Source organism: Mycolicibacterium llatzerense (genome assembly GCF_000878195.1).
In the GTDB taxonomy this organism is placed as follows: Bacteria; Actinomycetota; Actinomycetes; order Mycobacteriales; family Mycobacteriaceae; genus Mycobacterium; species Mycobacterium llatzerense.
Genome location: NZ_JXST01000014.1, coordinates 1 through 57,671, shown reverse-complemented (window position 1 = coordinate 57,671; position 57,671 = coordinate 1). Strand labels below are relative to the sequence as shown.

Annotated in this window: 45 protein-coding genes and 1 tRNA gene (1 of these 46 running past the window's edge); 23 read left to right on the top strand and 23 right to left on the bottom strand. The window is 66.9% G+C overall.

Annotated elements, in window-relative coordinates; translation table 11 throughout:
• The 10 genes from aftB to TL10_RS11685 all read left to right on the top strand — a co-directional run.
• On the top strand, positions 1 to 633 hold the final stretch of the coding sequence (aftB, locus tag TL10_RS11730; RefSeq protein WP_110789048.1) for a terminal beta-(1->2)-arabinofuranosyltransferase. It extends 1,389 nt beyond the left edge of the window; the window shows 633 of its 2,022 coding nt (coding positions 1,390-2,022); the start codon falls outside the window, past its left edge; the stop codon is at positions 631 to 633.
• A 163-nt stretch (positions 634 to 796) separates the two neighbouring features.
• Positions 797 to 1,798 carry an esterase family protein gene (locus TL10_RS11725; protein ID WP_043985797.1) on the top strand — a complete coding sequence of 334 codons (1,002 nt, stop codon included), beginning with the start codon at positions 797 to 799 and terminating at the stop codon, positions 1,796 to 1,798.
• A gap of 233 nt (positions 1,799 to 2,031) precedes the next feature.
• Positions 2,032 to 2,922: an alpha/beta hydrolase-fold protein gene (locus tag TL10_RS11720; RefSeq protein ID WP_043402941.1), complete on the top strand. Its 891-nt coding sequence runs from the start codon at positions 2,032 to 2,034 to the stop codon at positions 2,920 to 2,922.
• Positions 2,923 to 3,039: 117 nt separating this feature from the next.
• Entirely contained in the window at positions 3,040 to 4,059 is a 1,020-nt protein-coding gene (gene culp6 / locus TL10_RS11715; protein ID WP_043402537.1) for a carboxylesterase Culp6, read from the top strand.
• Positions 4,060 to 4,278: 219 nt separating this feature from the next.
• Entirely contained in the window at positions 4,279 to 6,171 is a 1,893-nt protein-coding gene (gene fadD32 / locus TL10_RS11710; RefSeq protein ID WP_043402540.1) for a long-chain-fatty-acid--AMP ligase FadD32, read from the top strand.
• Between the two features lie 56 nt (positions 6,172 to 6,227).
• Complete coding sequence (gene pks13, locus TL10_RS11705) at positions 6,228 to 11,669, top strand: polyketide synthase Pks13 (protein WP_052506394.1); 5,442 nt, start codon at positions 6,228 to 6,230, stop codon at positions 11,667 to 11,669.
• 10 nt (positions 11,670 to 11,679) lie between these two features.
• Positions 11,680 to 13,254 carry an acyl-CoA carboxylase subunit beta gene (locus TL10_RS11700; protein ID WP_043402545.1) on the top strand — a complete coding sequence of 525 codons (1,575 nt, stop codon included), beginning with the start codon at positions 11,680 to 11,682 and terminating at the stop codon, positions 13,252 to 13,254.
• 16 nt (positions 13,255 to 13,270) lie between these two features.
• Positions 13,271 to 13,720 (top strand): hypothetical protein, encoded by a 450-nt coding sequence (locus tag TL10_RS11695; protein ID WP_043402548.1) that lies wholly within the window; start codon positions 13,271 to 13,273, stop codon positions 13,718 to 13,720.
• Positions 13,717 to 14,139 carry an RDD family protein gene (locus TL10_RS11690; protein ID WP_043402551.1) on the top strand — a complete coding sequence of 141 codons (423 nt, stop codon included), beginning with the start codon at positions 13,717 to 13,719 and terminating at the stop codon, positions 14,137 to 14,139. Before TL10_RS11695 ends, TL10_RS11690 begins: the two co-directional genes overlap by 4 nt.
• Positions 14,130 to 15,020: an alpha/beta fold hydrolase gene (locus TL10_RS11685; RefSeq protein WP_043402555.1), complete on the top strand. Its 891-nt coding sequence runs from the start codon at positions 14,130 to 14,132 to the stop codon at positions 15,018 to 15,020. The genes TL10_RS11690 and TL10_RS11685 overlap by 10 nt, the downstream gene beginning before the upstream one ends.
• Before the next feature lie 3 nt (positions 15,021 to 15,023).
• On the opposite strand, the gene TL10_RS30135 is transcribed toward TL10_RS11685, so the two are convergent.
• Positions 15,024 to 15,221, bottom strand: coding sequence for an acyl-CoA dehydrogenase family protein (locus TL10_RS30135; protein ID WP_479724573.1), 198 nt, complete (start codon positions 15,219 to 15,221; stop codon positions 15,024 to 15,026).
• Positions 15,222 to 15,493: 272 nt separating this feature from the next.
• Between TL10_RS30135 and TL10_RS11680 the strand changes: the two genes are divergently transcribed.
• The 5 genes from TL10_RS11680 (at position 15,494) to TL10_RS11660 (ending at position 23,686) form a co-directional block, all read left to right on the top strand.
• A complete protein-coding gene (locus TL10_RS11680) occupies positions 15,494 to 19,156 on the top strand; it encodes a nitrate reductase subunit alpha (RefSeq protein ID WP_043985795.1) in 3,663 nt (1,220 codons plus the stop codon).
• Positions 19,157 to 19,166: 10 nt separating this feature from the next.
• Positions 19,167 to 20,762, top strand: coding sequence for a nitrate reductase subunit beta (gene narH / locus TL10_RS11675; RefSeq protein WP_043402559.1), 1,596 nt, complete (start codon positions 19,167 to 19,169; stop codon positions 20,760 to 20,762).
• Positions 20,759 to 21,445, top strand: coding sequence for a nitrate reductase molybdenum cofactor assembly chaperone (narJ, locus tag TL10_RS11670; RefSeq protein ID WP_043985793.1), 687 nt, complete (start codon positions 20,759 to 20,761; stop codon positions 21,443 to 21,445). Before narH ends, narJ begins: the two co-directional genes overlap by 4 nt.
• Positions 21,442 to 22,185: a respiratory nitrate reductase subunit gamma gene (narI, locus tag TL10_RS11665; protein WP_043985792.1), complete on the top strand. Its 744-nt coding sequence runs from the start codon at positions 21,442 to 21,444 to the stop codon at positions 22,183 to 22,185. Before narJ ends, narI begins: the two co-directional genes overlap by 4 nt.
• A 103-nt stretch (positions 22,186 to 22,288) precedes the next feature.
• Complete coding sequence (locus tag TL10_RS11660) at positions 22,289 to 23,686, top strand: nitrate/nitrite transporter (protein ID WP_043985791.1); 1,398 nt, start codon at positions 22,289 to 22,291, stop codon at positions 23,684 to 23,686.
• A gap of 106 nt (positions 23,687 to 23,792) precedes the next feature.
• On the opposite strand, the gene TL10_RS11655 is transcribed toward TL10_RS11660, so the two are convergent.
• The 7 genes from TL10_RS11655 to TL10_RS11630 form a co-directional block, all read right to left on the bottom strand.
• Positions 23,793 to 24,026, bottom strand: a complete 234-nt coding sequence (locus TL10_RS11655; protein ID WP_043402572.1) for a hypothetical protein — start codon at positions 24,024 to 24,026, stop codon at positions 23,793 to 23,795.
• 56 nt (positions 24,027 to 24,082) lie between these two features.
• Positions 24,083 to 24,412 carry a WhiB family transcriptional regulator gene (locus TL10_RS30130; protein ID WP_081936872.1) on the bottom strand — a complete coding sequence of 110 codons (330 nt, stop codon included), beginning with the start codon at positions 24,410 to 24,412 and terminating at the stop codon, positions 24,083 to 24,085.
• Between the two features lie 28 nt (positions 24,413 to 24,440).
• On the bottom strand, positions 24,441 to 25,679 hold the full coding sequence (gene glgC, locus TL10_RS11650) for a glucose-1-phosphate adenylyltransferase (RefSeq protein ID WP_043985790.1): 1,239 nt from the start codon (positions 25,677 to 25,679) through the stop codon (positions 24,441 to 24,443).
• Between the two features lie 104 nt (positions 25,680 to 25,783).
• Positions 25,784 to 26,584 (bottom strand): DeoR/GlpR family DNA-binding transcription regulator, encoded by an 801-nt coding sequence (locus TL10_RS11645; RefSeq protein ID WP_043985843.1) that lies wholly within the window; start codon positions 26,582 to 26,584, stop codon positions 25,784 to 25,786.
• Between the two features lie 197 nt (positions 26,585 to 26,781).
• On the bottom strand, positions 26,782 to 29,976 hold the full coding sequence (locus tag TL10_RS11640; protein WP_043985842.1) for an arabinosyltransferase domain-containing protein: 3,195 nt from the start codon (positions 29,974 to 29,976) through the stop codon (positions 26,782 to 26,784).
• Positions 29,977 to 29,996: 20 nt separating this feature from the next.
• Positions 29,997 to 33,281 (bottom strand): arabinosyltransferase domain-containing protein, encoded by a 3,285-nt coding sequence (locus TL10_RS11635; protein WP_043985789.1) that lies wholly within the window; start codon positions 33,279 to 33,281, stop codon positions 29,997 to 29,999.
• 258 nt (positions 33,282 to 33,539) lie between these two features.
• Positions 33,540 to 33,908 (bottom strand): DUF4345 family protein, encoded by a 369-nt coding sequence (locus tag TL10_RS11630; RefSeq protein WP_192830217.1) that lies wholly within the window; start codon positions 33,906 to 33,908, stop codon positions 33,540 to 33,542.
• A 36-nt stretch (positions 33,909 to 33,944) separates the two neighbouring features.
• Here TL10_RS11630 and TL10_RS11625 point away from each other — a divergent pair, with 36 nt between their 5' ends.
• Positions 33,945 to 34,703 (top strand): AraC family transcriptional regulator, encoded by a 759-nt coding sequence (locus tag TL10_RS11625; RefSeq protein ID WP_043985840.1) that lies wholly within the window; start codon positions 33,945 to 33,947, stop codon positions 34,701 to 34,703.
• Positions 34,704 to 34,726: 23 nt separating this feature from the next.
• On the opposite strand, the gene TL10_RS11620 is transcribed toward TL10_RS11625, so the two are convergent.
• From TL10_RS11620 to TL10_RS11600, 5 genes are read right to left on the bottom strand one after another with little or no spacing between them, the layout of a single operon-like run.
• Positions 34,727 to 37,924: an arabinosyltransferase domain-containing protein gene (locus tag TL10_RS11620; RefSeq protein ID WP_043985788.1), complete on the bottom strand. Its 3,198-nt coding sequence runs from the start codon at positions 37,922 to 37,924 to the stop codon at positions 34,727 to 34,729.
• 11 nt (positions 37,925 to 37,935) lie between these two features.
• A complete protein-coding gene (locus tag TL10_RS11615) occupies positions 37,936 to 39,798 on the bottom strand; it encodes a galactan 5-O-arabinofuranosyltransferase (protein ID WP_043985786.1) in 1,863 nt (620 codons plus the stop codon).
• Complete coding sequence (gene dprE2, locus TL10_RS11610; protein ID WP_043985785.1) at positions 39,798 to 40,577, bottom strand: decaprenylphospho-beta-D-erythro-pentofuranosid-2-ulose 2-reductase; 780 nt, start codon at positions 40,575 to 40,577, stop codon at positions 39,798 to 39,800. Before dprE2 ends, TL10_RS11615 begins: the two co-directional genes overlap by 1 nt.
• Before the next feature lie 7 nt (positions 40,578 to 40,584).
• Entirely contained in the window at positions 40,585 to 41,997 is a 1,413-nt protein-coding gene (gene dprE1, locus TL10_RS11605) for a decaprenylphosphoryl-beta-D-ribose oxidase (RefSeq protein ID WP_043985783.1), read from the bottom strand.
• Between the two features lie 25 nt (positions 41,998 to 42,022).
• A complete protein-coding gene (locus TL10_RS11600; RefSeq protein ID WP_110789046.1) occupies positions 42,023 to 42,490 on the bottom strand; it encodes a GtrA family protein in 468 nt (155 codons plus the stop codon).
• A gap of 28 nt (positions 42,491 to 42,518) precedes the next feature.
• On the opposite strand from TL10_RS11600, the gene TL10_RS11595 reads away from it, so the two are divergent.
• A complete protein-coding gene (locus TL10_RS11595; RefSeq protein ID WP_043985782.1) occupies positions 42,519 to 43,142 on the top strand; it encodes an HD domain-containing protein in 624 nt (207 codons plus the stop codon).
• Here TL10_RS11595 and pdxR read toward each other — a convergent pair.
• Positions 43,132 to 44,553, bottom strand: coding sequence for a MocR-like pyridoxine biosynthesis transcription factor PdxR (gene pdxR / locus TL10_RS11590; RefSeq protein WP_043985781.1), 1,422 nt, complete (start codon positions 44,551 to 44,553; stop codon positions 43,132 to 43,134). The two genes, TL10_RS11595 and pdxR, sit on opposite strands and share 11 nt — an antisense overlap.
• A 49-nt stretch (positions 44,554 to 44,602) precedes the next feature.
• Between pdxR and TL10_RS11585 the strand changes: the two genes are divergently transcribed.
• Positions 44,603 to 45,085, top strand: a complete 483-nt coding sequence (locus TL10_RS11585) for a carboxymuconolactone decarboxylase family protein (RefSeq protein ID WP_043985839.1) — start codon at positions 44,603 to 44,605, stop codon at positions 45,083 to 45,085.
• On the opposite strand, the gene TL10_RS11580 is transcribed toward TL10_RS11585, so the two are convergent.
• Positions 45,054 to 45,953, bottom strand: coding sequence for an alpha/beta fold hydrolase (locus TL10_RS11580; protein ID WP_043985838.1), 900 nt, complete (start codon positions 45,951 to 45,953; stop codon positions 45,054 to 45,056). The two genes, TL10_RS11585 and TL10_RS11580, sit on opposite strands and share 32 nt — an antisense overlap.
• An 82-nt stretch (positions 45,954 to 46,035) precedes the next feature.
• Between TL10_RS11580 and TL10_RS11575 the strand changes: the two genes are divergently transcribed.
• The gene (locus TL10_RS11575; RefSeq protein ID WP_043985780.1) at positions 46,036 to 46,665 is read left to right on the top strand and encodes a winged helix-turn-helix transcriptional regulator; all 630 of its coding nucleotides are present in this window, start codon (positions 46,036 to 46,038) and stop codon (positions 46,663 to 46,665) included.
• Between the two features lie 433 nt (positions 46,666 to 47,098).
• A complete protein-coding gene (locus TL10_RS11570; RefSeq protein WP_131630720.1) occupies positions 47,099 to 48,553 on the top strand; it encodes a hypothetical protein in 1,455 nt (484 codons plus the stop codon).
• 66 nt (positions 48,554 to 48,619) lie between these two features.
• Here the strand turns inward: TL10_RS11570 and TL10_RS11565 are convergent, their stop codons facing one another.
• The gene (locus TL10_RS11565; protein WP_043402609.1) at positions 48,620 to 49,246 is read right to left on the bottom strand and encodes a hypothetical protein; all 627 of its coding nucleotides are present in this window, start codon (positions 49,244 to 49,246) and stop codon (positions 48,620 to 48,622) included.
• On the opposite strand from TL10_RS11565, the gene TL10_RS31965 reads away from it, so the two are divergent.
• The gene (locus TL10_RS31965) at positions 49,245 to 49,379 is read left to right on the top strand and encodes a hypothetical protein (RefSeq protein ID WP_267884339.1); all 135 of its coding nucleotides are present in this window, start codon (positions 49,245 to 49,247) and stop codon (positions 49,377 to 49,379) included. The two genes, TL10_RS11565 and TL10_RS31965, sit on opposite strands and share 2 nt — an antisense overlap.
• Before the next feature lies 1 nt (position 49,380).
• On the opposite strand, the gene wzm is transcribed toward TL10_RS31965, so the two are convergent.
• From wzm to TL10_RS11540, 5 genes are read right to left on the bottom strand one after another with little or no spacing between them, the layout of a single operon-like run.
• The gene (gene wzm, locus TL10_RS11560) at positions 49,381 to 50,211 is read right to left on the bottom strand and encodes a galactan export ABC transporter permease subunit Wzm/RfbD (protein ID WP_043402612.1); all 831 of its coding nucleotides are present in this window, start codon (positions 50,209 to 50,211) and stop codon (positions 49,381 to 49,383) included.
• Positions 50,208 to 51,134, bottom strand: coding sequence for a galactofuranosyltransferase GlfT1 (glfT1, locus tag TL10_RS11555; protein WP_110789052.1), 927 nt, complete (start codon positions 51,132 to 51,134; stop codon positions 50,208 to 50,210). The genes wzm and glfT1 overlap by 4 nt, the downstream gene beginning before the upstream one ends.
• Before the next feature lie 5 nt (positions 51,135 to 51,139).
• Positions 51,140 to 51,943, bottom strand: a complete 804-nt coding sequence (gene wzt, locus TL10_RS11550) for a galactan export ABC transporter ATP-binding subunit Wzt/RfbE (RefSeq protein ID WP_043402619.1) — start codon at positions 51,941 to 51,943, stop codon at positions 51,140 to 51,142.
• A 3-nt stretch (positions 51,944 to 51,946) separates the two neighbouring features.
• Positions 51,947 to 52,477 (bottom strand): bacterial proteasome activator family protein, encoded by a 531-nt coding sequence (locus TL10_RS11545; protein ID WP_043402623.1) that lies wholly within the window; start codon positions 52,475 to 52,477, stop codon positions 51,947 to 51,949.
• Between the two features lie 13 nt (positions 52,478 to 52,490).
• A complete protein-coding gene (locus TL10_RS11540) occupies positions 52,491 to 54,452 on the bottom strand; it encodes a DUF6541 family protein (protein ID WP_043985776.1) in 1,962 nt (653 codons plus the stop codon).
• A 111-nt stretch (positions 54,453 to 54,563) separates the two neighbouring features.
• On the opposite strand from TL10_RS11540, the gene TL10_RS11535 reads away from it, so the two are divergent.
• Positions 54,564 to 55,760 (top strand): cysteine desulfurase-like protein, encoded by a 1,197-nt coding sequence (locus TL10_RS11535; RefSeq protein WP_043402626.1) that lies wholly within the window; start codon positions 54,564 to 54,566, stop codon positions 55,758 to 55,760.
• Here TL10_RS11535 and TL10_RS11530 read toward each other — a convergent pair whose 3' ends face one another.
• Together TL10_RS11530 and TL10_RS11525 are read right to left on the bottom strand one after the other, a co-directional pair.
• Entirely contained in the window at positions 55,761 to 56,159 is a 399-nt protein-coding gene (locus TL10_RS11530) for an acyl-CoA thioesterase (RefSeq protein WP_043985775.1), read from the bottom strand.
• Positions 56,160 to 56,417: 258 nt separating this feature from the next.
• Positions 56,418 to 57,389: an NAD(P)H-quinone oxidoreductase gene (locus TL10_RS11525; RefSeq protein WP_043985774.1), complete on the bottom strand. Its 972-nt coding sequence runs from the start codon at positions 57,387 to 57,389 to the stop codon at positions 56,418 to 56,420.
• A gap of 64 nt (positions 57,390 to 57,453) precedes the next feature.
• Here TL10_RS11525 and TL10_RS11520 point away from each other — a divergent pair.
• Positions 57,454 to 57,543: transfer RNA gene (locus TL10_RS11520), tRNA-Ser, on the top strand.
• Positions 57,544 to 57,671 lie beyond the last annotated feature (128 nt).

The following is a 57,671-nucleotide window of genomic DNA, read 5'->3' as shown; positions in this document are numbered from 1 at the left end:
GCGGACTATCTGGACTACCCGCGGATGCGGGCGGTGCTCGCGGCCATCGACAACACCCCGGTCGGTGCGCTGCTGCTGCCGTCGGGCAATTACGACCAGTGGGACGTGGTGCCGGCGATGCCGCCCCCGGTGCCGGACCCGACGTTTCCGGCGCCGCCCAACTGGTTCGAAAAAGGGCCGCACACAGTCTTTTTCACCAACCTGGGCATGATGGGTATGAACCTGCCGCTCGAGGTCCGGGTGATCGACCAGATCGGGCTGGCCAATCCGCTGGCCGCCCACACGGCGCGGCTGGACGATGCGCGCATCGGTCACGACAAGGAGCTGTTCCCGGACTGGGCGGTGGCCGAGGGCCCGTTCCTGCGGAAGCCACCGTGGATTCCGACGTATCTGGACCAGGACTGGGTGGCGCAGGCGGCGGTCGCCCTGACGTGCCCGGAGACCGAGACGATGCTGAGTTCGGTACGGGCTCCGATGGGCGTCCACCGGTTCATGTCAAATCTGGTACACGCGTTCACTTTTACGCGTTACCGGATTGATCGCGTGCCGTTATACGAGCTGTATCGCTGCAAGCTCGATGTGCCTCCGAGGCTGTCGACCCCTTACACTGGCTTACCGGCTACCGGGCCGTAGTTTCGGCGCATGAGCGCTGTCACGGCCTGAAGCGTAGGTAACGCCGGGGAACCATGCGGCGATAACCACTCGGGCGACTGCGCCCGGCCTGATCGTCACCTCAACGGCAGAGGCGGTGGTGAGGGTTGTCCGTACGCCGTCATTGGAAATATTAGGGAGCGGTATGAGTTTCGTTGGGAAGATGCGGTCCATGGCCAAGGCCATGCCGCGCCGGATGGCGGTTGCGGCCGTTGCCGCGGCTGCGCTGCCCGGTCTCGTCGGTGTTGTCGGTGAAACGGCGACTGCAGGGGCTTTCTCGCGTCCCGGTCTGCCGGTTGAGTACCTGCAGGTTCCGTCTGCGGCCATGGGTCGCGACATCAAGATCCAGTTCCAGAGCGGTGGCGCCAACTCGCCCGCCGTCTACATGCTTGACGGTCTGCGTGCGCAGGACGACTACAACGGCTGGGACATCAACACCGCCGCGTTCGAGTGGTACAACGGCTCGGGCCTGTCGATGGTCATGCCGGTCGGTGGCCAGTCCAGCTTCTACAGCGACTGGTACAAGCCGGCTTGCGGCAAGGCCGGTTGCTCCACCTACAAGTGGGAGACCTTCCTGACCCAGGAGCTGCCCGCTTACCTGCAGGCCAACAAGTCGGTCAAGCCGACCGGTGGCGCTGCGATCGGTCTGTCGATGGCCGGTTCGGCCGCGATGACCCTCGCGATCTACCACCCGCAGCAGTTCATCTACGCGGGCTCGATGTCGGGCTTCCTGAACCTGTCCGAGGGCTGGTGGCCGTTCCTGGTCAACATCTCGATGGGTGACGCCGGTGGCTACAAGGCCGACGACATGTGGGGCTCGACGGGCTCCCCGGACAACGCCTGGAAGCGCAACGACCCGTTCGTGAACATCGCGACGCTGGTTGCCAACAACACCCGCCTGTGGGTCTACTGCGGCGATGGCAACCCGAGCGACCTCGGCGGCAACAACGTGCCGGCCAAGTTCCTCGAGGGCCTGACCATCCGCACCAACCGGACCTTCCAGGAGACCTACCTGGCTGCCGGTGGCACCAACGGTGTGTTCAACTTCCCCAACAGCGGTACCCACGACTGGGGCTACTGGGGCCAGCAGCTGCAGGCCATGAAGCCTGACCTGCAGCGTGTGCTGGGTGCTTCGGGACAGGCGTAAGCCCTGATCCTGAGGTAAATCCTCCGGCAACAACTCGCACTGGCGGCGGCGACCTTCACAGGTCGTCGCCGCCAGTCGTTTGTGTCCGGGTAGACGCATATCACCCCGGCCGCTGGCAACGTTCCCTCCCATTGTTCGGTCACCATCTGTCGAGGTGATGTGGTTCACTACAACGCGGGTTCAGACGCTCGGACGACACACGACAGGTGAGGTTGGTTATGGGGCTGCAGGCAATGCGGGGGATGTTCCGGACGATGGCCGCCACCGCGGCTGCTGTGGTGCTCGCCGGCGGCATGCTGACGGGCGCCGGGACCGCCCACGCTGCGGGTGTGGAGACGTTGATGGTGCCCTCTGCCGCGATGGGCCGGGATATCCCGGTGTCGTTCCAGGCCGGCGGTCCGCACGCGGTCTTCCTCCTCGATGCCTTCAACGCCGGCCCGGATGTCAGCAACTGGGTCACCGCCGGCAATGCCATGGGCACGCTGGCCGGTAAGGGCATCTCTGTCGTGGCCCCGGCCGGTGGCGCGTTCAGCTTCTACACCAACTGGGAGCAGGACGGCTCCAAGCAGTGGGAGACCTTCCTGAGCCAGGAGCTCCCGGACTATCTGGCCGCGACCAAGGGTCTGGCCCCGAACGGCCACGGTGTGGTCGGTGCGGCCCAGGGCGGCACCGCCGCGTTGTCGCTGGCCGAGTTCCACCCCGACCGGTTCCGCTTCGCCGGCTCGCTCTCGGGCTTCCTGACCCCGTCGTCGACGACGTTCAACGGCGCGATCACCGCCGGGATGCGGGAGTTCGGTGGCGTGGACACCTACGGCATGTGGGGCGCCCCGCAGCTGGGCCGCTGGAAGTGGCACGACCCCGATGTGCACGTCAGCCTGCTGAACCAGAACAACACCCGGATCTGGGTGTTCAGCCCGTCGACGGTGACCTGCAGTGACCCGGCGGCCATGATCGGCTACTGCGACCAGGCTCAGGGCAGCAACCGGGCGTTCTACGCGCATTACCGCAGCGTCGGCGGCCACAACGGGCACTTCGACTTCCCGGACGGCCCGCAGCATGACTGGGGCAGCTGGAGCGGTCAGCTCGGCGCCATGTCGGGCGAGTTGGTGAGCGTCATCCGCTAGCTCGCACCGGAGTGATCTTGCCGACGGAACCCGTCGGCGTGACCTCGACGTGACGAGCGCTGAGTACATTCGGATCGCAACCGGATCGACTCTGCAAGCGGGAGAACCTCACACCACATGGCCACCAACAATCGGCGTCGCCGCCACCGCATCCTTGCCATCGCCGCGGCGGGCGCTGTAGCACTGCTGGTCATCGTGGTCGCCTTCGCGATCGTGGTGTGGCTGCGTCAGCCGGGCGAGATTCCCGGGCCTCCAACGGCGCTGCCGCCCACCTCAGGACCGACCTCAGGGCCCACGACGAAGCCGTCCAAGCCGCGGCCGGCCTACCAGTCGGCCGATTGCCCCGATGTGCAGCTGATCTCGATCCCGGGTACCTGGGAGTCGTCGCGGGTGCTCGACCCGCTGAACCCGACGCCGTCGTTCCCGATCGCGCTGCTGCTGAACGTGAGCAATCCGCTCGGCCAGGATTTCGGTGCCGACCGGCTGGCCCAGTACACGGTGCCCTACACCGCGCAGTTCCATAACCCGCTGGCCGCGGACAACCAGATGTCGTACAACGACAGCCGCGAAGAGGGCAAGAAGAAGGCCGTAGAGCAGATAGCAGCGATCAACGAGAAATGCCCGCTGACCAGCTTCGTGATCATCGGCTTCTCCCAGGGCGCGGTCATCGCCGGAGACATCGCCAGTGACATCGGCAACGGGCGCGGTCCCATCGACCAGGACCTGGTGCTCGGCGTGACGCTGATCGCCGACGGCCGGCGCCAGCCCAACGTCGGCAAGGACGTCGGCCCGAACCCGCCGGGGCAGGGCGCCGAGATCACGCTGCACGAACTGCCGCTCGGGATGCTCGGCCTGAACATGACGGGACCGCGCGTCGGTGGCTTCGGTGAGCTCAACGACCGGGTCAACGAGATCTGCGGAAAGGGCGACCTGATCTGCGCCGCGCCGACCGAGGCGTTCAACGTCGTCAACCTGCCCAGCACGCTCGCCACCCTGTCCGGCAGCGCCGCGGGACCGGTGCACGCGCTGTACAACACCCCGCAGTTCTGGACCCTCGACGGCCAGACCTCGACACAGTGGACGCTGGACTGGGCCAAGCAGTTGGTGGACAACGCGCCGCATCCCAAACACGGCTGACATCACAGGTTGGCTACTGGCGAGTACAAAATCGGTGGGGTGATTTGGCCTGCGAATACGCGTCACCTAACATTAAGAGATAGCTAAGAGCACGGCCTTATCATTGACCGGTGCATCTTGGGGTGGCATATCGCTACTGCCCGGTACCATTTGCCGGGATTTGGCGTGACTGGCCGCACACGACGTAGCCAGCGCGGCAGGCTGTGACAGGAGATTTTGATGGCGTTCCACAACCCGTTCATCAAGAACGGGAAGATCAGCTTCCCGGACAACGCGAGCATCGTCGGACACGTCGAGCGCTGGGCGAAGGTCCGTGGTGGCCGACTGGCGTTCCGGTTCCTGGACTTCTCCACCGAGCGCGACGGCGTCGCCCGCGATCTGAACTGGGCCGAGTTCAGCGCCCGCAACAAGGCGGTGGCCGCGCGCCTGCAGCAGGTCACCCAGGTCGGCGACCGCGTCGCGATCCTGTGCCCGCAGAACCTGGACTACCTCGTCGCGATGTACGGCGCCATGTACGCCGGCCGCATCGCCGTGCCGCTGTTCGACCCGTCCGAGCCGGGCCACGTCGGCCGCCTGCATGCGGTCCTGGACGACTGCAAGCCGTCGGCCATCCTGACCACCACGGCTGCTGCCGAAGGCGTGCGCAAATTCTTCCGCAGCCGCCCGGCCAACGAGCGTCCGCGCGTCATCGCGGTCGACGCGGTGCCGGAAGAGGTCGCTGCCACCTGGATCCCGTTCGACGACATCGACGAGAACACCGTCGCCTACCTGCAGTACACCTCGGGCTCGACCCGCATCCCGACCGGCGTGCAGATCACCCACATGAACCTGGCTACCAACGTGGTCCAGGTCGTCGACGCGCTGGAGGGCGAAGAGGGCGACCGCGGCCTGTCCTGGCTGCCGTTCTTCCACGACATGGGTCTGATCACCGCGCTGATCGCACCGATGATCGGGCACAGCTTCACCTTCATGACGCCCGCGGCCTTCGTGCGCCGGCCGGAGCGCTGGATCCGTGAGATGGCCCGCAAGGACACCGACACCGGTGGCGTCATCTCGGTGGCCCCGAACTTCGCCTTCGATCACGCCGCGGCCCGCGGTGTGCCGAAGGAAGGCCCCGGCTCCATCGATTTGTCCAACGTCAAGGCCGTGCTGAACGGCAGCGAGCCGATCTCGGCCGCGACCGTGCGCCGGTTCAACGAGGCCTTCGGCCCGTTCGGCTTCCCGTCCAAGGCCATCAAGCCCTCGTACGGCCTGGCCGAGGCCACGCTGATGGTGTCGACGACCCCATCCGCCGCGGAGCCGACCATTGTGTCGGTGGACCGCGACTGCCTCAACACCGGCACCTTCGTGGTGGTCCCGGACGACTCGCCGAAGGCGGTCGCCCAGGCCGGTGCCGGCAAGATCGGTGTGGACGAGTGGGCCGTCATCGTGGACGCCGAGACCGCCACCGAGCTGCCCGACGGCCAGATCGGCGAGATCTGGATCAGCGGCGCCAACATGGGCACCGGCTACTGGGGCAAGCCCGAAGAGACCATCGAGACCTTCCAGAACACCCTTAAGTCGCGCACCAGCCCGTCGCACGCCGAGGGTGCGGAAGACAGTGCCACCTGGGTGCGCACCGGCGACTACGGCGCCTACCACGACGGCGAGCTGTACATCACCGGCCGCGTCAAGGACCTGGTCATCGTCGACGGCCGTAACCACTACCCGCAGGACCTCGAGTACTCGGCGCAGGAGGCCAGCAAGGCACTGCGCGTCGGCTACGTGGCGGCGTTCTCGGTGCCGGCCAACCAGCTGCCCGACGAGGTCTTCGCCGACGCGCACTCCGGCCTCAAGCGCGACAAAGACGACACCTCCGAACAGCTGGTCATCGTCGGCGAGCGCGCCGCCGGTGCCCACAAGTTGGAGATTCAGCCGATCATCGACGACATCCGCGCGGCCATCGCGGTGCGCCACGGCGTCACCGTGCGCGACGTGGTGCTGACCGCGGCCGGCGCCATCCCGCGTACCTCCAGCGGCAAGATCGGCCGCCGCGCCACCCGTTCGGCTTACCTGGACGGCACGCTGCGCAGCGGCAAGGTGGCCAACGCGTTCCCCGACGATCTGAACTGAACTCCTCTATCCCGGGCCCGAACCATCCCGTCCGGCGGCGAAAGTGAACAGTGAAAATGACTGACACCGAAGACAATTCGAACGAACTCGACACTTCGCCGCAGGAGGGTGACAGCGCGCCTGTGTCGCGCGCCAACGGCATGTCCGTGCCGGAGGTGCGTGACTGGCTGCGCAACGCGGTCGCGAAGGCCACCGGTCAGTCGCCGGACTCGATCGACGAGAGCACCCCGCTGGTCGAACTCGGCCTGTCCTCGCGCGACGGCGTGGCCATGGCCAGCGATCTCGAGGACCTCACCGGGGTCACGCTGAACGCGACGGTGTTGTTCCGGCACCCGACCATCGAGACGCTGGCGCAGGTGATCGTCGAGGGCGAGCCGGAGGTGGACACCGCCGCCGCGAACGCCGAGGACTGGTCCCGCGACGCCGACGACGACGCGATGAACATCGCGGTCGTCGGTCTGGCCACCCGCTTCCCGGGTGACATGAACACCCCCGACGAGATGTGGCAGGCGCTGCTGGAAGGCCGCGACGCCATCACCGATCTGCCCGAGGGCCGCTGGGAAGAGTTCCTGGCCGAGCCGCGGATCGCCGAACGCGTGGCGCAGGCCCGCACCCGCGGTGGGTACCTGTCGGACATCAAGGGCTTCGACGCCGAGTTCTTCGCGCTGGCCAAGATGGAAGCCGACAACATCGATCCGCAGCAGCGGATGGCGCTCGAATTGACCTGGGAAGCACTGGAATTCGCCCGCATCCCGGCGTCGGCGCTGCGCGGTGAGGCGGTCGGTGTATTCGTCGGCAGCTCGACCAACGACTACAGCTTCCTGTCGGTCTCCGACCCGTCGATCACGCACCCGTACGCCATCACCGGCACCGCGAGCTCCATCATCGCCAACCGGGTTTCGTATTTCTTCGACTTCCGTGGGCCGTCGATGACCATCGACACCGCGTGTTCCTCGTCGCTCGTCGCGATGCACGAGGGCGTGAAGGCGCTGCGCTCCGGCGAGGCCGACGTCGTCGTGGCCGGTGGCGTCAACGCCCTGGTGACCCCGATGGTGACGGTCGGCTTCGACATGGTCGGCGGCGTCCTGGCGCCGGACGGCCGCATCAAGTCGTTCAGCTCGGACGCCGACGGCTACGCCCGTTCCGAGGGTGGCGGCATGGTCGTGCTCAAGCGCGTCGCCGACGCCCGCCGCGACGGTGACGAGATTCTCGCCATCATCGCCGGTTCGGCCATCAACCATGACGGCCGTTCCAACGGCATGCTGGCCCCCAACCCTGATGCTCAGGAAGCGGTGCTGCGCAAGGCCTACAAGGACGCCGGCATCGACCCCAAGACCGTCGACTACATCGAGGCGCACGGCACCGGCACCATCCTGGGTGACCCGATCGAGGCCGACGCGCTCGGCCGCGTCGTGGGCCGTGGCCGCGCCGCCGACAAGCCGGCGCTGCTGGGTGCTGTGAAATCCAATGTGGGACACCTGGAGTCGGCCGCGGGTGCGGCGAGCGTCGCGAAGATGACGCTGGCGCTGTACCACGACAAGCTGCCCGCCTCGATCAACTACGCGGGCCCCAACCCGTACATCGACTTCGACAAGGAAAACCTCAAGGTCAACGCCGAGCTGTCGGACTGGCCGCGCTACAGCGGTCACGCCGTCGCCGGGGTGTCCGGTTTCGGTTTCGGTGGCGCCAACGCCCACCTGGTCATGCGCCAGGTGCTGCCCAGCGACCTCGTCGAGCCGGAGCCCAAAGAGGTTGTGGCTGAGGAAAAGTCGTCGGATGGCGCCAATGCCGTGTACGTCGGCGGCGTCAAGATGGACGAGTACGGCGAGTTCATCGACGATGAAGACGACAAGCGTGGCGACGCGGATTTCTACGGCTACGAGACCGACGACGAGCCCGAGCTCCCCGGTCTGACCGAGCGGGCGCTGGAGCTCATTGAAATTGAGCGGGCGGCTGGCGAGACGGCCGAGCCCGTCAAGCGCATTGTGCCGCTGGCAGTTTCGGGCTTCCTGACCTCGCGCAAGAAGTCCGCTGCTGCTGAGCTGGCGGACTGGATCGACAGCGAGGCGGGCCGGTCCTATTCGCTGGAGTCCATCGGTCGCTCGCTGTCGCGGCGTAACCACGGCCGTTCGCGCGCAGTGATTTTGGCGCACGACCACGACGAAGCGGTCAAGGGTCTGCGTGCGCTGGCCGAGGGCAAGCAGAACCCGCTGGTGCTGGCCGCCGATGGCCCCGTCACCAACGGCCCGGTGTGGGTGCTGGCCGGATTCGGTGCGCAGCACCGCAAGATGGGCAAGAGCCTGTACCTGAACGATCCGATCTTCGCGGAGTGGATCAACAAGGTCGACGCCCACATCCAGGACGAGCGCGGCTACTCAGTTGTCGAGCTGATCCTCGATGACGCCATCGACTACACCAACGAGACCTGCGAATACCCCATCGAGGTCGTCCAGACGGTGATCTTCGCCCTGCAGATCGCGCTCGGCGAGCTGCTGAAGGCGCACGGTGCGAAACCCGGTGCGGTGGTTGGCCAGTCGCTCGGTGAAGCGGCAGCGGCGTACTTCTCCGGTGGCCTCTCGCTGGCCGACGCCACCCGCACGATCTGCTCGCGCGCCCACCTCATGGGTGAGGGCGAGGCCATGCTGTTCGGCGAGTACATCCGCCTGATGGCACTGGTCGAGTACTCGGCCGAGGAGATCAAGACGGTCTTCGCCGACTTCCCGGGCCTCGAGGTGTGCGTCTACGCCGCCCCGACCCAGACCGTCATCGGCGGCCCGCCGGAGCAGGTCGACGCGATCATCGCCCGGGCCGAAGCCGAGGGCAAGTTCGCCCGCAAGATGCAGACCAAGGGCGCCAGCCACACGCAGCAGATGGACCCGCTGCTCGGCGAGCTGTTGGCGGAAATCCAGGGCATCGAGCCGCAGCCGCTGGCCACCGGCTACTACTCGACGGTCCACGAGGGCAGCTTCCTGCGCGCCGGCAGCGATCCGATCCACGATGTCGAGTACTGGAAGAAGGGGCTGCGCCACAGCGTCTACTTCACCCACGGCATCCGCAACGCCGTCGACAACGGTCACACCACGTTCCTGGAGCTGGCCCCGAATCCGGTGGCGCTCATGCAGGTTGGGCTCACCACCATGTCGGCCGGTCTGCACGACGGTCAGCTGATCCCGACCCTCGCCCGCAAGCAGGACGAGGTCGACTCCATGACCAACGCCATGGCTCAGCTGTTCGTGCACGGCCATGACCTGGACTTCCGGACGCTGTTCTCGCCCGCCGAGGATCCGGCGACCGACTACGCGCCGATCCCGCCGACGCGCTTCAAGCGCAAGCCGCACTGGCTGGACGCACACTTCACCGCCGACAGCTCGGCCATCGCGCCGGGTAGCCATGTCGCGACGCCGGACGGCCGCCACGTGTGGGAGTACGGCCCGCGCGGCGAGGTCGACGCTGCCGCACTGTCTGATCTGGTGAAAGCCGCTGCCGCACAGGTGCTTCCGGACGCCCGGGTGGCCGCCTTCGAGCAGCGCGCCATTCCGGGTGAGGGTGCCCGCCTGGTCACCACGCTGACCCGCCACCCCGGTGGCGGCACGGTGCAGGTGCACGCCCGCATGGGCGAGTCCTTTACCCTCGTCTACGACGCGGTCGTCAGCCGCGGCGGTGACGGCGCGGCTCTGCCGGTCGCGCTCGGCGGTACGGCGCTGCCCGCGGCCGTCGGCGCTGCGGTGGCCGAAACCGCCGTCGCCGCACCGGAACCCGTCGAAGATGACGCCGCCATCCTGCAGGACGATCTGACTGCAGGCGCGGGCCTGGCCGCCGGCTTCAAGAAGTGGTCGCCGGATTCCGGCGAGACCATCGCGGACCGGTTGGGTGCCATCGTCGGTGGCGCCATGGGCTACGAGCCCGAGGACCTGCCGTGGGAGGTGCCGCTGATCGAGCTGGGTCTGGACTCGCTGATGGCGGTCCGGATCAAGAACCGCGTCGAGTACGACTTCGACCTGCCGCCGATCCAGTTGACCGCGGTCCGCGACGCCAACCTGTTCGCGGTGCAGAAGCTGATCGAGTACGCGATCGAGCACCGCGACGAGGTCGACCAGCTCGCCGAGGCGCAGAAGGGGCAGAGCTCCGAGGAGATCGCCGCCGCACAGGCCGAAATGCTGGGTGGCGCAACGACCGTCGCCGAGCTGGAGGCCAAGCTGGCCGAGGCAGGCCATCCCTTGGCTGTCAAGGACGAGGCGAAGCCGGCAGTCGAGATCGCCACGGATGCCGCTGCCGCGCTGGAGATTCCGGCGCCGCCCACGAACCCGTCCGGCCCGGCCGTCCCGCCGCCGCCGACCAACCCGTCGGGACCCGCCGGCGCGAGCCAGGCGACCGCGGCTGCGGCTGCGGCCAAGGTGCTCACGCAGGAGGCGGTCACCGAGGCGCTGGGCGCAGACGTGCCACCGCGCGACGCGGCTGAGCGGGTCACCTTCGCGACGTGGGCGATCGTCACCGGCAAGTCGCCCGGCGGCATCTTCAACGAGCTGCCCGCCGTCGACGATGCGATCGCCACCAAGCTGTCCGAGCGGCTCTCCGAGCGCGCCGAGGGCATCGTGACGGTCGAGCAGGTGCGCTCGGCCAAGACGATCGAGCAGCTGTCCACGATCGTGCGTGATCAGCTGGAGGACGGCGTGGTCGACGGGTTCGTCCGTACGCTGCGGCCGGCGAAGGAGGGTGGCCCTGCGGTGCCACTGTTCGTCTTCCACCCTGCCGGTGGATCGACGGTGGTCTACGAGCCGCTGTTGAAGCGCCTGCCGGAGGACATCCCGGTCTACGGCATCGAGCGCGTCGAGGGTTCCATCGAGGAGCGCGCTGCCGAGTACGTGCCCAAGCTGCTGGCGATGCACAAGGGCCCGTTCGTCCTGGCCGGCTGGTCGCTGGGTGGGGCGCTGGCCTACGCGTGCGCGATCGGCCTCAAGCAGGCAGGCGCCGACGTCCGGTACGTCGGGCTGATCGACTGTGTCCGGCCCGGTGTGCCGATCGACAAGACCCAGGCCGGCATGCGGGCACGCTGGGATCGGTACGCCCGCTTCGCCGAGCGCACCTTCAACGTCGAGGTTCCGGAGATTCCGTACGAGGAACTGGAGAAGCTCGACGATGAGGGCCAGGTGAAGTTCGTGCTGGACATCGTCGCGCAGAGCGGAGTGCAGATTCCTGGCGGAATCATCGAGCACCAGCGCACGTCGTATCTCGACAACCGCGCGCTGGACACCATCGACATCCAGCCGTACGACGGCCATGTCGTGCTCTACATGGCTGACCGCTACCACGACGACGCGATCGTGTTCGAACCCGCATATGCCACCCGCCAGCCTGACGGCGGCTGGGGTGAGTTCGCCTCCGGTTTGGAGGTCGTGAATATCGGCGGCGAGCACATCCAGGCGATTGACGAGCCGTACATTGCCAAGGTGGGGGCGCACATGAGCCAAGCCATCAACGAGATCCAGGCCGGGAAGTAGTAGGAGAACCGTGACCGAAGTTACCGAAACGCGCAGCCCTTCCACCACGGCTGAGAAGCTCGCCGAGCTTCGCGAAAAGCTGGAGCGGGCAGCCGATCCCGGCGACGAGAAGGCCAAGGCGCGCCGCGACAAGAAGGGCATCCCTTCGGCTCGCGCCCGCATCCACGCGCTCGTCGACCCGGGCAGCTTCTTCGAGATCGGCGCGCTGGCCAAGACGCCCGGCGACCCGAACGCGTTGTACGGAGACGGTGTGGTGACCGGCCACGCCACCATCGACGGCCGCCCGGTCGCGGTCTTCAGTCACGACCAGACGGTGTTCCAGGGCTCGGTCGGCGAGATGTTCGGCCGCAAGGTCGCCAAGCTCATGGAGTGGGTGGCCATGGTCGGCTGCCCGATCATCGGCATCAATGACTCCGCCGGCGCCCGCATCCAGGACGCTGTGACGTCGCTGGCGTGGTACGCCGAGCTGGGCCGCCGGCACGAGATGCTCCGCGGCACCGTGCCGGAGATCTCGATCATCCTGGGCAAGTGCGCCGGTGGTGCGGTGTATTCGCCGATCCAGACCGACCTGCTGGTGGCCGTCCGCGACCAGGGCTACATGTTCATCACCGGGCCGGACGTCATCAAGGACGTCACCGGCGAGGACGTCTCCTTCGACGAGCTCGGTGGCGCGGACGTGCAGGCGCAGCGCGGCAACATCCACAAGGTGGTCGAGGACGAAGCTGCCGCCTTCCAGTACGTCCGTGACTACCTGAGCTTCCTGCCGGCCAACACCTGGGACTCTCCGCCGATCGTCAACCCGGGTCTGGAGCCCGAGCTCACCCCGAGCGACTTCGAGCTGGACAAGATCGTGCCGGACGCCGACAACGCCGGCTACGACATGCACGACATCCTGCTCCGCATGTTCGACGACGGCGACATCTTCGAGATCGCCGACCAGCGCGCCCCGGAGATGATCACCGCGTTCGCGCGGGTCGACGGCCGGCCGGTCGGCGTCATCGCCAACCAGCCGCTGTTCATGGCGGGTGCGATCGGTAACGAGGCCTCCGACAAGGCGGCCGGGTTCATCCGGTTCTGCGACTCCTTCAACCTGCCTTTGGTTTTCGTCGTCGACACCCCGGGCGCGCTGCCCGGTGTCGCCGAGGAGACCGGCGGCATCATCAAGCGCGGTGGCCGCTTCTTCAACGCCATCGTCGAGGCCGACGTGCCGAAGGTGACGTTCGTGATCCGCAAGGCCTACGGCGGTGGCTATGCGGTCATGGGCTCGAAGCAGCTCACGGCTGACCTGAACTTTGCCTGGCCCACTGCCCGTATTGCGGTGATCGGCGCGCAGGGCGCCGCGCAGCTGCTGGTGAAGCGCTTCCCCGATCCGACGGCGCCTGAGGTGCAGAAGATCAAGGCCGACTTCATCGAGGGTTACAACGCCAACTTGGCGATCCCGTGGACGGCGGCAGAGCGCGGTTACATCGACGCGGTCATCCAGCCGCACGAATCCCGGCTGCTGCTGCGCAAGTCGCTGAAGTTGTTGCGCGACAAGCAGAAGCACGACCGCATTGCCCGCAAGCACGGCCTGACCCCGCTGTAATTTCGTCGGACACCCTGTGACCGAGCCGGCGGGCAGCCCCCAGAATTCCGCGGTGCTGCTCGCCGCCGGGGTGGCGGCGACGGTAGCCGGTGGCGCGATGGCGGTCTACCGCGGCGCGGAGCGGCTGCCGGTCGTCGGAGATCTGTTGCGGCGCACCCAGTCCGATCTGGTGGCGCGCGGTGAGCGGTCCTTGGGGCCCATCAAGGCGCTGATCGCCGACGTCGCAGCCCAGGTCGTCGAGCTCGTCCTCGATGAGCTGGACCTCAACGAATTGGTGCGTCAGCGTGTCGATCTGGTCGGGCTGGCAGGTGAAGTGATCGACGGCATCGATCTGCAGTCTGTCATCCGGGAGTCGACCGACACGATGACGAACGAGGTCATGTCCGACGTCCGTACTCAGGGGGAGCGGGCGGACGACGCGATCTCCGGATTCGTCGACCGGTTGCTGGGCCGGGACCGCCCATGAGCGACCGGCCCGCCGGGATCGTCAGCCGAGGTGTGGCTGCCGTCATCGACCTGATGGTGGTCGGCGCGTTGCTCGGCCTGATCTACGGCGGACTACGCCTGTGCGAGTTCATGTTTCGCCCCGTCATGTTCCACGTGCCGACGTTGTCCTTCGTCTATTCGACGGCGGCGACGTGCGTCGTCTCGGTGCTGTATCTCACCGGGTGTTGGGTGGTGTCGGGTAGTACGGTGGGCGCGGTGGTGATGGGGCTGCGGGTCACCGGTCTGCGCCGGGAACGGCTGGCTCCGCTTCGGGCCTTGCTGCGCGCCGTGGCATGTGTGCTGTTCCCGGTGGGACTGCTGTGGGTGGTGGTGGATCGGCGCCGAAGGTCGTTGCAGGACATAATTTTTCGTACCAAGGTGGTTTACGCATGGCAGTGACGGAATCGAGTCCCGACGACAGCGTGCTGCCGCCGGTCTCGCCGCGGGTGCGCCGGGCCTTCTGGTGGCTGGAGCGCGTCGCGCCGGCGATCGGTGCGCGCTGGGCAACCGAATTGTGGTGCACGGTGCCGGATGTCGACCTGAGCACCAAGATGCCGCCCGGTCTGCCGGACAGCACGCCGCTGGAGGCGTCGTGGGACGGGCACCGCATCGCCGGACAATCGTGGGGCTCGGGTCCGCTGGTCTACCTGGTGCACGGGTGGGGTGGGTGCCGTGCGCACATGGCAGTGTTCGTCAAACCCCTTGTCACGGCGGGGTATCGGGTCATCGCATTCGACCTCCCCAGCCACCACGAGTCGGAGCCGGGGGCGCTGGCGCCGGGGCGTACCACCATCGTCGAGTGCGCGGAAGCGGTGCGGGCCGTCATCGCGAAGCACGGTCCGGCGCACGCCGTCATCGGTCATTCGCTGGGGGCGAAGGCGGCGGCGTTGGCAGCCGCGCGGGGCGCCGCGGCCGATCGGTTGGTATTCCTGGCGCCGATGGGCGATTTCACTTGGTATCTGGATGTTTTCGCCGAACGGCACAACTTCGGTCGGCGGATCCGGGACCGCCTGCACCGGCGGCTGGACCGCAGGATCGGAATGCCACTGCTGGACACCGACATCACCGCGTCGGCCGAGCACGCCGGGGACCGGCCGCTGCTGCTCATCCACGACCCCGACGATCCGGACAGCCCCTACTCCTCCAGCACGGACATCGCGCAGGCCTGGCCCGACGCGCGGCTGGAGACCACGAAGGGTCTGGGCCGGCTGGCGCACTACCGGATTCTGCGACACCGCCCGGCGATCGTCTCCGGCGTCGACTTCATCGGAGCGCCGTAGCGGTTACAGCGAACGAGCGATGATCGACTTCATGACCTCGTTGGCGCCTGCGTAGATGCGCTGCACGCGGGCATCCTCGTACATGCGGGCGATCCGATATTCGCGCATGTAGCCGTAACCGCCATGCAGCTGCACGCAACGGTCGAGTGCCCTGGGCCCGTCGCGCATTGTTACCGCGCTGATAAGAATTCCGGGTCGCACGGCCTCGGCAATGTGACGGGCGCCGCATTCCGCCGCCCGGCGTTTGCCCTGATCAACGGATCGCCGCAGGTAGAACCCGCGATGTCGAGATGCCGAATATTTCGCCGCATGACGGCCCTGTTAACGCGGTCGCACAGGTCCTGAACAGGGGCCGTGCGTTCTTTTGACAGCCGTCTGACCGGTCCTAGCCTCATGTTCCAACGGCTCGAAAGGAGGGCTTTGTGGCCGAGTCGGCTGGAAGTCAAGCCACCGCCAAATCATCGCCTCCGGCGATGGCCGGCGACGCGCTGCTGCGATTGTCCAAGTACTTTCACCGCGGGGAAATCTCCGGTGACCAACGCTCCATTCACAAGGTCGGCGGGCGGTCGGCGGACGATTTCTATCGCGACCGTTGGGCGCACGACAAGGTGGTGCGCTCCACCCACGGCGTCAACTGCACTGGCTCGTGCTCGTGGAAGATCTACGTCAAAGACGGCGTGATCACCTGGGAGTCGCAGCAAACCGACTATCCGTCGATCGGTGCCGACAAGCCCGAATACGAGCCGCGCGGTTGTCCCCGCGGCGCGTCGTTCTCCTGGTACACGTATTCGCCTGCGCGCGTGCGGTATCCGTACGTCCGCGGCCTGTTGCTCGACTACTACCGCGAAGCCAAGGAGCGGCTGCAGGACCCGGTGCTGGCGTGGGCGGACGTTGTCGAGGATCCCGTGAAGGCCAAGGCCTACAAGTCTGCCCGCGGCCGTGGTGGTTTCGTGCGCGCCGAATGGTGGGAGGCCGCCGAGATCGCTGCGGCAGCGCATGTCTACACCGTCAAGACCTACGGCCCGGACCGCGTCGCCGGCTTCTCGCCGATTCCCGCCATGTCGATGGTGAGCCATGCCGTTGGGGCACGGTTCATTTCGCTCATGGGTGGGTCGATGCTGTCGTTCTACGACTGGTACGCCGACCTGCCGGTGGCATCACCTCAGGTCTTCGGTGACCAGACCGACGTACCCGAATCCGCCGACTGGTTCGACGCCGGCTACCTCATCATGTGGGGTTCCAACGTCCCGGTGACGCGCACGCCCGACGCCCACTACATGACCGAGGCGCGGTACCGCGGCCAGAAAGTCGTTGTGGTGTCGCCGGATTACGCGGACAACACCAAGTTCGCCGACGAGTGGCTGCCGGCCAACCCAGGTACGGACGCAGCCCTGGCCATGTCGATGGGCCACGTCATCCTCAAGGAGTTCTTCCTGGAGAAGAACACCCCGTACTTCACCGACTACGTGAAGAAGTACACCGACCTGCCGTTCCTGGTTTCGCTGACCGAGCGCGACGGCCGGTTGGTACCCGGAAAGTTCCTCACCGCAGCGGATCTCGGTGGCGAGTACGCGGACACCGAAGCCGCGGTATCCAAGCCGGTCCTGCTCGACGCCGACGGCACCCCGGTGGTGCCCAATGGGTCCCTGGGACATCGCTTCACCGCCTCCGGTGAAGGGAAATGGAACCTGGACCTGCAGGGGGTGGACCCCCTCCTCACGCTGCACGGTGGCGCCAACGATGCCGCTACCGTTGCACTACCGCGATTCGACACCGACCAACCCGGTGTCCTGGAGCGCGGTGTGCCGACCAGAATCGTTGCGGGACATCGTGTCACCACGGTCTTCGACCTGATGCTGGCGCAGTACGGCGTGGCCCGTGACGGCCTGCCGGGCGCCTGGCCGACCGGCTATGACGACGCCACCGAGCCGTACACGCCGGCGTGGCAGGAGGCCATCACCGGCGTGCCGGCGCAGGCAGCGGAGCGCATCGCCCGCGAATTCGCCGACAACGCAGAGCGTTCCAAGGGCCGCTCGATGATCCTGATGGGTGCCGGCACCAACCACTGGTTCCACTCCGACCAGATCTACCGGACGTTCCTTTCCCTGGTGATTCTGACCGGCTGCCAGGGCGTCAACGGCGGCGGTTGGGCCCACTACGTCGGCCAGGAGAAGTGCCGGCCGGTAACAGGCTGGGGCACATTGGCTTTCGGGCTGGACTGGCAGCGGTCGCCGCGCCAGATGCAGGGCACCGTGTTCTGGTACCTGGCCACCGACCAGTGGCGCTACGACCGGTTCACCACCGAGCCGATGACGTCGCCGCTCGCCACGGGAACGCTGGCGCGCCGGACCGCGGCCGACAACATCGCTCTCGCCAGCCGACTGGGCTGGATGCCGAGTTACCCGACGTTCAACCGCAATCCGCTGGATCTGGCCGACGAGGCCGAGCGGCTCGGCAAGGATGCGGCGCAGCATGTCTTGGACGGCCTGAAGTCCGGGCATCTGCAATTCGCCTGCGAGGACCCCGACGCCCCGGAGAACTTCCCGCGTTGCCTGACGGTGTGGCGGTCCAATCTGCTGGGCTCGTCGGCGAAGGGCAACGAGTACTTCCTCAAGCACCTGCTGGGTGCCGACAACAACGTCGCGGCCAGCGACGAGGACGGGGTGCACCCCCAGGAGGTGCGCTGGCGCGACGAGGCCCCGGCGGGCAAGCTGGATCTGTTGCTGTCCTTGGACTTCCGCAACACCAGCACGACGCTGTACTCGGACATCGTGCTGCCGGCTGCGACGTGGTACGAGAAGCACGACCTCTCGAGCACCGACATGCACCCGTTCGTGCACGCGTTCTCCCCGGCGATCTCGCCGCCGTGGGAGACCAAGACCGACTTCGACGCCTTCCACCGGATTGCCCGCGGCTTCTCCTGGCTCGCCGAGAAGCACCTCGGCAAGCGCAAAGACATCGTCGCGATGCCGCTGCAGCACGACAGCTCCGATGCCACCGCCCAGCCCGGCGGAAAGGTGCTGGACTGGAAAGCCGGTGAATGCGAGCCGATTCCGGGCAAGACCATGCCGCGCCTGGTGACGGTCGAACGTGACTACCCGGCACTGGCCGACAAGATGGCCGCCCTCGGCCCGCTGGTGGAAACCCTCGGCCTGACGGTCAAGGGCGTCACCACTCATCCCGACGAGGAGGTTGAGTACCTGCGCGGCATGAACGGCGTGTCGGACCGTGGCGTGGCCGCGGGCCGGCCGTCGCTGGCCAAGGACACCCATGCGGCCGAAGCCATCCTGGCGCTGTCGGGTACGACCAACGGACGCCTGGCGGTGGAGGGCTTCGAAGCCCTGCAGCGCCGCACCGGAACCGAACTCGTGGACCTGGCAGCGGAGAACGAAGGAAAGCGAATCACCTTCGCGGACACGCAGTCCCGGCCCATGCCGGTCAACACCTCGCCGGAGTGGTCGGGGTCGGAGACCGGTGGCCGCCGGTACTCGCCGTTCACGATCAACACCGAACGGCTCAAGCCGTGGCACACCCTCACCGGCCGCCAGCACTTCTATCTCGACCACGACTGGATGGACGAGATGGGCGAGCAGCTGCCGACGTTCCGTCCGCCACTGGACATGACGGCACTGTTCGACGAGCCCGTCGTAGGCGCTACAACCGGTGACGCGACCAGCCGTTCCATCACGGTCCGCTACCTGACCCCGCACTCCAAGTGGTCGATCCACTCGGCGTACCAGGACAACCTGTACATGCTCACGCTTTCCCGTGGTGGGCAGGCGATCTGGATGTCGGATGTCGACGCGGCCAAGATCGGGGTCAAGGACAACGACTGGATCGAGTGCACCAACCGCAACGGTGTGGTGAATGCCCGCGCGATCGTCAGCCACCGGATGCCCGAGGGTCTGGTCTTCATGTACCACGCCCAGGACAAGGCGGTCGACGTGCCGCGTACCGAGAAGACCGGCAAGCGCGGCGGTATCCACAACGCTCTGACCCGCATCATGATCAAGCCCACCCACTTGATCGGCGGCTATGCCCAGCAGTCCTTTGCGCTGAACTACCACGGCCCCACGGGAAATCAGCGCGACGAGGTGACGACGATCCGTCGCCGTTCGCAAGAAGTGGAGTACTGACATGAGAGTCATGGCACAACTTGCGATGGTGATGAACCTCGACAAGTGCATCGGCTGTCACACCTGCAGCGTCACCTGCAAGCAGGCATGGACCAACCGCAGCGGTGTCGAGTACGTCTGGTTCAACAACGTGGAAACCCGTCCCGGACAGGGGTATCCACGTCAGTACCAGGACCAGGAACGCTGGAAGGGTGGCTGGACGCTCAACAAGCGCGGCAAGCTCACGCTGAAATCGGGTTCCCGGTTCAAGCGCCTGCTGAACATTTTCGCCAACCCGGACCTGCCCACGGTCAGCGACTACTACGACCCGTGGACCTACGACTACGAGAACCTGCTGTCGTCCCCGCTGATGGACACCACGCCAGTGGCGCGGCCGAAGTCGCTGATCACCGGGGAGGACACCAAGGTCACCTGGGGCGCCAACTGGGACGACGACCTCGGTGGCGGCCCCGAACAGGTGGGCCGAGACCCGTTGCTGGCCAAGGTCGAAGAGGTCAGCCAGAAGGTCAAGCTCGAATTCGAGCAGACCTTCATGTTCTACCTGCCACGGATTTGTGAGCACTGTCTGAACCCGGCATGTGCCGCGGCATGCCCGTCCGGCGCCATCTACAAGCGCGCCGAGGACGGCATCGTGCTGGTCGATCAGGACAAGTGCCGCGGCTGGCGCCAGTGCGTCACCGGCTGCCCCTACAAGAAGATCTACTTCAATCACAAGACCGGCAAGGCCGAGAAGTGCACCTTCTGCTATCCCCGTGTCGAGGTCGGCATCCCCACCGTGTGTTCCGAGACCTGCGTGGGCCGGCTGCGGTACATCGGCGTCATGCTCTACGACGCCGACAAGGTGCTGGAAGCAGCTTCGGTCACCAACGACCAGGACCTGTACCCGTCGCAGCTCGGCGTGTTCCTCAACCCGCATGACCCGCGGGTGATCGCCGAGGCCGAGCGCGCCGGCATCTCGCCGGAATGGATTGAGGCCGCGCAGAATTCGCCGGTCTACAAGCTGATCGTCGACTACCAGGTAGCGCTGCCGCTGCACCCGGAGTACCGCACCATGCCGATGGTCTGGTACGTCCCGCCACTGTCTCCGGTGGTCGACATCCTCAAGGAGACCGGCCACGACGGCGAGAACAAGAACAACCTGTTCGGTGCCATCGACACCCTGCGCATCCCCATCGAGTACCTGGCCGAGCTGTTCACCGCGGGTGAGGTCGGGCCGGTCCGGGCGTCGCTGCAGCGGTTGGCGGCGATGCGCGCCTACATGCGGTCGGCCAACCTCGGCGAGGAGTTCGACGAGACCATCCCCGAGTCGGTGCGCCTCACCGGCGAGGAGATCGAGTCGATGTACCGACTACTGGCCATCGCCAAATACCAGGACCGGTACGTCATTCCGAGTGGTGCGGGCTCCGACGCGCACCGGCTGGACGCGATCGCGACCGGCTGCAGCCTCGACGGTGACGGTGGTCCGGGTATGACGGCCTTCGACACGATGGCCGACAAGTTCCACCTGGTCGACACCAACAGCGCTGTGCCCAAGGATGATCCGAAGCGGATCAACCTACTGAACTGGGACGGCCGCAGCCCCGACGGGCTGGTGCCGACCCGATGAAGCTCCTGTCCATCGGGCGCCGGACAGCGACCGGTCCCGACCTCTCCGATCATCAGCAGCGCCTGGTGTGGCGCGTGACGGCGCTGTTGCTCGACTATCCGACCGCTCAAACCTGCGCGCTCACCGACGAATTGGCGGCGGCAGCAGATACCTTGCCCGAGCCGATCCGCACGCAGGTGACCGACTTCCTCCGGTACTTCTGCGAGACCGACGCGACCGAACGCGCCTGCCGGTACGTCGAGACGTTCGATATGCGCCGGCGGGCCAGCCTGCACCTGACGTACTACGCATACGGTGACACCCGGAAGCGGGGGATGGCGCTGCTGAGGTTCAAGCACGCCTACCGGCAGGCGGACATCACCATCGGCGACGAAGAGCTGCCCGACTACCTGCCGCTGGTGCTCGAGTTCGCCGCCACCGTCAACCAGGCGCGTGGTGAGCGACTGCTGGCCGAGCACGTACCGGTGCTCGAGCTGCTGCGACTTTCTCTGCAGGAGAGCAATTCTCCGTATTCCGGCTTGCTGGCGGCGGTCCTCGCTACCTTGCCGCCGATCAACACCGCCGACCGCCGGCGGATCACCGAACTCGCCGCCGACGGCCCGCCCGACGAAGACGTCGGCCTGGACCCGTTCGGTATGGATCCGATGATGATGGATCCGGCCATGACCGGAGGCCGACGATGACGAACCTCTTGTGGATGACGCTGCCGTACATCGCCTTCACGTCGTTCGTGCTGGGCCACCTCTGGCGGTACCGGACCGACCAATTCGGTTGGACCACAAGGTCGTCGCAGATCTATGAAAGCCGGTTGCTTCGGCTGGGCAGCCCGCTGTTCCACTTTGGGATCCTCGGTGTGCTGGGCGGACACGTTGTCGGCCTGCTGATTCCGGAGTCGTGGACCTCGGCGATCGGGATTTCCGAACACACCTACCACCTGATGGCGATCGGCATGGGCGCCCCGGCGGGGTTCGCGGTGATCGCGGGGGCCGCCATCCTGCTGTACCGCCGGGTCACGGTGCCCGCGGTGCGTGGTGCCACCACGGTCAGTGACAAGCTCATGTATCTGCTGCTGGTCGGCGCCTTGGTGACCGGCATGGTCAACACCCTGGGCAACGTGGTGTCGGCCTACAACTACCGGGAGACGGTGTCGCCTTGGCTGCGTAGCCTTTTCACGCCGCACCCGACGCCCGAACTGATGGCGACGGCGCCCTTGTCCTTCCAGGTGCACGTCATCATCGTCCTGACGCTCTTCGCCATCTGGCCCTACACGCGGCTGGTGCACATGTTCAGCGCCCCGATCGGCTACTTGGTGCGGCCGTATGTGGTGTACCGGAGCCGGGATCCGCAGCGCGGCAGCAACAGTCGGTACGCGAAGGCCTGGGTGACGCCGCAGGCGCCGCCACCCCGTAACCGCTGGGTGTGAGCTGTATCTCTTCACAGCCCAGCTGCGTGATAGGTGAGTGAATCTTCACGATCGGGACATCACTGAGCGCCTGTGGGAAACATGTAATTTCTAGATTTGCAGCATGTTTCGATCGCGAACCATCACCGACTGGGATCCGGAAGACATCGTTGCTTGGGAAGCCGGCAACAAGCACGTCGCACGGCGGAACCTGCTGTGGTCGGTGATCGCAGAGCATATCGGCCTGTCCATCTGGACCATGTGGTCGGTCATGGTGTTGTTCATGCCGCAGTCGGTGTACGGCTTCACGGCCGGTGACAAGTTCCTGCTGGCGGCCACCGCGACGCTCGTCGGCGGTTGCCTGCGTATCCCGTACACGATGGCGACCGCGACCTTCGGTGGCCGCAACTGGACCGTCTTCTCCGCGCTCGTACTCCTGATTCCGACGCTGGGCAGCATGTGGCTGCTGGCACACCCCGGACTGCCGTTGTGGCCGTACCTGTTGTGCGCGGCCCTCGCCGGCCTCGGCGGCGGCAACTTCGCGTCGTCGATGACCAACATCAACGCGTTCTACCCGCAGCGGCTCAAGGGCTGGGCGCTCGGAATCAACGCCGGCGGAGGCAATCTCGGCGTGCCGGCCATCCAGGTCGTGGGCCTGCTGGTGATCGCCGTCGTCGGTAACCGCGCGCCGTACTGGGTGTGCGCGATCTACCTGGTGCTGCTGGCCGTCGCGGCGGTCGGTGCGGCGATGTTCATGAACAACCTCGCGCAGCACCGAATCGATGCCTCCGCAATGCGTTCCATTCTCACCGTGGCAGACACCTGGGCCGTCGCGTTCCTGTACATCGGCACCTTCGGGTCCTTCATCGGCTTCTCGTTTGCCTTCAGCCAGATCCTGCAGATCAACTTCGTCGCCGGCGGTCAGAGTGCGGCGCAGGCGGCACTGCATGCGGCCCAGATCGCCTTCGTGGGACCACTTCTCGGCTCGATCGCGCGGGTCTACGGCGGCAAGCTCGCCGACCGCATCGGTGGCGCCCGGGTCACCATGGCGGCCTTCACCGGCATGATTCTCTTTGGTGCGCTGCTGATTGCGGCGTCGACCTACCACGACCGCACCGGCGGCGCTGTCGACGCGGCCACGCTGACGTGCTTCATCGTCGGCTTCGTCGCGCTGTTCGTGCTGTCGGGCGTCGGCAACGGCTCCGTGTACAAGATGATCCCGTCGATCTTCGAGGCCCGCAGCCGCTCGCTGGTGGGCAGCGAGACCGACCGCCAGAACTGGTCCCGCGGGATGTCCGGTGCCCTCATCGGCTTCGCGGGCGCCATCGGCGCGCTCGGGGGAGTGGGCATCAACCTGGCGCTGCGGCAGTCCTACCTGTCCAGTGGCTCGGCCACCGCCGCGTTCTGGGTCTTCGTCACCTTCTACGTCGCTGCGCTGACCCTGACGTGGATGCGCTACATTCGCACCCCGCTTGCGACGGTCCCGGCCGTCCGGCACGCGGAGGCCGTCAGCGTCGCGTAGCTCAGGCCGCGCCGAGTGGCCAGTTACGACACAACTTTTCGTAGAACGCGTGTCGAAACTGGACATTCGTCGGACAGGCACGTCGACATCACTGCGATTGTCGTGCCTAGTGTTTTCCGGAGTAAGTCGCCTTCAGGGTCGGTGATGCGAACGCGATGAGTGGCGTCGACGGCGGCGTGGTGCTGGTGATTGTTGCCGGGCCACCGGATGCCGTGATCACCGACTGGCCGTCGTGCGCAGTGGTCACGGTAAGGGTTCCCATCACCGCCAGGGCGCTGCCACCGATGATCGCCGCCAGCGTGCGGACGGCGGGCGAGGTGTGTTGTGCTGCATTGGACATGTGCTATCTCCTTGTGTTTGTCGAGCAGATGGTCAGGGTTGGGGTGCGGCTGCTGCTTATTCGCCGCTGGCGGCGGCCAGACGAGTCCGGCCGGAAATGCCAAGTGCAGAAACGCGTTCGGATTCGGAAACTCCGCCCCAGGTGCCGTACGCCTCAGGGGACAGCAGGGCGAAGGCGGCGCACGGGGCCTTTACCGGGCATTGCTGGCAGACCTGTTTGGCCTGTTGTTCGCGTTGCCTGCGAGCCCGACCCCGCTCGTTGTCTGGATGGAAGAAGATACTGGAATCCATTGTGCGACAACGCGCTGAATGCTGCCACTCCCATTCGTCGGCCACCGGCCGGATCGACGACGCGGGTAGCGGCAATGCCGTTCGCTTACCGCTCATGGTGTGACTCTTACCTCCTGGTTGTTGACTACGGGGTGACCTGCTGGCCCTTGCCGACGGCGGTCACTCCGCCGTCAGATACGGCGAAGCCGCGCGCCAGGTCATGCTCTTTGTCGACCCCGATCTGCGCGCCAGGCGGAATAACGACGTTCTTGTCGATAATGGCGTTGCGTACCAATGCATTCGCGCCGACGATGGTGTTGTCCATGATCACTGATCGCTCTACTGTGGCGTGTTCTTCCACTCGGACGCCGGGTGACAGTACCGATTCACGCACCAGCGCGCCGGAGATGATCACCCCGTTGGAGATCACGCTGTTGACGGCGCGGCCGACTCGTTCACCGTCTTCGTGGACGAACTTCGCCGGCGGGTGCGGCGGTATGTGCGTGAGGATCGGCCAGGCGCTGTTGTACAAGTCGAAAGCGGGTACTACGGCGCACAGGTCCATGTGGGCTTCGTAGTAGGAGTCCAAGGTTCCGACGTCGCGCCAGTAGCCGTTGTTTCCGGCACGAGCACCCGGCACCTGGTTGCTCTGAAAGTCATAAACCTGAGCGAGGCCCTGTTCGACCATCATCGGCATGATGTCGCCGCCCATGTCGTGCTTGCTGAACTCGTCGGCTGCGTCGGCGTGTAGCGCGTCGATGAGTGCTTCGGTCGAGAACACGTAGTTGCCCATCGAGACGAACGATTCGTCGGGGGAGTCGGGCAGGCCGGGCGGATCCGACGGCTTCTCCAGGAACGCTTCCACCTGTCGACCGTCAGCGGCTGTCTTGATGACGCCGAAGGCGCCGGCTTCGTGGCGTGGCACACGGATGCCGGCGACCGTGGCGCCTGCACCGCTCTCGAGGTGCTGGGCGATGATCTGTCGGGGGTCCATGCGGTAGACGTGATCGGCGCCGAAAACGATAACCAGATCGGGCTTTTCGTCGTGAATCAGGTTCAGCGACTGGTGGATCGCGTTCGCAGAGCCGGAATACCATTGCGGGCCCAGGCGCTGTTGGGCGGGCACCGGGGTGACGTAGTTGCCGAGCAGGCTGCTCATCCGCCAGGTGGTGGTGATGTGGCGATCGAGGCTGTGGCTCTTGTACTGCGTGAGTACGGCGATCCGCAGGACTCCGGCGTTGACCAGGTTCGACAAGGCGAAGTCGATCAATCGATACAGTCCCGCGAATGGCACCGCCGGCTTGGCCCGGTCGAGTGTCAGTGGGGACAGACGCTTGCCCTCACCGCCGGCCAGGACGATGCCGAGGACTCTCGGGTCGGCCATGCAGGGGTTCTCCTTCGGGCAGCACGCGACAGCGTGTGATGGGGTCACCGACGGCTGACGGTGAATTTAGAAATCTGCGAAAGTCGTTGAAACGTAGTGGGATATCACGCCCGCTCCACGATCAAGCCGGGTGCGGACAGTTCGGAGAGCTGGTGATCGTCCAGGCCGGTATCGGTGATCAAGAGGTGGATGTCTGCCAAATGCCCGTATTGGGCTCCGGTGACGGTCCCGAACTTGCTGTGGTCGGCAAGCAGGATGCGTCGATGGGCGCACGCGAGCATCCGTCGTTTGACCGCTGCTTCGGACGGTGCGGGAGTGGTGAGTCCGCGGTGTGTACTGATTCCGTTGGCTCCCAGGAATGCGACGTCTACGTTGATCTCGGCAAGCGCGCGTGCGGCCCAATCATCGACTTCGGCAAAGGTTTTCGGGCGTACCCGACCACCCAAGGTGTAGACCGTCAGCTGCGGCCGGCTGAGCAGGGTCAGCGCCTGTGTCAGTGAATTCGTGTACACCGTGAGCTCGCGGTCACCGGGAAACATGTCGACCAGCTGAGCGGTGGTGGACCCGGCATCGATCAGGACAGATCCGCGTTCCGGAAGATGCGCCAGCGCAGCTTTGGCGATGCGGGTCTTCTCTGCGAGGAACTCGGTCCGCGTCTCGACGGCCGGTTCGTAGGAGAGGTAGTCGACCGGCACGGCTCCGCCGTGCACCCGTCGCAACAGGCCTTGGCGTTCCAGGAGGATGAGGTCCTTGCGGATGGTTTCACCCGTGACACCCAGCTCGGAGGCGGTGCCGGCGGCATCGATGCGGCCGTCCCGGCGCAGTACTTGGAGCAGGTGTTGTTTGCGCTGGTCGGCGTAGAGGGCACCCGTCGTATCGCGCTGAGCGGGTCCTGTGGATGGCATCACACCTCCAATGCTCTGTGATCTATACCACTTGGATTTGATTGCCAATCATTGTGTTTAATTGGGAATCTGTCAAGGGGGTGGTTGACCTGAGAGCTGGTCGGGCATCGGGCGATGCGCCCACAAGCGCCGAATGGCCAGCTATGACACAACTTTTCGCAAATTGCGTGTCATAACTGGCCACTCGGCGGAACGGGTTACGGCTTGATTCGCATCTTCCCCGGCGAATACAGCCCGCTGTGGACGGCGGTGCCCAGGTCCAGCTCGGCCGTCGTCGCATCCACGACGGTCGTGAACGCGCGCAGCGAGCCCCAGTCCCGGCCCCAGTCGTCGGACAGGTACGTCGACATCACGCGCGCCTTCAGCAGCACGTCGGTGACGCCCAGCAGGCCGCCGTTGATGCCGTCCTGCCAGGTGTCGGTGTCCTGCTTCTTGGCGGTGTAGTCCGGGGTGATGCGGAACTTCGGCACCTCGGTCACGCCGTTGCGCACCAGCATCGGCTGCTGGCACGGGAACGCCAGGCCGACGGCCCAGTCCATCAGCACCGGCTGCGTCTTGCCGACGAACTGCTCGAGGGTCTTGAGCTCGGGCACCCGCGGCGGGGTGACCGCGATCCAGTCGCCCTCGTTGAGCGAAAGGTTCACTGCCACAACACGAACGAACGTGGCATCGGCCGGGATCTGACGACGGTCGAACCGCAGGTTGCGCCACGACGGCGTCGGGCCGATGTCGTAGGGCACGACGCGTCCGCCCGCGACGGGCTGGCCGTCCGGGCCGGTGCGGCCGTACTCCAGCTCGACGGTCTGGCCTTCGGTGCGGCCCTTGAGTGAGCTGTTGCCGGTGATGGTGCCGGCGGCGGTGACGACCACGAGCGGCTGCGCAGCATCGGCTGCGGGCAGCCCGTACCAGGCCGACGTCAGCTTCGCCTGCGAGTGCGGACCGGTGGTGTAGGTCCCGGCGACCGGCACCCGTGCGGGGTCCAGGCCGTAGGGCAGCGGCACCGTCGAGCCATTGATGCCTGGCGTCTTGAGCTTCGCCGCGGCGTCCCAGTCCGAGTCGGTGCCCGGCATCGGGAAGTCGAGTCGAATCGCTTCGGCGACAATGCGATCCGGCACCCCATTGGGCGTGAAGCCTGCCGCGCCCACGCCGCCCAACGCGCCCAGCGGCCCGTAGTCGCCGGCCAGCGGGGTCAGGAATCCGGCGTTCGAATCGGGCTCGACGAGCACGTTGTCGGCCAACCCGCAGCCGCCCTTGAGTGCCCGCAGGTTGCTGGCCAGGTTCGAGTACGTCGGGTATTCGCGCACCGCGCCGATGGCCATCGATGCCACACAGACCACGACCATGAACGCGGCGGCCAGCGGGATGGGTGCCGCGGTGACCAGCCGGGTGAGCCGGCCTTCGGGGCGGTCGCTGTTGAAATGCAGCCAGAACGCCCACAGCGCGGTGATCACGAACAGCGCCAAAAAGATTGTGCTGAGCTTGATTCCGCCGACCGCCACCATGTCGTTGTTGAACGGGACGCCGTAGCTCGACACGTACCACCAGCCGTTGGTGGTGGCCGAAACCAGCGCCAGCAGGAACAGCACCGCTGAGGTGACGGCCATGCGGTTACGCGCCGACTTCAGCACCGACCGCGATACCAGCACGGTGGCCACCGCGGCCATCGCCGCGCCCACGGCCGCGAACAGCCCGAAGTGGTGCACCCACTTGGTCGGGGTGAACATCAGGCAGAACATGGTGGCGAAGATGATGCCCATCAGGCGCCACACGGGGCCGCGGGCGATACCGGGTACCCGCTTGCGCCGCAGGATCATGAACATCGACGTGAACAGGCTCAGCGCGGTCAGCAGGAAGCCGAAACGCCGGGTCATCGAGCCGTCGACCGTCGGCAGGAACAGGTAGTAGTACCGCAGATTCTCGGTGTACCAGGCCTGGCTCGGGCCGATCGCGGTGCGAATCCTGGTGGCTTCCAACACGCCTGCCGCAGTCTGGTTGACGAACACCACGGTCAGGATCACGAAGCCGGCGGCCAGTAGCGGCATCACCAGCGGCCAGGTGCCGACCTCGCGGCGGCGACGGACCAGGATGCGCAGGATCGGGCGGCCACCGGCCAGCAGGGCCGCCACGGCGATCAGGCCGGTCGGCTGAATGCCCAGGGTGAACGCGGCACTGATGATGGCCAGGGCGGCCGGGGTCAGCCGGCTGGTGCCGATGGCGCGTTCGATCAGGACGTAGGTGATCAGGGCGCCGGTGGCGATCTGGCCCTCGGGGCGCAGACCGTTGTCGAACGGCATCCAGGCGGCCATCAGGACCAGGCCCGCGGCCCACATGGCGGCCTTGCTGCCCGCCACCGCCGGCCCGAGCCGGGGGAGCACTTCACGCGACAGCAGCAGCCAGCAGATCAGCGCACAGAGCAAGTCCGGCAAGCGGATCCAGATGCTGGCATCGCTGACGTGAGTCATCAGGGCCAGCACGTTGTAGTACCAGCCGAACGGATCCTCGGGGCTACCGAACCAGCGGAAGTAGTTGATCATGTACTGCGCGTGCGGTGCGACGCGCGCCATGCCCAGGATGTAGCCGTCGTCAGATGACCCGGCGCCCAACACGTGCCAGAGCAGGAACCCGCCGACTACGACACCGTCGACCAGGCTGAAGGTCCGCCAGCGGCTGGGGATGAGGCGCTGCATGCGGCGCCCGTCCATCCGGTCCAGGCGCCAAAGGGCCAGCAGCGCAACGATGGTCGCGGCGATGCCGCCGAACATGGCGGTGTACTTGATGATGGTCGGCCGGTTGATGAACCGGGTGTCGATCGTCGCGGACACCGAAAGGCCCTGCGGCGCGGCGCCCTTGAGGTCGGTGAAGATGCCGACGACGGTGGGTCGCAGGTTCGGGTCGGCGAACCCGGTACGCAGTTCCTTGCCGTCGGTCCCGGTCAGGCCGACGAACGTCGCGAACGTCCCGTTCTTGTCGGAGATGATCTCGATACGCGAACAACCCGGATTACCAATGGCTTTCAGGCGCGGCACGCTGGCGATCACCACGTTGCGGTCGGTGATGTCGACGCGGCTGCTGGAGACGTTGACCAGCAGGCCGTTCAGCGCGGCCTGCTTGCCATCCTTGGGTACCGTGCCGAACACCAGCCCGCCCGAGGGTGGCAGCGTCCGCAGCACGTCGCACGGAATTGTCGCCTTCATCGTCACGGGCGTCTGCGAGATCAGCGGCGCGGTCACATTGCCGAACTGGCCCTGCTGCGGCCAATTCAACTGCGCGGTCGTCTGTACCACCGGCAGCAGCGGCGTCAGCGCCGACAGCACGAAGCCGATCAGGCCGGCGACGATCGCCACCCAACGGGTGACCTTCACTTGCTGTGCGTTCATTCCCGTCCCGGTCATCGGAAGACCCTGATCGGGCTTCATGGCAGGGCCCTAATCGGGCCGCGGCGGCTCCAGCCGTTGACGGTCATGGTGCCTTGGTCAATCGCTGCGGGCGGTGCCATTGACGGCGGCACCACCGGGTCGTACCGCTCGATCGAGCCCCAGTCCCGGTACCAGTCGTTGCGCAGGTAGGTCGGGATGGTCGACGTCCGCAGCAGCGCCTGGATGAAGAGGAAGGGGCCGCCCTTCTGCGCGGACTGCCACATGTTTGAGGACACCACGATCTGCTTGGTGTTGGGCAGGATGCGGTACTGCGGCAGCTCCGCGACGCCGAGATGCTCGGAGAACGGGCGCTGGCACGGGAAGTTCGCGGCGGTGGCGATGTCCATCAGGATCGGCGTCTGCGACCCCAGGAACTGCTGCGCGGATTGCAGCGTCGGCACCCGCGGCGGGGTGAACCCGAACCACTGGTCCTCGGACAGGTTCGGATCGTCGGCGACGATCCGGGCCACATTGGCCTCCGGCGGTGCCCACGCCAGCGGGAAACGCAGGTTGCGCCAGGCGTATTGGGCGAAGGTGTCGATGGGCTGCACCTCGCCGAGGGCCTGGTAGCTGCCGTCCGGCCGGTGCACGCCCCACTGCAGCTTGAGCGACTGGCCGTAGTGGAACTCGTGCTCTTCGTCGTAGTACCAGATGGCGCCGGCGGCTGCGACGGTGACGAGCGGCCGGTCCGCGGAGCGCGGCGGGAGTTCGTACCAGGCCGACGTCGCCTTGGCGGCGACACCGTTCTCCTTGAAGCTGCCCATTACCGGGGTGCGGGCCGGGTCCAGACCGAACGGGAGGAAGACGTTGGAGCCGTTGACGCCCGTCGGGCCGTAGCCGCCGCCGGTACCGGCCGCGAAGGCGACGCCGACGTTGGGCTTGTTGGGCGAGCCGTCGGAGTTGACGGTGCCGGGGTTGGCGACCACCGGGTGCGGCGGGGCGAGCGAGTCGCTGACGCCGTTGGGGGTGAAGCCGACCGGGTTTTCGCCGCCGAGCGGCCCGTACTTGCCCCAGGTCTGGCCGGGCACGGGCTGCAGGGTGCCGGCGTTGATATCGGCCTCGACCAGCACGTCGTCGGCCATGGCACAGCTCTTGTCGGACAGCCCGGACGTCACTGCGTTCAGATTCGCGCGGGCCGTCGTGTACTGCGGGTAGCGCTGCACGAAGCCCTTGGCCATCGAGCCGACCTCGAGCATGACCATGATCACCGCCACGATGAGCAGCGGCGTCGACGCCAGCGCCCGGTTGCGGCGGGTCTCGGCGACCTCGGTGTGGCCGGCGTAGTCGATGCGGAAGTGCAGCCAGCCGGCGAGTAGCGCGGAGACGATCGCCAGCACCAGGAACATGGAGGTGACGGGGTGGCCGGCCAGCACGGGCTGGCGATCGAACCACGGCACGCCGTAGTTGCCGACGTAGAACCAGCCGTTGATCCCGGACGTCGCCCAGGCCAGCACGAACAGCAGGGCCGTCACGTACAGCGCCAGGTTCCGCCGGCTGTGCAGCCCGACCGTCGCGAACGCGAAGGCGATGATCGCGCCGAACGCGCCCGACAGGCCGGCGAACGCACCGAACTGCACCGCCCACTTGGTCGGGGTGACATGCAGGAGCAGCAGGCCCAGCATCGTGCTGCCGAGCAGCCGCCACACCGGCCCGCTGGCCAGGCCCGGGACGCGCCCCTTGCGCAGCAGCAGGGTCAGCGTGGCGAACAGGCACAGCAGCAGGATCAGCACCGAGAAGCGGCGGGTCATGGAGCTGTCGACGCTGTCCTCGACGGTGAGGAAGTAGTAGCGCAGGAATTCCTGGTACCAGGAGATGGTCGGGCCGACGGTGTACTTGATGCGCGCCGACTCGGCGACCGTGGCCAGGGTCTGGTTGCGGAAGATCACCGTCAGGATCAGCGACGCCGACGCGGCCAGCGTCGCGATGGGGGCCAGCAGGCCGGTTCCGGCTCGGCGGCTGCGGATCGTGCGGACCAGGGCGCGGGCGCCGATTAGCAGCGGTGCGAGCGCGATCAGCCCCTGTGGTGCGGTGGTCGCGGTGAAGGCCGCCACGATGATCGCGACGGCCGCGGGGGCCAGGCGCCGGGTGGCGATGGAGTATTCGAGGAGCACCCAGGTCGCGATCACACCGAAGGCGATCAGCGGTTCGGGGCGCAGGCCGTTGTTGAACGGGTACCAGGCGGCCAGGAAGACAGCGGCCGCGGTCCAGATGGCGATGGCGTTCGAGGACACCCCGCGGGCGCCGGGGCCGAGCCGCGGCAGCACCCAGCGGGACAGCAATGTCCAGGTGGCCATGCCGGCCAGCAGTGCGGGCAGTCGCATCCACACGCCCGCGGTGCTGACGGTGGCCAGGTGCGCGAGCACCGACTGGTACCAGTCGAACGGCGCCTCAGAGGTGCCGAAGTAGCGGAAGTAGTTGGCGACGTAGCCGGCCTGGCTGGAGACCCGGGCGATGGTGAGGTTGTAGCCGTCGTCGGAGGAGATCGCGCCGATCAGGTGCCAGCCGGCCAGGCCGGTGAACACCGCGATGTCGGCGAGCCAGTGCCAGCGGCTGACCTTCCAGAACCGCTGCCACGCGTCGTGCACGCGGCGGCCGTCCAGCCGGTCCAGCAGGGCCAGCGCGAGGATCGAGACCAGCGTCAGCAGCACACCGAGTGCCATCGCGGCCGACTTCACGAACGTCGGGACGACGATGAACCGGGTGTCGATGTCGACGCGTGCCGACAGGCCGGGCTGCGCGGGGACCTTGAGACCGGTGAAGATGCCGGCCACCTGGGGCTTCTTCTCGACGCTGCCGGTGCCCGCGGCTCCGGGCAGGCCGATGAAGTCGGCGCCGACACCGCTGTTGGTGGCCCAGAGGTGCAGGTTGCTGCATTTCCCGATGTCGGCGCGCTTGGCGACGGCAGCGACGGTGTCGCGGAAGGCGACGACGACGTCGGTGGCGTTGGCCCGGACGAACAGCCCGTTGCGGCTGGCGTCGATACCGTCCGGCGGGATCGTCGAGAACACCAGACCGCCGGCAGCCGGCAGCGTGGCGATGGCCGAGCACGGGATGGAGACATCCAGTGCCAGCGGCGCACCCGACACCAACGGGGCGGTGAGGTCAGAAATCAGACCGCCGGCACCTGTACCGGATGTCGCCGCCGGGGCGGCTCCGGGGCCTTGCGGCCACAGGATGGTCGCGGTGGTCTGTTTGACGGGCAGCAGTGGGGTCAGCGCGCAAAGCAGCAGACCCGCTAGGCCCGCGATGATCGCGACGAGACGGGCAGTCCTGGCAGGCACGAGGCTCAAGACTAGGCGACAGTTATATGTGGCCTGGCGCACTGAAGGGGAATGTCGAGGTAGTTGGCCGGAAAGTAATCTTCCGGCTGACCTGATCCGATCAGGCTCGTCGCGTAGAACATCCAGCTGAAAACGCCGGTCGCCATGCTTGCCGACGACGATCTTGAGGACCGATGAGCCGAACTCTGCTCGAGCCCGACTGCACGGCGATTCTCGGGCCGGTTCGCCGCCGTCCAGTCAGGCTCGCGAACGATTTGGTCAGCGGGCGGCCCAGAACAGCACCCCTGCGGCTGCCAGTTCCACCAGGCAATAGAACCAGTTGGGGTAGAACGATGTCCGATCGTCGATCACCGCCGACACGATGCGGCCCAACGCCATGCCGGCCAGAGCCGCGGCCACAGTGAACAGGACGCCGGCGCGGACAGCGCCCGGGGTAGCCGCGGCGTACCCGAGGATGCCGGCGATCGCCAGGCCGAAACCGCCGTACACGGCGCGCACTTCGGCACGCGCCGCGGCACCGCCGAGCGTGAACCCGAACGGCCGCAGGATCGCGGCGGGGGCAGCCAGCGCGTACGCACCCATGCCCAGGAAGAACACGCCTACGACGGCGATGATGACGATCTGCACGGTAGCCTCCTGTCGAGATTGACCATGGAGTCCAGCATGTCGTCCGGTACACCTGCCCCGCTTCCACAAACCTGCTGCCCGACGGTGTGGCTGTGGCCGGGCCAGGCCCTGTACGCCGGACCTGGCCTGGGCCTGCAACCCCATTCGGGATCGGTGTTCTGCCTGGCCGTCGGGATCGATGAACCACTGTCGGTGCAGACGGATCAGGCGACGACGGTGGCCCGCACGGTGTTGATCCCGCCGCGGGTACGTCACCAGTTGACGGTGCAGGGACGGCTGGTGTCCTGCTACCTGGATCCGGCCTCGGCGCGCACCGCGTCATGCCGGGAGTTGTTCACCGACACCGACACCGACGGCATCGGCGTGCGGCACCGCGCCGAACGCGCGCTGCTGAGCCTGCCGGCCGACGATTTGGCCGCCCTGCGTTGGTTGGATACCGCCGCACCTACCCAGGTGCAGCGGATGGATCCGCGGATTGAACTGGTGGCCAAGCAGATTCGCGACGACCCCACGCACGTCGAGTCGGCCGGCGACCTGGCTGCCGCGATCGGTTTGTCCGAATCCCGGTTCTTGCACCTGTTTCGCCAGGAGACCGGATCGAGCCTGCGCCGCTACCGGTTGTGGAGTCGGCTGACCCGCGCCGGCGCCGAGATCGCTGCCGGGCAGAGCCTGACCGTGGCGGCGGTCGAGGCCGGGTTCACCAGCCCGTCGCACCTGTCCGACCGGTTCAAGTCGACCTTCGGACTGTCGGCGACGGCGTTGCTCGCGACAGGTCTGACCATCCGGACACCTTGAGCGCCAACGTGATTGGCCGCCGATCAGGAATGACGTAGCGGCGCCGGGCTCCACAGTCCGCTGCGGGTGGCGGTCCCGAGGTCGATCTGGGCGGGCTGCGCATCCGGGTAGTACTGGGTGAACTGCTGCAGCGAGCCCCAGTCGCGGAACCAGTCGTCCTTCAGGTACGTCGGCACCGGCGTGGCCTTGAACATCAGCTCGGTGATGCCCAGCGGGCCGCCGCCGAGGTAGTCCATGACCGGCGAGTTGGCCTCCGCGCCGAAGCGGTCCGGCAGGATGCGCCACTTGGGCACCTCGGTGACGCCGTTGTCGTGGCCGAAGGGGCGCTGGCACGGGAACGCCAGACCGACGAGCCAGTCCAGCATCACCGGGTCCTTCGAGCCGACGACGTCCTGCAGGCTGCGCAGCTTTGGGATGCGCGGCGGCGTCAGGGCGATCCAATGCTGGGGCGCGAGATCGTCGTCGGTGGCGACGATGCGGATCAGGGTGGCATCGGGCGGGATGGCGGCCATCGGAGCGCGCAGGTTGCGCCAGGCCGGTGCCGCGCCGACGTCAGCGAAGCCGACGGCCCCGGCGATCTTGCCGGCCGCGGCCTGAGCATCATTGGCGAACTCGACCCGAACCTCGCCCTGGCTGAAGCGGCCCGCGGCGGCGACGACCAGCAGCGGTCCGGCCTGATCGCGCGGCGGCAGTTTGTACCAGCCCGAACGCATGCGTGCCGGGATCTGGACGCCGCCGCGCCAGCTCCCCCGTACCGGGGTGGTGGCCGGGTTCAGGTTGTAGGGCAGCTTGGCGCGCGAGCCGTTGACACCCATTCCGGCAGTGGTGCCGCCCTCGGTGCCCGGCTCCGCGCCGCTGGTGGGGCCGCCGTCGTTGTCGGCGAAGTTGGTGCCGCCCGGCGGTTCCATCACGGGGTCTGCGGAGACGTCCGAGGGAATTCCGTTGGGGGTGAAGCCTTCTGCGCCGCCGGCGCCCAGCGCGTCGGCGATCGTCGCCGACTGCGGGACGAGCATCCCGGCGTTGGGGTCCTGCTCGACCATGACGTCGTCGGCCAGGCCGCAGGTCTTACCGGTCAGTGCCTGCAGGTTGGAGCGGCCCACGGACCAGGCCGGCCACTGCTGCGTCATCCCGAGAGTCAGGGACAGTACTTCGAAGAACACCACGATCCACGACGCAATTGCCAAGGGCGCCTGGGGAACCCAGCGACTCACCGGCCGGTCGGGTGTGTGGTCGTAGAAGTGCAGCCACGCCGCCCACAGCAGAGTCAGGAACGAAAGGCCGAACAGGAAGGTGGTGAAGCCGAAGTGCCACTCGGGGAATTGATTCGACCACGGCACCCCGAAGTTGGAGACGTACCACCAGCCGTTCACGGTGGCGAACGACAGTGCCAGGACGAACAGCACCGTCGCGGCGAACATCGCCCGGTTGCGGCGCGACCGCATGGCGGCGGTGCCGACCGCGATGGCGGCCAGCGCACCCAACGATCCGGCCAGCCCGGCGAACACGCCGAAGTGGTGCGTCCATTTGGTGGGCGTGAACATCATGGCCAGGAACGAGATGATGGTGATGCCGACGATGCGGCGGGCTGGCCCGGCGGCGGTGCCCGGAATTCGCCCCTTGCGCAACGACATTGCGAGTGAGACGGCCAGCGCGAGCAGCAGGGTCAGCACCGCGAACCGGCGAGCCACCGAGCCGTCGGGACTGGTGGTGAACAGTCGCTCGTAGCGGATGTGCTCGTCGAACCAGCTCAGTGCGGGGCCGACGGTGGTCTTGAAGGAGCTGGCGTCGATCTCGGCGGCCAGCGTCTGGTCGCGGAAGATCAGGATCGCCGTCACCGTGCCGGCGGCCAGGATCGGCGCCAGCAGCGCCAGGTAGCCGAAGCGTGAAGTATGCCGCGCCACAATCGTTTTCAGCGGTCCGACGGCGACCAGCAGCGCGCCGATCGCGGCGATGCCGGTCGGGCCGGAGAACAATGTCAGCGCGCCGATGATGATGGCGATGGCCACCGGCAGCAGCCGGCTGGTGGCGACGCCGCGCTCGACGGAGCACCAGGTCAGCAGGATGCCGAGCGCGATGATCGGCTCCGGCCGGATGCCGTTGTTCAGCGGCAACCAGAACGCCAGGAACATCCCGGCGGCGGTCCAGGCGGCGGCGCGGCTGTTCTTGACGGCGTGGCCGAGGCGGGGGAGCACCTCGCGGCTGATCACCCACCAGCACGCCAGGGCCATCAGGAGGGTCGGGAGGCGCATCCAGATGCTCGACGTGGACACGTGTGCCCACAGCGCCAGCAGGTCGTAGTACCAGCCGAAGGGCGCCTCGGGGGTGCCGAACCAGCGGTAGTAGTTGGCCATGTAGCCGGCGTGCTCGGAGACGCGGGCCATGGTCAGGATGTAGCCGTCGTCGGAGGTGTTGGCGCCGACGAAGTGCCACCACACCAGGGTCGCTGCCACGACGCCGTCGAGCGGCTTCACCGACCACCAGCGCGGTGGCAGGAACCGCTTGTGCGGGACGCCGTCGGCGCGGTCCAGTACGTGCAGGGCGCCCAGTGCGACGACGGTGAGCGCCACGCCGAAGATCATCGCGAGCATCTTCAGCAGCGTCGGGGAGGTGCTGTAGCGCGAGTCGATGGTGGCCGAGAACGTCAGCCCGGCCGGGGCCGCGCCGGACAGGTCGGTGTACACGCCGACGATCTGTGGACGGAAGTCGTAGCCGCTGAGCTCGCCGCGCAGTGGTTTGCCGGGGTTCTTGTCCTTCGGGCCCTGCACCAGACCGACCAGCTCGCCGGTGACCTTGTCGTCGTGCGCGGTGAACTTCAGTTCCTTGCAGGCCGGGCTGAGTACCTGCGTCAACGGCGCGCTGACCACCGGGGTGTTGCGCACGATGACCAGCAGGTCGCCGCCGACGCGCTCGATCAGCAGGCCGCGGTCGACGGCCTTGGGCGCCTGTTTGGGCACCGTGGACAGCAGGGTGGTGGCGGGACCGGTGAGTCCGGCGGCCGCCGAGCACGGGATCGTGATGGTGAGGTCGGTGGCGACGTAGCCGATCAGGGGCGCGTCGACGCTCTTCAGGACGCCTGCTTGCGGCCAGTTCAGCTGTGCGGTGGTCTGGGTGACCGGCAGCAGCGGCGTCGCCATCGCCAGGAACGCGCCGAGCAGTCCGGCGACGATCGCGATCCACCGAGCCGTACGGTGATTGCGCTCTACCTCAGGTTCCCCGGCCACGGGCCTAGATGTTAGTGGCCGCTACGGATGGCCAGCACAAACGGGCCGATATCGGTGACCTGCCAGTGCTTGCTGTGGAACAGCCGCTCGTCGAGTGCCACCTGGTAGCGGCGCACGTTGGGCTGGTTGGGGTAGACGTCCTCGGCCAGTCGCAGCGTGTAGGTGCCGGTGCCGCCGTGGCGCATCAGGAACACCGTCGGCGCCTGCCAGGGCATCGTGTCGAGGGCCTTGACGAACTCGTCGGGGCTGGTCATGGTCGCCCAGCTCTCGATCACGCCGGAGCGTTCCTTGAACTGCGCCAGCGGGTTGGCGTAGTGCGACGTCAGGCCCTGGAACCCGTAATAGGGGTAGTAGGACAGAAAGCTGTAGTCGGCGGTCATCACGACGGTCTCGTTGCGGGGCCGGCCCGTCGCCGCGGTGATCTTCCGGTCGATCTCCTGGTAGAAGCGCTCGGAGCCGGGGGGACGACGGTCGGCGCGCTGGCCGGAGCCGTCGGTGTCGGTATAGGCGACGGCGATGTCGGGCCGCAGGATGTCGGGGATCGCCTGGCTGAACGACACCGCGCCGATCGCGCCGATGGTGGCAGCCACCGCGATGACGCGGTTGGTGGTCGGCTGCGCGTAGTGGTGCGCCAGCCCGCGGGCGGCTTCCAGGAAGCCGAAGGTGCCGGCCGCGACCAGCAGCACCAGCAGGGTGGGTTGCAACCGGAACGACAGCAGCGTGGTGCGCGCAAGGGTGGCCAGCATCGACAGCAGCGACCACGCGTACACCGATCCGACGGCCATCGCCAACGCCGCGGCGCGGGTCGAGCTGCGGGCCTTGACCACCAGCCACAGCGTGCCGATGAGGCACATGACGCCCAGCAGGGTGGCGTCGAGCATCGGGAAGGTGAGCTGCGCGCCGGACATCGGCAGGTAGTGCTGCGCGGTGCCCTTGTCGGCGGGGTGGCCGTTGAGCACCGCCAGGTAGTACGGCGCCCAGTGGATGGCCGCGATGGCACCGGAGATGACGGCGATGACGGTGACCCGGATCAGTGGCTGGATCTGTCGGCGCGACACGGCCAACAACAGCGCCATCAGCGCGAGGGTGAAGGCCACGTAGCCGAACAGCAAGGTGTAGAACAGCGCGGCGATGCCGAGGAAAATCCCGGTGCCGAGGATGGCGGCCCAGCCCCGGCCCGTAGCTTTCAGCCCCGACCAAGCCAGCACGAACACCGGCGGCAGCAGCACCACGATGACTGCCGAGTACGGCTCGGTCGATGAGTAAGCCAGCGTCACCGCGGCGGTCGCGGTGGTGACGGCCAGGGCGTACTCGAAGCGAATCATGGCCGCCCACAACACGAATGCGGCCACGATCGCCGCGGTGATCGACACGACCGCCCACGGCTTGAACATCTCCCAGGCGGGGGTTCCGGTCAGCGCGGCCACCCGGCCGCCCAGCCAGAACCAGCCCGACGGGTAGTACGGCGGCAGGCCCAGATACGTCATGTCGTGCGGCACAGCGGTATCCGCCAGGCGGGTCAGATACTCGGTGCGGAACTGCTGGTCCACCGAGACGCCGAAAAGGTAAAGCTTGGTGGCGCCCAACGGCATGCCGAGGGTGACGACCGAGAACGCAGCCAGCAGCGACGTGGCCGCCAGTTTGGCGCTCTTGTGCCAGCCGCGGCGCCAGGCCCACCCGGTCAGCAGCAGGCCGATCAGCACGGCGCACTGGCCCGCGGTGGTGAGGGCGTGCAGCTGGTTCGACGAGTTGAACGCCGGCCACTGGACGCGGGCAATCGCTTGCAGCGCAATGACCGTGATGAGCACCGCCAGTGCCATGGCGGCCAGCATCTGGCCACTCACCCTGGCTCCCGCGGCCAGCGCGCTGCGCATCAGAGCGGGAGTTTGCGGAAGATCGGCCGCGGGATGTGGCGCATGACGGACATCAGCAGCTGCACCGGGGCGGGCGCCCAGATGAGTTCCTTGCCCTTGGCCGCTGCGGCGACGATCTGCTCGGCAACCTGTTCCTTATCGACCGTGAACGGCGCTTCCTTGGCGCCGGTGGCCTTCCAGTGCTCCAGCGTGGTGGTGGTGCGCACCTGGCCGGGACGGACGACCAGCACGTGAACCCCGAACTCCTGCAAGGCTTCTCCCAGACCCAGGTAGAAGCCGTCCAGGCCGGCCTTGGTGGAGCCATAGACGAAGTTGGAGCGTCGGACCCGCTCGCCGGCGACCGAGGACATTGCGATGACCTGGCCGAAGCCCTGCGCCTTCATCTTTTCGCCGATCAGCACGCCCACGGAAACCGCTGCGGTGTAGTTGATCTGGGCGGTCATGACGGCCTTGGCCTGGTTCTGCCACAGCTCCTCGGCATCGCCGAGGATGCCGAACGCGACGATCGCGACGTCGACATCGCCCTGCGCCCAGGCGGATTCGATGATCGCCGGATGGGACTTGGTGTCCAGCGCGTCGAAGTCGAGGTACACGACCTCCTTGGCGCCGGCCGCCTCGATCTGCGCGATGGCGGCGTCACGCTTCGGGGCGTTCGGCAGGTCGGCGAGGATCACCCGCGCCTTGGCGTTCTTGAGGTAGCGCTCGACGATGGCCAGGCCGATCTCCGAGGTACCGCCGAACAGCAGGATGGTCTGCGGGTTGCCGGTTGCGTCAATCATGAATCTCCTAGAGAAGTTCGAGGCGGCGGGCCATGTCGGAGGCGAACACGCCGTTGGGGTCAGCCTTGCGGCGGGTGGCGATCCACTCGTCGATCCGCGGGTACATCCGGTGGAAGCTTTCAGCGCTGACGCGGGAGTCCTTGGCCGTGTACACGCGGCCGCCGAATTCCATTGCGCGCTTGTCGAGTTCGTTGAGGAACTCGTTGACGCCCGGCCGGTTCGGGAAGTCCAGAGCGACGTTCCAGCCCTGCATCGGGAAGCTCAGCGGCGCCTTGTTGCCCGGGCCGAACAGCTTGAAGACGTTCAGCGCCGAGTACTGCTTCTGGGTGTGCATCCAGCGGATGATGCCCTTGAACTCTTCGAGCGCGTCGGGTGGAACCAGGAACTGGTGCTGCGCGAAACCCGCTGGGCCATAGGCATATTGCCAACCCGAGGTGATGTCGAGCATGTGGTAGAACTGCGTCAGGTTGACGATCTTGCCCTGGTAGTTGCCGCTCATCCGGTAGAACGCCTCGCCGATCGCCGACAGCGAGAGCTTGTTCATGAAGCTGACCGGGAACAGGTTCGGGATCGACGGCAACTGCGGCGCGGTGAACTTCAGCGGGTCTTTCGCCAGCTTGGCGGGCAGTTGGTCCACCTTGGCCAGGCTGCCCCGGCTGACCGCGGCGCGGCCGAGCTTGGGCTCCGGGCTGATCAGGTCGAACCAGGCGCTGGAGTACGTGTAGTTGTCCTCGCTGCCGTCCTGGTGCACCGCGACGGTTTCTTCCAAGTCCGCGGTGGCGATGCCGTCGGCGATGAAGTACGCGCTCTCCGTGCGGGTCATCTTGATGCGCGCCCGGATCACGATGCCCGTCAGCCCGTTTCCGGCGACGGTGGCCCAGAACAGCTCGCTGTCCGGGCCGTCGGGGGTCAGGGTGTGCACTTCGCCGTCGGCCATCAGCAGATCCAGCGACAGCACGTGGTTGCCGAAGCTGCCCGCGCTGTGGTGGTTCTTGCCGTGGATGTCCGAGGCGATCGCGCCGCCGACGGTGACCTGCCGGGTGCCCGGCAGCACCGGGACCCACAGCCCGAACGGCAGTGCGGCCTTCATCAGCTGATCCAGGCTGACGCCGGCGTCGACGTCGGCGACGGCCGTCTCGGCGCTGATCGAATGGATCCGGTTCAGCGCCGTCATATCGACGACGATGCCGCCGCCGTTGCAGGCCTGGTCACCGTAGGACCGGCCGAGACCGCGGCCGAGGATGCCGCGGCGCAGGTGGGCGGGGCTGGAAGAGTTTGCGTCCGCAACCCGCTTGACCGCCTCGGCGATCACAGAGACATCGGGTGTGGACAGCACGTTTGCCACGGACGGTGCCGTGCGGCCGAACCCGGTGAGGGCGCGGCGCGTCAAGGGCAGCGTGGCGTCAGGCTGGGTAGACATAACGGTCAAAGGGTACCGGCCAACGTCACTTCAACCGGAAAATCACGGCTCGCTGCACCACGAAGTTGATCACCGTCGCCGTGCCCTGGGCGATGACAAAGGCCACAGGCCGTCGCCAGGACTCGCCCTCGAATTGCAGATAGAACAGCTGATTGATGCCGACCTGCAGTCCGAAGGTGACTGCGTACAAGATCACAACCGCGATGAATCGTGCCCGGCTGGGTTCTGCCTGGAAGGTCCAGCGCCGGTTGATCAGGTAGGCCGTCGTCGTGCCGGCGATGAAGCTGAGTGTCTTCGCGATGAGCGTGGCCCGCGCGTCCGGCATGCCGTTCGCCACGAAGACGGCGCTGAGCAGCGCATACAGGCCGTAATCGACCACCGCTGACAAGCCGCCGGTGACGACGAACCGCCATGCCTGCGTCACCAGGCCCAAGGACGCCTCGACGGCTTTCTCGGCACTGTGTTCGGCGGGGATCTCGACTGGCTCGGCCACCCGGGCAGCTTACGTGCACCATGGACACGTGACCGATTTGCTCCAGGCATGGCACACACTGCTGGCGCGGCATTCTGTGTCGCCGCGCGTCGACGACGTCGGGGCGTCGCTGCTGGGTCGCTGGGCCGAGCCGCACCGCAGTTACCACGACCTGAGTCACCTGCGCGGCATCCTGTCCGGAGTGGACGCCCTGGAGGGTTTCGCCGACGATCCTGACGCGGTGCGCCTGGCCGCCTGGTACCACGACGCGGTGTACGCCGGGCAGTCCGACGACGAGGAGAACAGCGCCCTGCTTGCCGAGTCGGACCTGGCCGATCTGGGCGTGGAGCCGGCATTCGTGGCGGAGGTGGGGCGCCTGGTGCGGGTGACCATCACCCACGACCCAGCGGCCGACGACCACAACGGCCAGGTGCTGTCCGACGCCGACCTGGCGGTGCTGGCGGTGCCGCCGGCGGACTACCAACACAACACCGCGCGGGTGCGGGCCGAGTACCGCCACGTCAGCGACGCGGACTTCGGAATGTGGCGGGGCCGAATGATCGCGGCGATGCTCGCCGGGCCGTCGCTGTACCGCACGGTCAAGGGGCAGCGGCTGTGGGAGGACGCCGCCCGGGCCAATCTCGAAGCGGAGTTGGCGTCGCTCACCGGCTGACGGCCGCCAGCACGGCATGCAATGCGTCGAGCGCGGCGTTGAACTCGTGGTCGGCCGGCGTGCCGAAGCTCACCACCACGCCGTCCTGATACGGGGTGTCTGTCGCCGCATTCGGGTGGCGCAGCAGCGCCAGCCCGGACAGCGCGATTCCGGCGTCGGCTGCGCGCCGCATGACCTCGTGTTCGGTCCCGTCCGGCAACCGGATCAAGGCGTGCAGTCCGGCTGACAGGCCACTGATTTCGACATCCAGCCCGGACAGCTTGGCCGCCAGCGCATCTCGCCGCCGCCGGTAGCTGTTGCGCATCCGGCGAATGTGCTTGTCGTACTGCCCGGATTCGATGAAGTCGGCCATGGTCAGTTGGTCGATGGCGTTGACGTAGAACTGTTGCCCGCCCGCCGCGGCCAGCACCGGGTCGATCAGGTTGTCGGGCAACACCATCCAGCCCAACCGCAGCACGGGCGACAGGCTCTTGCTGGCCGAGCCGAGATAGGCCACTCGGTCGGGATCGAGTCCTTGCACGGAGCCGATCGGTTGCCGGTCGTAGCGGAACTCGCCGTCGTAGTCGTCTTCCAGGACATAGCTTTTCGTGCGGACCGCCCAGTCGATGGCCTGGGTGCGTCGCGCGGGATGCAGGGGTACGCCGTGCGGGAAATGGTGCGCCGGGGTGAGCAGAACTGCTGCCGCGCTGGTGGTTTCGAGATCTTCGACGACGGCGCCGTGGTCATCGATCCGGATCGGCACCGTGCCGGATCCGTTCTGGGCGATGGCGTCCCGGAACAGGAACAGTCCGTAGTCTTCGACGGCAATGGTGCCCGGCGCGAACACTTTCGACAGCAGCTCGACGGCGTGGCGGGTCCCGGCGCAGATGACGATCGATTCGGCCGTGGTGCGGACGCCGCGGGCCCGGGCCAGGTAGGTGGCGAGCGCGGCGCGCAGTTCCGGTCGCCCGCGGGCGTCGCCGGTGCGGAGTGCTTCGGTCGGGGCGTTGGTGAGGGCCCGGCGCGCCGAGGCCAGCCAGGCCTGCCGAGGAAACGCCGCGACGTTTCCCGAACCCGGCATGAGGTTGTGCGTGGGGGTGCCCGGTTGGGCGCGCTGGGTGACCGGTGCCGATTCGGTGTGCGAGCCGACGACCCACGTGCCCGCGCCCTGGCGCGAGCCCAGCCAGCCCTCGGCGACCAATTCGGCGTAGGCCTCGGCGACGGTGTTGCGGGCCAATCCGAGGTCGGTGGCCAACGATCGAGATGGCGGCAGCATGGTGCCGGCTGTCAGCCGACCTGATCGGACCGCGTCTCTCAGTGCCCTGATCAGCTGGTCACGAGTGCCGCGTCGGCGCGGGTGGACGGTGGATCCGAGGTCCAGGTGCAGGTCCAGCCCGGCGCTGTTCGCCGCAGAATTGGCCCATGAAACCATGTACAAATTGAACCATGTTCGCGGGTTTTTCATGGCTAACGTGGATGCCATGACCGAGACACTGAATGCACCGACCACCACTATCCACGCCAAGCGCATCGACATCTACGACGTCGCTCCCGAGCTCTACGCCGGGATGATGGCCTTCAGCAATGCCGCGTCCAAGGAGATTGATTCGACCATCGGTGAGCTGATCAAGATTCGCGCCTCGCAGCTCAACCACTGCGCCTTCTGCCTCGACATGCATGTCCACGACGCGCGCCGCTTCGGCGAGACCGAGCAGCGTCTGGCCTTGGTTGCCGCGTGGGAGGAAGCCGGCGATCTGTTCACCGACCGCGAGCGGGCCGCGCTGGCCATCACCGAGGCCATCACCGATCTGAGCCACGGCCCGGTTCCGGACGACGTGTACGCCCAAGCCGCCGCGGTGTTCACCGAGCGCGAGCTCGCGCACGTCGTCGGCATGGCCACCGTCATCAACTCGTGGAACCGGCTGAACGCCGCTACTCGGAAGGCTGTCGCGCGCCGTCGCTGAACGTGCGGATCGCTGCGGCGAATTCCTCGGGGGCGTCGGACTCGACATAGGTTCCGGCGCCCTCGACGATCACCGTGGTGTGGTTCGAGAAGGTCGCCTCGAGCCGCTCACGCTCCTGGGGACGGAAGGCGATGTCGGCGTCGCCCCAGACGACGAGCGTCGGCAGATGGGCGACGTCCGGCAGCCCGGCCTCCACCTCGGCGAAGAAATCCCGACTCGCAAGGACCCGGCCCGGGAGCACGGCAGACGCCTGACGTCGGTCGGCGGTGCCCAGCGCCCGGCGGTAGTGATCCATCTCGGCTGCGGTCGGCTTGCGCCTCTGGTGGCCGGTCGGGATGAAGGCGTTGACGAGCAGATTGAACTGCCGGACCAGGAAACGCATCGGGAGTCCGCCGACGATGCGACCGAACCACTCGAAGTGGAATGTCCCGTTGACCGGCCAGGCCCAGGTATTGGCGAGCACCAGCCGATGGAAGACGCTCGGGCGCCGCTGTGCCACCGCAAGGCCGATCATGCCGCCCCAGTCCTGCCCGACCAACGTGACGTTCTTGAGGTCCAGAGCGTCGACAAACGCGGTCACGACCTCCGCGTGCTGCTCGGGCAGGTAGCGGTAACCGGGCCTCGGTGTGGACAACCCGAAGCCGGGGTAGTCGAGGGCGATGCACCGGAAGTCCTTGCGCAGCAAGCGGATTACGTCGCGGAACAGGAACGACCACGTCGGATTGCCATGCAGCATCAACAGCGTGGGGCCGGACCCTTCGTCCACGTAGTGCACGGTGTGGCCGTCGATCTCGATGAAGTGGCTCTCGAACGGGAACAGATCGTCGTCGACCCAGGCGGGCCGTGTGGTCTGAGCGGTGTTGGTCATGGCGACCCCTCGTCTGATGAGCTTCCGGGTATGCTTGAACATCTCATAGTCACTTGAGAAATTCAAGTAGAAGGGCGGAGCGATGCGCAGCTACGACCAATACTGCGGGCTCGCCCGGTCCCTCGAAATCGTGGGCGACCGATGGAATCTCCTCATCGTGCGGGAACTCCTCATCGCGCCCGCCCGCTACCGCGATCTGATCGAGCGCCTCCCCGGCATTGCGACCAACCTGCTCGCCGACCGGCTCCGCGATCTCGAGGCCGCGGGGGTGGTCGAGCGCCGGCTGGCCGGCGAGGGCAGCGTGGTCGAATACACCCTGACGCCGTGGGGTGCGGAGTTGCGCCAGCCGATCGAAGGCCTGCTCCGCTGGTCCACGCCGTTGATGATCAGTGGTCCCGCGGGCAGTGACTCCTTCCGGCCGGAGTGGCTCACCCTCGCCGTCCCGGCCCTGCTCGACGGCCGGGTCAAGGTCCGCTCTGTGGTGACGATCGGCCTCGTGCTCGGCAACGAGACCCTGCAGCTGCGCGCGACCCGCTCCGGCTTCGAGGTCGGTCCGCCCGACGGCCGCAAGCTTGATGCCTCGATCAGCACGGGCCCCGCCTGCGTCCTCGGTCTCGCTGCGGGTGCACTCGCCCTCGGTGATGCCCGTGCGCTCGGACTCGTCGAAGTCGACGGCGATGAGGCCGCGGTCCGATCAGTTTTCGGTGCGTGACCGGGCCCCTGTCGGGCTGATCGTGTAGCAACTTTCGGGTGCCGGCTCGGTGCTGGTGTTGTGGTCGGGAAACCGCCTCGCCTGGGGTGCGGGCGTGGAGCATCGTCCGGGGCGGATGGGGCGAATCTGTGCTCGCCGCTGAATGACGCTACTGCCAGCCTCGGGCGTGATTCTTCGAATCCTGCAGCAACCAATCGGTGAACGTCCGCGTGATGGAAATATCTGACGAAATAGTCAATTATGACTACATCTAACACTCTTCGCGTCGATATGTGATTAGTCTGACCAGCTAAAAAGCTACCAGCCAGTAGGCGATCAGCCGCGAAATCCAATCAATATGAAACACGTTCTATTCGTCGATTTCTGTGAACTCCCCGGCAATATCTCGATATGGTCCTGTGGTCAATATCACATCAACGTTCGGGGAAGCACCATGCAAACTGCTGTTCGCTCCAGCCTCACGACCGGCGTTGCGCTGATGGGGGCCGGCGTCATCGCGCTGTCTCCGATCACGCACCAGCCGATGCCAGACCTGCACCTGCCGGCACTCCACGCAAGTGCGGTCCAGCTCACGGCGCAGGTCAACCCGATCACCCAATGGGGGCAGATCATCACCGAGGCCCTGCAGAACACGAAAGGTCTCGTCACCGAGGTGATCGCGGACCCGGCCCCCGTCCTTGGTCAGGTGGTGAGGAATCAGATCGCCAGTGCCGTCACCGTCGGCGGGTCCGTCCGGGACTACCTGGTTGCGGTCGGTCAGCAGTTGGCCACGACGCCGGAATCCCTGAAGCAGGCATTCCAGCAACTCGCGGCCGGGCACGTCGCTGATGCGGTGCAGACGCTGTATGGCGCGGTGCTCACCCCCTTCGTCCTGCCGATCCTGACCACCAGCATCCTCACCGATGTTCAAGCCGCCTTCCGTAAGCCGGTGCAGAACATGCTCAACGTGATCGACACCGCCATCACGTCACCGAGTGGCGCGGGTTGGGTCCTGGCAGCCGGATTCCCGTTACTTGCGGTGATGAGTGACGTCGTTACCGCCACGGGCGACGGGCTCCAGAACGTGGTCAACGCGCTCAGTGCGAAGAATCTCGGTGCTGTCGTGAACGCAATCGTTGCGATGCCCGGATCCCTCACCGGCGCCCTGCTCAACGGGTACAACGGCGACGGAGCCGGAATCCTCGGGCCGAACGGCATCGTGCAGGGTCTGCGGAACGCGCTCGGCATCATCGCAACCGCGATCAAACCAGTGACTCCGCCGCCCGTCGCCGCGGTCAGCGTTCCGTCGCCGACGTCGGCAATGGTCGCCCTGTCGACTGCCGTAAAGGCCACGCCCACCGCCAAGCCGGCCGCAGAGACGAAGGCGCTCGCCGCAGTGTCGACCGCGTCGCCGGACAAGGCGGCGTCCGACAAGACCGGCGCTGAAAAGACCGGCGCTGACAAGGCGCCGGCCGCCGCCGACAGCGGTACGGCGCCGGCTGCCGTGGCTGATCCCGAGGACAAGTCTGCGTCGGTGACCAAGCCCGCGGCAGTGTCCGACAGCGGTGCGGCGTCGACTCCTTCAGCTGGTGCCGGCGACGACTCTGCTGCGGGCGCGCCCGCGGTGAAGCAGGACCGTCAGACGCGGGGCACGAAATCGTCGAGCAGTGATGGCGGCGGTACCGGGGCTGCCACCGCAGGCGGTGCCAAGGGCACCGATGACGGGTCGACGACGTCGACTCGCAAGGGTGCCAAGAACCCCAAGCGGGACGGCGCGAAGGCGAAGGGGGGCGACAGCGCTGCATCCGATTCCGGTGGTAACAGCGGTCGTTCGCACGATTCGACCGGCAAGACGCGGGGTGACGCTAAGAGCGGCGCTCATCGTTCGGCCAAGGCCGGCGCCGAGTAACCAGTAGGAGCCGTGTGGTGCTCGGGATCGGCCGGTACTCCGACCGATCCCGAGCGTCGCGGTGAATCAAGCAGTGATGTCGAAAGCGTCCCGGATGCTCTCGCGGGTGACGGTGATCTGGGCTTCGACCGCTTCACGGGCGGACGTCGCGGTGGTGCGCAGCTCGCCCCATTCGCGGCCGGCGACCTCGCGCACGTCGTCGGCGCCCTGGGCGGCGGTGCCGGCCACTGTGAACAGTCCGTCGACGGCGGTCGCGGTCAAAGCGCCCTGGGCGCGAACCAGCGAGCCGGCCACGTGCGAGGCGCCGGCGATGATCGCGTTCGGGCCGACGGCATTGCGGCCGACGTATTCGCCTACGGCGCTACGGATGTCGCGACCCGACTCGGCCAGCACGTCCTGAACGGCCGAGCCGGTCTCGGTCACCGCATCCGGCAGGGTGGCGCCGTCGCGCACCGACGAGAGCACCTTGGCCGGAGACTCGACGACGGCCTCGGCGGCCGCGGAGGTGGCGCTGACGAGCTGACGGGTGAGGCTGTGGCCGGCGTCGAGCTGGCGCTCCAGCACACCGCTCAGCACCTCGCGGATCGCGAGACCGGTGTTGGTGTCCTCTTCGGCGGCGTCACCGGTGAGCTCGGCCTCGATGACCTGCCCGTTCGCGGTGTCGTTGGTGGTGGGAGTTTCGGTGATGGTCATGATTGCTCCTGGGGGACGCGGAAAGCCGGTAGCCGCAATTGAACTCCGCGCCACCGAACCCAAGGTGACGGTCAAGTGGCCGGCAGACACCAGCGGCATGACGCCCTACGTGGTGCGGTACGTCGAGTACTGAATCAGACCCAGTACGGCACGCGGGCCCGGTACTGCCGCATCGCGATCGCGGCGACGACCCAGCCCAGGATGGTCAACGTGATCACCACGACCCAGTGCCGCAGTTCCTGAGGTTCACCCAACAACGGCGCGCGGACGATGTCCACGTAGTGCAGAAGGGGGTTCAGCTCAATGACTTTCGCCCACGTGCCCGCGCCCTGGAGGCGCAGCGTCTGGTCGTTCCAGATGATCGGGGTGATGTAGAACAGCAGCTGCACCAGGCTTGCCAGCAGCGGGCTGATATCCCGATAGCGGGTGGCCAGGATGCCGAAACACAAGGCGACCCAGACGCAGTTGGCGACGATCAGCGCCAACGCCGGGATCACCGACAGGTCGGCCCAGGACCACGGCTTCGGGAAGATGATCGCGATGATCACGAAGATGATGATGTTGTGCGCGAAGAGCAGCACCTGGCGCCACACCAAGCGGTAGACATGCACCGACAGTGGCGTCGGAAGTTGTTTGATGAGGCCCTCATTGGCGATGAACACGTCGGCGCCTTCGAGGATCGACGCGTTGATCAGGTTCCAGATGATCAGGCCCAGCGTCACATAGGGCAGGTGCTCGGCCAGCGGGAGGTGGAACAGCTGGGAGTACAGGCCACCCAGCGCCACGGCCATGGTGCCGGTGGCGATGGTGATCCAGATGGGTCCGAGCACCGAGCGCCGGTAGCGCTGCTTGATGTCCTGCCAGCCCAGGTGCAGCCAGAGTTCGCGCTTGCCGAAGCCGCTCACCAGGTCGCCCCAAGCACGGCGCAGCGTCTTGGACTGCGCGGCCGCGTCGGTGAACGTCATCGCTGTCCTCCTGAAATGGGTCCGCCCGAACCGGGCCTGCTGAACTTCTCGTCTCGTCCCAAGCGGCGCAACCGCATCCAGTCGCGCAGCCCCGCCGGATCCCGCCGGGTGATCAGGAAGTACCAACCGAACCGCACCCACTCCTGGGGGACCAGCTTGCGCATACCCGGCTGGGACTGCAGATATCCGCGGTTGCGGTAGGTGAAGTAGCGCTTGGTGGCGTCGTCGGGGTACTGCGTGTGCATGCGGCCGCCGAGGATCGGCTTGAACTCGTCGGAGCCCTGCGGGTGCAGGTACACCGCGTTCAGACAGGTGCCGAACGGCAGGCCGGAGCGAACGAGCCGGCGGTGGACCTCGACCTCGTCGCCGCGGACGAACAGCCGGATGTCCGGTACGCCAACGGCTTCCAGTGTCGCGGCCCGGAACAGTGCGCCGTTGAACAACGACGCGATGCCGGGGAGCAAGTCGACCCCGGCGTCCTTGTCGACCTGCAACTCGGAGACGTACCGCCGCCACACCAGCCCGCGGCGCAACGGAAAGGCCAGCCGCGCAGGCTCGTTCAGGTCGCACACCATGGGCGACACCTCGGCCAGGTCGTGCTTCGCCGCGCAGTCCAACAGTGTCGCGAGGACCGACGAATCGGCGGGACGCCCGTCGTCGTCGGCCAGCCACACCCACTCGGCGCCCAGTGCCAGCGCATGCAGGATGCCCAGCGCGAAACCGCCTGCGCCGCCGAGGTTTCGGGCCGAACCGAGGTACGTGGTCGCGACCGCCTGGGATTCCACCAAGGTCCGCACCGCGGGGTCGTTGTCGTTGTCGACGACGATCACGTGATCGGGCAGCCGCGTCTGGGAACACACCACGGCAAGGGATTTCGCCAACAACTCCGGACGCCGGTGGGTGACGATCACCGCGCACAACATGTCGGTCACGTCTGGCGCTCGCGCTCGTTCTCTTCGAGCACCTCACGCACGTGCCGTGCCGCGTCGTCGCCCTCGTAGGCGCGGACGACGTCCTCGATGCCGCCCGTCATCCGGATGGTGCCGTGGTCGACCCACATCGCGGTCTGGCACAGCCGGGCCAGGAATTCGTTGGAATGGCTTGCGAACACCAGGATTCCGGACCGTTCCACCAGGGCTTGCAGCCGGGTGCGGGCCTTCTTCAAGAACTCCGCGTCGACGGCGCCGATGCCCTCGTCGAGCAGCAGGATCTCGGGATCGATGCTGGTGACCACGCCCATGGCCAAGCGCACGCGCATACCCGTTGAGTAGGTGCGCAGCGGCATCGACAGGTAGTCGCCGAGTTCGGTGAACTCGGCGATCTCGTCGACCTTGGCTTCCATCTGCTTGCGGGTCTGGCCGAGGAACAGTCCGCGGATGATGATGTTCTCGAAACCGGAGATCTCGGGGTCCATGCCGACCCCCAGGTCGAACACCGGGGCCACCCTGCCGCGCACCGTCGCCGAGCCGCGCGTCGGTTCGTAGATGCCCGACAGCAGGCGCAGCAGCGTCGACTTGCCGGCGCCGTTGTGTCCGACCAAACCCACCCGGTCGCCCATGTTGAGCGACATGGTGATGTCCCGAAGTGCTTCGATCACAACGACATTCGACTCATTGCGGTTGATCCCGCCACCGGCCTTGCCGAGGAATGCCTTTTTCAGCGATCGGGACTTCGCGTCGAAGATCGGGAATTCGACCCACGCGTTCTGTGTGGAGATATGCGGTTCGGACACGGTCTACAGGTACTGGCCGGTGCCGGACTGGAAGGGGCCACGACCGCCGTCGACCCCGGGCGGCAGTGCGCCCTGGCGCATCTGCTCGAGCTGCGCGCGGGCCGCCATCTGCTGGGCGAACAGGGCCGTCTGAATACCGTGGAACAGACCTTCGAGCCAGCCGACCAGCTGGGCCTGCGCGATGCGCAGCTCGGCGGCCGACGGCACCTTGTCCTCGGAGAACGGCAGCGACAGCCGCTCCAACTCTTCGGTCAGCTCGGGAGCCAGGCCGTCTTCGAGCTCCTGGATGCTCGACCGGTGGATGTCGCGCAAGCGGTTTCGGCTGGCCTCGTCCAGCGGCGCGGAGCGTACTTCCTCCAGCAGCTGCTTGATCATGGTGCCGATCCGCATCACCTTGGCCGGCTGCTCGACCAGGTCGGTCAGGGATTTGCCTTCGTCGCCCTGGTCGGGGTCCTGCTCTAGGTCCCCGCCCAATGCCAGGTCCCCGCCGATGACCTCGATGTTGTCGTCGTCGTCTTCTGGTTTCAGCGTCATGCCTGCACTGTTCCTATCTGTTCGCAGGTGCGGCGGTGTCGCCGCGCCACTCGTAGATGCGGGACCGCCCATTGTCGTAGATCTTCGCCCACGACTTCGACTTATCCAGCGACACTAGTCCGTCGGGCATGACGAACCCTTTGACGATGGTCGAGCTGGTGATCACGTATCGGATGTTCAGGGCACGCACGGCCTGCGCGATCCGCGGATCGGTATCGGCGTCGTCGGCGTAGGCCCAGAAGATGAAGCGGTTGTAGCCCGGGCCCTGCTGCTGCGGATAGTCGTAGTGGGTCCACAGCGGGTGCAGGCCGGCGACCGCGTACATCCACGACGTGCCGTCGGTGTTCGCGTTGCCGATCAGGGTGTCCTTGGCGCCGGGCAGCGTCGCGAGGTACGCGAAGGCCTCGAGGTTCTTGTCGTTGACCATGATCCGGTCGTACTTCTGGCCGATCAGGTAGCGGTGCCGCGGGAAGTAGTGCCAGGCCAGTCCGACGGTGGAGATGAGGAGCAGTGCCACGGCGGTGACGGCCCATAACCGTTCGGTGCGGGGTGCCCGCTTCTGCAGCCAGTCGACGACGAACTTGACGATGGCGAACAATGCAATCCCGGCGAATGGGGTGATCAGCAGGGTCACCACGGCCGACAGGCGGCGCGGGTCGCTGTAGTAGAGGTCGGCGTATGCCCCGATCAGCGCACCGATCGGCCCGCCGAACGGCGCACCGGAATGCACGATCGCGATCATCAGCCCCACCCAGACCACCGCCGGCCACCAGACGCGTTTGAGCAGCAGGACCAGCCCGCCGATGGCGCCGAGCACGATCAGCATGTTCTGAATCGGGTAGTCGTTGAGGTGCCGCGTGTGCTGCACGACGGCGTTGAACAGCACCCGAAGCCGGCTCTGATGGGTGACGAACGCATGCCCGACGATGATGTCCGCTTGCGCCAGCACCGCGATGAACTGGGGAATCAACAACAGCAGGGACGGCACCGCGACGGCCAGCAGGCTCACGAAGTCGGTGAGCCGGCCGCGCACCGGATGCCGGAGGGTGTCGCACAGCCACCACGCGCCGACGAAGGTGACGACGACGACACCGCCGGTGATGTGGGTGGAGAACACCCCGATCAGGGCGATGACCGCCAGCGGAATCCGGTCCCGGTGCCGCAGGCACGACATGATCAGCACCGTCGTCGGCCCGGCCAGGCCGTAGGCCACCAGGTTGGGGACGGCGGCGACGTCGAACTCGACGTAGGGGAGAGCGGTGAACGACGCCGCCAGCGCAGCTGCCGCGGCGGCGGCCCCGGCGCTCCAGCGCTGGCAGGCGTAGGGCCGAACCATGGCCCAGGTCAGGCTCGCGGCGCTGACCGGGAACAGCCAGACCGAGGCCGCCAGTGAGGACACGGTGTAGGCCGTCGCGGGGGCGGCGCCGGTGAGTTGGCACAAAACCGCGGCGAGAGCGTGGAACGTCGACGGGTAGTACAGCAACGCGTGCGTCTCGACGTTACGAAGCTCACCCATGTGCATCGGCGAGGCCTGGCCGACGTCGAGAATCCAGCGGATGGTGTTGCCGTGCCAGACCGAGTCCCAGGTGCTCGGAATGGATTGCCAATGTGGCATCCCGACGATTGCTGAAATTGCGATCGCCGTCGCGCCGACAACGATGCCGGCAGCCACGAACAGTGCCGGTCCGCGGGTGATCGCGAGTGCTTCCGCCGCGGTGTCGCCGAAGCGACTCAGGGCACGACGAAGCCCAGCAACCACCGCCACCACGATGACGAACGCCAGCAACGCTGTCCAGCCGTTCCACGGAACGCCGACGGCACCGAGTGGGATGACGGCCAAAGCTACGATGCCGTAGGTCACTGCGGGGCCGACTGCGATGGCAACGGGCCAGGTTAGCTGTGCTGCACGTGCGGTGATTGCTCCAGGGATCACCATGATCAACAGGGCGACAAGGACGCCGGACGCCAAGCTCACTGCACTAGTATGGCTGTTCGGGTGGCCCGGCTTTCGCCGGCGTGTGCAGCGGGGCGCGCCCGCCGGAAAAATTTGGCTGGCAGGCCTGAATCGCTCGAAGGTTGGCATGGCATGGCATACGACGTCGCCCGGGTGCGCGGTCTGCACCCGTCACTGGGCGGCGGCTGGGTGCACTTCGATGCGCCGACCGGAATGCTGCTGCCGGACTCGGTAGCGACCACCGTTTCGACCGCTTTCCGCGGTTCCATGTCCTCGGCCGCCGGACCGCACCCGGCCGCGCAGCGCAGCGCCGCGGTCCTGACCGCCGCACGACAGGCGGTCGCCGATCTCGTCGGTGGCGACCCGCGCGGCGTGGTCTTCGGTGCCGACCGTGCCGTTCTGCTGAACTCGCTGGCCGAGGCGTCGGCGTCGCGGTCTGGCCTGGGCTACGAAGTGGTCGTCACGCGGCTGGACGACGAGGCCAACATCGCACCGTGGTTGCGGGCTGCGAATCGCTATGGCGCCAAGGTGAAGTGGGCCGAGGTCGACATCGAGACCGGCGAACTGCCCAGCTGGCAGTGGGAGACGCTCATCACCCGGCCGACCCGCTTGATCGCGATCACGTCGGCATCGTCGAAGCTCGGCACCGTCACCGATCTGCGGCCCGTGACCAAGATGGCGCGGGAGAACGGCGGCATGGTCGTGGTCGACCACTCCGTGGCCGCGCCCTACCGCCTGCTGGACATCAATGACGTCGACGCCGATGTGGTGGCGCTGAATGCCATTGCATGGGGTGGCCCGCCGATCGGTGCGCTGGTGTTCCGCGACCCCGCGATGATCGATAGCTTGACTACCGTCTCGCTCGATCCGAATGCCACGGGAGCCGCGCGGCTGGAAGTCGGTGCGCACCAGTTCGGACTGCTCGGTGGGGTCGTCGCCAGCATCGAATACCTGGCCAAACTCGACGACGCCGCGACCGGCACCCGCCGCGAAAGGCTGGCGCGCTCAATGCAATCGGCCGAGGCCTACCTGAGCCGGGTGTTCGGGTACCTGCGCAACTCGCTGCGGTCGCTGCCGCTGGTGATGGTCCTCGGCGCGCCCGAGGCCGGCATTCCGGTGCTGAGCTTCGCGGTCCAGGGCGTGCCTGCCGACCGCGTGATCAGCCGGCTCGCCGACAACGGCGTACTGGCCGTGTCGGACAGCAACTCTCGGGTGCTGGAGGCCATCGGCGTCAACGACATCGGCGGCGCCGTGACGGTCGGCCTCGGGCACTACACGACGACCGCTGAAGTCGATCAGCTCGTCCGCGCGCTGGCGTCGCTGGGTTAGTTACTTGTAGTCCAGCGCATCGAGCAGCAATTGCGGTGGCTCGATCTTGCCGGAACCGTCGGTGGCGATGCAGACGTAGACGGTGCGTGCGGTGACGATGGGCTCTGTGGCATCGCCTGCGTGGATGAGGAACTCGACGGTGAACGAGGTACGGCCCCTGGTGGGGACCGTGACGTCGACGTGGATCTGGTCACCCCACTTCAGGGAACCCGACCAGTCCAGTTCGGTGTGGACGACCTGCGCGTCGACGCCCGCGTCGAAGACGTCGTGCCAGGAAGTCGTCTGGGCGACGAACGCGCCGAAGGCCTCGTCCATGTAGGCCAAGTACCACATGTTGAAGACCACGCCCTGCTGGTCGACCTCCAGGTAGCGGACGGGCGCGGTGTAGGTGAACGTCACGGCGCCAACCTATCTGGCTGGTTGATCCTGATGCCAGGGCGTCGGACTCTCGGCCTTTTGCGCCGTAGCTGCAGGGTCAGCACCGGCCTCGCGTTGACCTTGCGTTGAGGGCCTTTGTTACTCGCTCTTTGTGCGCGTCAGTTCAGTGTCAACACAACACACGCCCTTGTGAGTTTTCCGAACCCGCTTGGCGCCGCGAACCTGACTGGGTGGCGGAAAACCGGCCGCGAAATCGCCCTGTGGTCAGGCTCGCGAACGCTAATCGCGCACCCGCAGAAGCACTTTCCCTGACACCGCCCCTGCTTGCAGCAGCTGATGGGCGGCCGCCGCCTGCTCGATGGGCAGCTCGGCGCCGATGATCGGGCGCACCCGCCCGTCGGCGATCATGAGCCAAACATGCTGCACCACTTCGGAAATCACGGCGGCCTTGCCGGACAGCCCGTCGACGGGGCGGGAGCGCAGTGCGGTGGCGATGACGCCGGCCCGCTTGCCCAGGAGCTTGGCGATGTTCAGTTCGCCCTTCACACCGCCCTGCATGCCGATGACCACCACGCGGCCGTCGGGGGCGAGCGCGTCTATGTTCCGGTCCAGGTACGAGGCACCCATGATGTCGAAGATGACGTCGGCGCCGCCCACTTCCGTCATCCGTTCGACGAAGTCCTCGTCGCGGTAGTTGATCAGGATGTCGGCACCCAGTTCGCGGCAGAGCTCCAGTTTTTCGAGTGACGCGGTGACCGCGACGCGGGCGCCCAGCGCATGCGCGACCTGGATGGCGTGCGTGCCGATGCCGCTGGCGCCGCCGTGCAGCAGGACCAGCTGTCCGGCGCGCAGGTGGGCGGTCATGGCCAGGTTGGACCACACCGTGGCCGCGACCTCCGGCAGACCGGCCGCATGATGCAGGCTCACCCCCGCGGGGATCGGCATGACCTGGGCCGCGGGCACGGCCACCTGCTCGGCGTAACCGCCGCCGGCCAGCAGCGCGCACACCTGGTCGCCGACCGCCCAGTTCTCGACGCCGGCGCCAACCTCGGAGACGACGCCCGAAACCTCCAGTCCCAGGATGTCGCTGGCCCCCGGCGGCGGCGGATAGAGGCCGGCGGCTTGCAGCAGATCGGCCCGGTTCACTCCGGCGGTCGTGACGTCGATGACGACCTCGCCGACCGCGGCTGTCACGTCCGGTACCTCGGACCATGCCAGTTGACCTGGGGATTCGACGACGATCGCGCGCATGACCGCAACGCTACACACGGACCCGACAGGCTCGCGCGGGGCTGGACCCCTTAGGCTGTTCGGCGGTGGCGTGGCAGAGCGGCCTAATGCACTCGCCTTGAAAGCGAGAGTTGGTTAAACCCAACCGGGGGTTCAAATCCCTCCGCCACCGCCAATGTGGTGAGTCGAGTCATGGGTTACACATGAGTCGAGTCATCGGTTACAGGGAACCCCGGCCTTTTGGCCGGGGTTTTTTGTTTGTTGGGCCAGTAGTTTCGGTCGCCGTTGATGTGGTGGTCGGCG

Coding starts and splice junctions, on each gene's coding strand:
- TL10_RS11725 (WP_043985797.1), top strand. CDS start 797: ATGAGTTTCGTTGGGAAGATGCGGTCCATGGCCAAGGCCATGCCGCGC.
- TL10_RS11720 (WP_043402941.1), top strand. CDS start 2,032: ATGCGGGGGATGTTCCGGACGATGGCCGCCACCGCGGCTGCTGTGGTG.
- culp6 (WP_043402537.1), top strand. CDS start 3,040: ATGGCCACCAACAATCGGCGTCGCCGCCACCGCATCCTTGCCATCGCC.
- fadD32 (WP_043402540.1), top strand. CDS start 4,279: ATGGCGTTCCACAACCCGTTCATCAAGAACGGGAAGATCAGCTTCCCG.
- pks13 (WP_052506394.1), top strand. CDS start 6,228: ATGACTGACACCGAAGACAATTCGAACGAACTCGACACTTCGCCGCAG.
- TL10_RS11690 (WP_043402551.1), top strand. CDS start 13,717: ATGAGCGACCGGCCCGCCGGGATCGTCAGCCGAGGTGTGGCTGCCGTC.
- TL10_RS11685 (WP_043402555.1), top strand. CDS start 14,130: ATGGCAGTGACGGAATCGAGTCCCGACGACAGCGTGCTGCCGCCGGTC.
- TL10_RS11680 (WP_043985795.1), top strand. CDS start 15,494: ATGGCCGGCGACGCGCTGCTGCGATTGTCCAAGTACTTTCACCGCGGG.
- narH (WP_043402559.1), top strand. CDS start 19,167: ATGGCACAACTTGCGATGGTGATGAACCTCGACAAGTGCATCGGCTGT.
- narJ (WP_043985793.1), top strand. CDS start 20,759: ATGAAGCTCCTGTCCATCGGGCGCCGGACAGCGACCGGTCCCGACCTC.
- narI (WP_043985792.1), top strand. CDS start 21,442: ATGACGAACCTCTTGTGGATGACGCTGCCGTACATCGCCTTCACGTCG.
- TL10_RS11660 (WP_043985791.1), top strand. CDS start 22,289: ATGTTTCGATCGCGAACCATCACCGACTGGGATCCGGAAGACATCGTT.
- TL10_RS11655 (WP_043402572.1), bottom strand. CDS start 24,026: ATGTCCAATGCAGCACAACACACCTCGCCCGCCGTCCGCACGCTGGCG.
- TL10_RS30130 (WP_081936872.1), bottom strand. CDS start 24,412: ATGAGCGGTAAGCGAACGGCATTGCCGCTACCCGCGTCGTCGATCCGG.
- glgC (WP_043985790.1), bottom strand. CDS start 25,679: ATGGCCGACCCGAGAGTCCTCGGCATCGTCCTGGCCGGCGGTGAGGGC.
- TL10_RS11645 (WP_043985843.1), bottom strand. CDS start 26,584: ATGCCATCCACAGGACCCGCTCAGCGCGATACGACGGGTGCCCTCTAC.
- TL10_RS11640 (WP_043985842.1), bottom strand. CDS start 29,976: ATGACCGGGACGGGAATGAACGCACAGCAAGTGAAGGTCACCCGTTGG.
- TL10_RS11625 (WP_043985840.1), top strand. CDS start 33,945: ATGTCGTCCGGTACACCTGCCCCGCTTCCACAAACCTGCTGCCCGACG.
- TL10_RS11615 (WP_043985786.1), bottom strand. CDS start 39,798: ATGCGCAGCGCGCTGGCCGCGGGAGCCAGGGTGAGTGGCCAGATGCTG.
- dprE2 (WP_043985785.1), bottom strand. CDS start 40,577: ATGATTGACGCAACCGGCAACCCGCAGACCATCCTGCTGTTCGGCGGT.
- dprE1 (WP_043985783.1), bottom strand. CDS start 41,997: ATGTCTACCCAGCCTGACGCCACGCTGCCCTTGACGCGCCGCGCCCTC.
- pdxR (WP_043985781.1), bottom strand. CDS start 44,553: ATGGTTTCATGGGCCAATTCTGCGGCGAACAGCGCCGGGCTGGACCTG.
- TL10_RS11585 (WP_043985839.1), top strand. CDS start 44,603: ATGACCGAGACACTGAATGCACCGACCACCACTATCCACGCCAAGCGC.
- TL10_RS11580 (WP_043985838.1), bottom strand. CDS start 45,953: ATGACCAACACCGCTCAGACCACACGGCCCGCCTGGGTCGACGACGAT.
- TL10_RS11575 (WP_043985780.1), top strand. CDS start 46,036: ATGCGCAGCTACGACCAATACTGCGGGCTCGCCCGGTCCCTCGAAATC.
- TL10_RS11570 (WP_131630720.1), top strand. CDS start 47,099: ATGCAAACTGCTGTTCGCTCCAGCCTCACGACCGGCGTTGCGCTGATG.
- TL10_RS31965 (WP_267884339.1), top strand. CDS start 49,245: ATGATTGCTCCTGGGGGACGCGGAAAGCCGGTAGCCGCAATTGAACTC.
- TL10_RS11565 (WP_043402609.1), bottom strand. CDS start 49,246: ATGACCATCACCGAAACTCCCACCACCAACGACACCGCGAACGGGCAG.
- wzm (WP_043402612.1), bottom strand. CDS start 50,211: ATGACGTTCACCGACGCGGCCGCGCAGTCCAAGACGCTGCGCCGTGCT.
- glfT1 (WP_110789052.1), bottom strand. CDS start 51,134: ATGTTGTGCGCGGTGATCGTCACCCACCGGCGTCCGGAGTTGTTGGCG.
- TL10_RS11545 (WP_043402623.1), bottom strand. CDS start 52,477: ATGACGCTGAAACCAGAAGACGACGACGACAACATCGAGGTCATCGGC.
- TL10_RS11535 (WP_043402626.1), top strand. CDS start 54,564: ATGGCATACGACGTCGCCCGGGTGCGCGGTCTGCACCCGTCACTGGGC.
- TL10_RS11525 (WP_043985774.1), bottom strand. CDS start 57,389: ATGCGCGCGATCGTCGTCGAATCCCCAGGTCAACTGGCATGGTCCGAG.